The following is a 56,222-nucleotide window of genomic DNA, read 5'->3' as shown; positions in this document are numbered from 1 at the left end:
GCCGCAGGATGGGCTCAAAGCTTTGAACCTGTATCGACAGGCTTGGGGTGTGCCGGAGGACAACATCATTTTCACGTCGGCCGCGCAGCGCGAGCAGGACGAGCTGCGCAAAGAGCTCGATGCCGCCATCGCGGAGAAAGACGCGCAGCTCGGAATCCTGCAGAAGCAACTGAAGGACTTGCAGGAGCAGCTCGCGAAGCAGCCGGCTGTCGAGCAGACCGCCGACAACAGCAGCAAGGAAATCGAAGCGCTGAAGCGCTGGATCGCACAGCTCGAGCAGGAGCGTCGCAAGAGCACGGAGCGTCTGGCCGGCATTCCAAAGACTCGTACTCCGCAGGGCACGACTGAATTGGCCCAGCTGCCGCCGACTGCCGACGAGCGCACGCTCCAGGGCATGAACTTCGGGCGCTACTACGCCATCGTCATCGGCAATCAGAACTATCAAAGCATCGAGAGTCTGGAAACGCCGAAGTACGACGCGGCTCGTGCGGCTCGCATCCTTGCCGATCGTTACGGCTTCACGGTGTCGATTCTCGAAGACGCCAACGACATTACGATGTTGAAGGCCATCAACGATCTCAATGCCGTGCTCAAGCCCGAGGACAACCTGCTCATTTACTACGCCGGCCATGGCGCGCGTTTGCAAAGTGGCAAGAGCGAGGCGGGCTATTGGCTGCCGGTGAACGCGGACGCGCCACCGAAAGACACCTTCTGGGTGCCGAACGAGCAGATCACCGGTCATCTCGGCCGCTTGCCCGCTAAGCGCGTGCTAGTGGTCGCGGACTCGTGCTACGCGGGCTTGCTGTCAACGGATCCGAGTTATCTGTTCCTGAACGATAAGGTCACCTATTCGAAGGACTACATCAAATTCAAATTGCCGAAGCGCGCGCGGCTGCTGCTGTCCTCGGGCGGCGATAAGCCGGTCCTCGATGAAGGCAGTGGCGGCAACTCCGTATTCGCTCGTGCGTTCCTCGACGAGTTGGAAAACAATCAGGGCATTCTTTCCAGCCCCGAGTTGTTCAGCCGGATTCGCAAGCGCGTCGAGATTGCCGCACAGAAGAACAAGTTCGTGCAGGTCCCCGAGTTCAAGTCGATCAAGGGCGCCGGGCACGAAGTGGGCGACTTCTTCTTTGTGCCGCGAGTCAGGAGTTAGCGCGCCATGCGGCCTTGTCCCAGACTTCCAGGCCCTCGCTGATCGTTTCGCCGCTCAGGAACCTGGCTAGCAGCGCGGGCAGGCTGTGCGGGTAGAACCATTCGCGGCTCGCGAGAATTTCCTGTTGGGTCCACCAGCGCGCGTCGAACAGATCCGACTGCTCGAATGCATCGCGCAGCAGGCTTTGTATCTCTGGCGCGGGGCCGTGCAACCGCACCGTGGAAATCGCTTCATGTTGCAAGCGTCGCGAGCCGCGATAGTCATAAATGACATCGCGGCGCCACGTTGGCGCTTGGATCTGCTCTGCTGTGACGACGATGCCGGTTTCTTCACGTAACTCACGCATCAGCGCGTGTGTGTGAGTTTCGCCGGCCTCGATGCCGCCACCCGGTAACTCCCACGCCGTGCCGAACTCGGGGTTACCGTACTCGCCGACTTGCAGTAACAGCACTCGCTCGTGCTCATCGAGCACCACTGCGCGTGCTACGTTGCGCTCGATGAGAGGCTTCGTAGCGGTGGCGTCGTCTGCCACGTTCAGCCGCCGCGGCCGACGACTCCGCCGCCGTCGATCACGATGGTCTGGCCCGTCATAAATGAGCCGCTCGGGCCGGCGAGGAACACGGCGGCGCCGGCGATTTCATCGGGCTCGCCGATTCGACGCAGCGGATAGACCTTCACGGTCTGCTCGTAAACTTTCGGATCGTCCCACAACGCCTTGGCGAAATCGGTGCGGATCAGGCCGGGCGCGATGCAGTTGGCGCGGATGTTCTTCGGCCCCCATTCAGCGCACAGGTTGCGGGCCAGCGCCATGTCTGCCGCTTTCGACAAGCCATACACGCCGAGTGTCGGCGAGCCGAGGATGCCGGCGATCGAGGAGATGATGATCACCGAGCCGCCGCCACGTTGCGCCATCTGCGGCAGCACCATGTTGCACAACCAGAAGTTACTGCGCACGTTGCTGTTCATCACTTTGTCGTACGCATCGTCCGGCATGTTGATCGACGGGCCGTAGTACGGATTGACGGCGGCGTTACACACCAGCACGTCGATGCCGCCCCACTGTTTGATCGTGTCATCGACCAGTTTCTGCAGATCTTCTTTGCGATTGATGTTGCACGCGAGCGAGATCGCTTCGCCGCCTTTGTCTCTGATCGCTTTGACGACTTCCTCGCAAGCATCGAGCTTGCGGCTGCTGACCACGACCTTCGCGCCATGTTCCGCCATGCGCTCCGCGATCGCACGACCGATTCCGCGGCTCGAGCCGGTGATCACTGCGACTTTGCCGGTGAGATCGAACAGGGTGGATGTCATGAGCTTCCCCATCGCTAGCAGCGGACGACGTTGTTTTGTTCTCGAGGGTTTGATCATAACCAAGCGGTCGCATGACTCATACCGCGAATTCAAAAGGACGGCGGGCAAATGACTGTTTTGCGTGCGGCCATCCGCAAAGTTTCGTTGAGCGCACTGCAGGTCGGAAAACGCAGACCCGGTCACGCCGGGATTTTCCGTTTCTGTGCGCCCTGTCGCTAAACGGCGGCAGTCTTGTGCCGATCTGTCGGACTGAGGCTGCGGAACTGCCTACGCGAGCGGAACGTTCTTTGATCGTGGAGACGCGAGGTTGTTATGAAATCCAAGCAATGGGGCAAGCATGTACGGGAGCTGGTGAACGCCAGCTTGGATCCGATGGTCTACGCTCTGCAGTGGGCGCGCGACCCGCGCTGTATGCAGCGAGGGCTGCAACACCGGCGCGTCGGTGCAGCGATTGAACGTAATGCGACGGTCTGCCGGCTGTGGCTCGGCAAGCCACGCTGAAATTCGGCGTCCTGGTCGTGGCAATTTCTCGCCAAACCAGCACCTAATTGCACTGATTCGAGCTGAGCGCGGCAGGTACGCTGCGCTCCATGCTGACAAAAGACTTCAAGGACCGAAGTGCGAAGGAGCGCATCGCCCGCGAGTCCCAAGCGCTCGCCGAACTGCTCGCTGCGCGCGAGCTGCGCGAATTCGCCCTCACCCGTCAATTTGAGATTGGCCCCTTCGTGGTCGAGTGCCTGTTTATCGAGCAGGCGCTGGTCGTCGAACTGGCTCCTTGCGACGCACGCCTGAAATTCCTCACCGATATGGGGTACCGCGTGCTGGCCATCGAACCCCGCGAACTGAGGCGCCACCCGCGGCGAGTGCTCAGGCGGCTGCGCGCCGCGCTGAAAACGTAAACGCCCCCCGGATCGCACTGGCGCTTAGTCCAAAAATGGAGTAATTTCGTAGTTACTCCATTGGAGGACTGGACCATGATGCAACCTCATAGTCTCGAGCGCGCCGGGTTCGACCCGGATGAACTAGGGTCCGCCGCCCTGACGGCCTTCTTCAATATCACTGCCGCCTGGCGCCTCGGCGCCGAAGAAGAGCGGGTGCTGTTGGGCTCGCCGCCCCGTTCGACCTTCTTCAAGTGGAAGAGCGAGCGCGCCGCGCGGGTGTCCGCGGATACTCTGGAGCGCATCAGCTATGTGATGGGTATCTATAAGGCGCTGCACATTTTGCTGCCCACGCAGGAAGTCGCCGATGCGTGGGTGAAGAAGCCCAATTCGGCGCACGGCTTCGGCGGCAAGTCAGCGCTAGAGCGGATGCTTGCCGGTCGGGTCGTCGACCTGGCGGATGTGCGTCGTTATCTGGACGCGCAGCGCGGATGACGGCCGAGCCGCGCGCGGTCACGCTCCGCTGGCAGAAGATGTATCGAATCGTCGCTTCCCGGCATCCGCCGGTGAACGTGTTCGAAAATATTCTGCCGCCGCAAAAAAGGGAGCTGGGTTATTTCATCGAAGGACTCACCAACGACCGCCTGCGTGACGAGAGCGGCGAAGCGCCGGTGATGCCCGATGAGGATCGCGTGCACGGGCCGGGCGCCACCATCGTGATGGCTCCATTCACTCATACCGGGTTTCCCAGCCGTTTCAGCGACGGTAGTTTCGGCGTCTACTATGCCGCGCACACGCTGGAGACCGCGGTCCGCGAAACGGCCTATCACCGCGGGATATTCATGGCGTCGACCAACGAGAGTCCTTGCGAAGTCGACATGCGTGCTTACGTGAACCGGCCGGTGCAGCCGTTCCTGGACGTGCGCAGCCCGCGTTTCGATCATCTGCATCAGCCCGACGACTACAGTCCGTCGCAGACGTTTGCCAGACCGTTGCGTGATCAGGGCCATTGGGGGCTCGTATATCGAAGCGTTCGACACGAGGGCGGCGAGTGCGTCGCGGCGTTCAAGCCGCAGGCGGTGAGTATTCCCGTGGCGGGCGCCGCGCTCGCCTACGTTTGGGATGGCGAGCGCATCAGCAAGGTTTACGAGAAGTCCGAAGTGCTGTTCGACTTCAGCGCGCCGCCTCAGCGGTAGCGCGACAGAATCTTCTCCAGCCCTTTCGATCCGGGGGTCAGCTTCGCAAAAGGCAGCTGATTCACCGGCGTGGCGGTCGTGCCGCTCACTTCGTGAAAGTCCGGGCTCTTCTCGTCGATATAGATCAGCCCGGTGACGAATTCGTTCTGCGCCAGCTTGTCGCGCAGATAATTGAACGCCTGGCCACGATGCCTCGGATCGTAGGAAGGGTCCAGCTTGCGCAACAGGATCAGACTGCCATCGTGCATGGTGACTGGCATCGTATCGCCCTGCGCATACTGCGCCGTGATCTCACGCGCCGGCGGCACGAAGTCCGCGTGTACGACCTCGTCGTAGTGGTCGCGCACGAACTCGTAACTCTTGGTCGAGCCTTCGTGATCGTTGAACGTGACGCACGGGGACAGCACGTCGATCAGCGCGAAGCCGCGATGTTTCAAGCCGGCGATGATCAGCGGCACCAGTTGCTCTTTGTCGCCGGAAAAGCTGCGAGCCACGAATGTGCCGCCGAGCGTGAGCGCGGCCAGCACCGGATCGATGGGCGGCTGCAGATTCTCTTCGCCCTTTTTGGCTTTCGAGCCGATGTCGGCGGATGCGGAGAACTGCCCCTTGGTCAGCCCATACACGCCATTGTTCTCGACGATGTAGAGCATGTTCAGATTGCGCCGCATGGCGTGCGCGAACTGGCCGAAGCCAATTGACAGCGTGTCGCCGTCGCCGGAAACGCCGATGTAGTGCAGATCTTTGTTCGCGGCGATCGCGCCAGTGGCGATCGAGGGCATGCGGCCGTGCACGGAGTTGAAGCCGTGACCGCCGCTCACGAAATACGCCGTCGTCTTCGACGAGCAGCCGATGCCGGACAACTTCACCAACTGCTCTGGCCGCATCGACATCTGCCAGCACGCTTCGATGACCGCGGCGGTGATCGAGTCGTGTCCGCAGCCGGCGCACAGCGTCGACATGCTGCCCTCGTAGTCGCGACGGGTCAGCCCGAGCTCGTTCTTGGGAAGGCCGGGATGCGCGATCTTCGGCTTGGCAATGAAGCTCATGCTCAGCCTCCCACGGCGAGACGCTTTTCGGGAATGGAGGCGAGTACGCCGTCGACGATCACGCTCGAAGACATGGGCAGGCCGCTGTAGTGCAGGATCGAGTGCAGCTTGGCTTTTTCCACAGCTGTTTCCAGTGTCAGCAGGCTGCGTAGTTGAGCGTCGCGGTTCTGTTCGACCACGAAGACCTGTGAACGCGAGGCGAGGAAGTCCTCGACTTCCTGGCCGAACGGAAACGCCCGCACTCGCATGTAATCGATCTGCACGCCGCGACGACGCAGCAGGTCGAGCGCCTCTCGCACGGCGCCGTCGCAGCTGCCCAGCGACACGAGGCCGAGGCTCGTCGAGCCGCGACTGTCGAGCATGGCCTTCGGCACGAGCGTCTTGGCGGTGTCGAACTTGCGCTTTAGACGATCGAGCACGATTTGATACTCGGTCGAATCTTCCGTATAGCCGCCGTACTGCGTGTGACCCGAGCCGCGCGTGAAATAAGCACCCTTCGGATGCGTGCCGGGTAAAGTGCGATAGGGAATGGCGTCGCCGTCCTTATCGAAGTAGCGATAGAACTTGTCGATCTGTTCGAGCTGTTCTTTCGTGAGCACCTTGCCGCGATCGGGCGCGTAGGCGTCGTCCCATTTCAGGTCCGGGCACATCCAGTCGTTCATGCCGATGTCCAGATCGGACATGACGAACACCGGCGTCTGCAGGCGCTCGGCGAGATCGAACGCGTGTACGGCCATGTAGAAACATTCTTCCGGACTGTTCGGGAACAGCAGGACGTGACGAGTATCGCCGTGCGAAGCGTACGCTGCGATCATCAAATCGCACTGTTGAGTGCGCGTGGGCATGCCTGTCGATGGACCGACGCGTTGAATGTCGAAGATCACGGCCGGCACCTCGGCGTAGTAGGCCAGGCCGATGAACTCGTTCATCAAGGAAATGCCGGGGCCGCTGGTCGGCGTGAATGCGCGTGCGCCATTCCAGGCCGCGCCGATGACGGTGCCGATCGCGGCGAGCTCATCCTCGCATTGAACGATCACGTAATTGCGTTTGCCGGTCTCGGGATCGATGCGCCACTTCTGGCAGAAACTCTTGAAGCCATCCATCAGCGATGTCGACGGCGTGATGGGGTACCACGCACCGACAGTAGCGCCGGCATACATGCAACCGAGCGCCGCCGCCGTGTTGCCGTCGATCAGGATGTGATTCGCCGTCATGTCCATGCGCGTCACGCGCAACGGCAGCGGGCACTGGAAATGTTCTTTGGCGTAGTTGTAGCCCAGCTCCAGCGCCTTGACGTTGGAGTCGAGCAGCGACTTCTTGTTCGCGTAGCTCTCGCCGAGCAGCGAGCGCATGACATCGAGATCGATGTCGAGCAAAGCGCCCAGCACGCCGGCGTAGACGATGTTCTTCAGCAGAATGCGCGAGCGCACGCCCTGGAAGGTCTCGTTGCAAATGCGGGCCAGCGGCACGCCGAAAATAGTGATGTCGTCGCGCTTCAACAGCGCCGGCCTGGGCCAGGTCGAGTCGTAGAGCAGATAGCCGCCGGGGCTGACTTCCTTCACATCCTTGGCGTACGTTTCGGCATTCATCGCGACCATGAAGTCGATGCGACCGGAGCGAGCGACATAGCCGTCGCGCGAAATGCGGATCTCGTACCAGGTGGGCAGGCCCTGGATGTTGGAGGGGAAGTAGTTCTTGCCCATGACCGGAATGCCCATCCGGAACATGGATTTCATCAGCAGCGTGTTGGCGCTGGCGGAGCCGGTGCCGTTGACGTTCGCTAGCTTGATGACGAAGTCGTTTATGCGGTCCGGCGAGTCTGGGCTGGCTGCGTGCTGCATGGAGTGGTCTCGTCGCTCGCATAAGGAATGCGGATCTTCGACTTCTGCATATCCCACGCCGCCGTCGGGCAGCGCTCGGCGCACAGTCCGCAATGTACGCAGACGTCTTCGTCTTTGACCATTACCCGCGCCGTATGTTGCAACGGTGCGGATACAAACAAGGGTTGCGTGGCGCGCAATGACGGGGCTTTCAGGCGCTGCCGCAGCTCGGCTTCGTCACCGTTCGGCGTCATTGTCAGGCAATCCACAGGGCAGATGTCGATGCACGCATCGCATTCGATGCAAAGGCGCGCGTCGAACACAGTCTGCACGTCGCAGTTCAGGCAGCGCTGCACTTCGGCGGCGGCCTGCTCGGCAGTAAAGCCCAGCTCCACTTCGATATTGATTTTCTTGAAACGCTCCTTCAGGTCGACGTGCGGCATCAGCCGCCGCTCGAGCGGGTTGTAGTCGTTCTTGTAGGCCCACTCGTGCAAGCCCATCTTGCGGCTCGACAGGTTCAGCATGCGCGGCAGGCGCTGCGTCACATCCTGGTCCTGGCAATGTTTGTGAATGGAGATGGCGGCCTGATGGCCGTGTTCTACGGCCCAGATGATGTTCTTCGGCCCGAATGCCGCGTCGCCGCCGAAGAAAACATCCGGCCGCGTCGACTGGAATGTCGCGGCGTTGACCTTCGGCACATGCCATTGATCGAACTCGACGCCCAGGTCGTTCTCGATCCAGGGAAACGCGTTCTCCTGGCCGATGGCCAGGATCACATCGTCGCAGGCAAAGAATTTCTCGCCGATCGTGCGCTCGGCGACGATGCGGCCCTTCGCATCCAGGTCGTATTCCATGACGTCGAACTGCATGCCGGTGAGCCGACCGTCTTCGATGACGAACGACTTGGGCGCGTGATTCACGACAATCTCGACGTTCTCGGCCTCGGCATCTTCCAATTCCCACTCGGAGGCTTTGAAGAAGCCGCGCGGCTTGCGCGCCATGACTTTCACATCGTCTGCACCCAGCCGCAGCGAGGAACGGCAGCAATCCATCGCAGTGTTGCCGACGCCGATGATCAGCACACGACGGCCGATGTTCTTGACGTGGCCGAAAGCCACGGACTCCAGCCAGTCGATGCCGATATGAATATGAGCTGCGGCGCCCGGATCGTGGCGTCCAGGCAAATTCAGATCTTTGCCCTTGGGCGCGCCGCTGCCGACGAATATGGCGTCGAACTCACCGGTGGCGAGCAACTGTTTCATGCTCGTCACCGGTGAGCCCAGACGCAGATCCACCCCCAAATCGACGATGTAGCCGATCTCTTCGGCCAGCACCTGCTCCGGCAGACGGAACGACGGAATATTGGTGCGCATGAGTCCGCCGGGTGTGTGCCACTTCTCGAAGATCGTGACTTCGTAACCCAGCGGCATGAGATCGTTGGCTACGGTGAGCGAAGCGGGCCCGGCGCCGATGCAGGCCACGCGCTTGCCATTCTTCTGGGCCGGCGCTTTCGGCAGATACGGCCGTACGTCGTCGCGATGATCGGCGGCGACGCGCTTCAAACGGCAGATGGCGACCGGCTCTGCCTCGACGCGCCCACGCCGACAGGCCGGCTCGCAAGGCCGATCGCAGACTCGACCCAGAATGCCGGGGAAAACGTTGGATTCACGGTTGACGAGATAGGCGGCCGTGAACTGCCCCTGCGCAATCAAGCGGATGTATTCGGGAACGTCCGTATGGGCAGGGCATGCCCATTGGCAATCGACGACGCGATGATAATAGTCAGGATTTGCAGTATCGGTTGGTTGCACCGTTACTTAGCCCCCTATCAACGACGACACTGCGCCGAAACGTTGCCGGCGCGGTGATTACTCGATCGGTGAGCTAGCCTACACCTAAGCAGTGCGGGGCACCACCGGAACCGCCGAACTGAACTCTGGAGTAATGATGGGATCCAGAATGCGTCGGCGACTGTCGAGTGTCAGACGATCCCAGTGCACTTTCTCAGTGGCTGCCGCCCGCAACTCGGCATCGGTGACGGTGCGGACGATCTCGTTCGCGGGCGCCGGTCGCGTCGTGGAGAGTCGCCCGGTCGTTCCTTCCTTCAGGATGTTGCCGACCGCGGCCAGCACTTCATTATTGATGGTCAGCGCGCCGTGATTCTCCTGAACGAACCAGGTTTCCGCACCTTCCCAGAGCGCGCGAGCCAGTGGCACGGTGCCATCGCCATCGCGCCGGATTGAATATTCGAAGCCGCCGTCGCGCAATCGCAGTGACGTCACTGTTTCCTGATTCGTGCCGACGATGACGGCGCAGCGTTCATCGGGCGGGGGCATGCGGCTGCGCACTTTGCCGGCACGGTTCAGCATCGTGGCATCGGGCACGAGTTCATCCTGGGGCCACTGCGCACGGTCGAACAGATTTGGTTCATCGGCCGTCAGCGCCGACGGCAACATTTGATAGAGACCGGGCAGAGTGAGGAACACGGTGCGCGCGAGTTGCTCTGCCGTGCTGAGCTGATCGAGCGCAGCGATTTTGCGAACCGTCGGATAAGCGGCGCGCAGGGCCTGCACTGGTGCGAACGATCCTTGGTTGGGTGCGCCGAGTTGCACCAGTCGTTGAATGCGCCCGTTGCGATCGTTCGCCAATGCGATTCTCGCGACCAGACCGCCCATACTGTGCGCGACGATGTGCACTTTGCGCGCGCCGGACTTCTCGATGGCGCGCGTCAACGCCCGAGCCAGCGTTTCCAGATCGGCACGCCAGTCGAAAGGGTGGAACACCGGAAGAAAGCCGGCGATCTCCAGCGACAGGCGCAGTTTCAGATAGCCGGGCAACATGACGCCCAACGCACGCAGCGACTTTCCGGCCGGCAATGCCAGTTGCGACAATCCGCCCTGCGCAATGGCCATCGGGTGCAGCCAGAGCAACGACGTCATTCGTCGCCGCAACGATCCCAAGCGCGAGCCCATGATTCCGGGCAGGATGAACACCACCTCGCCACGACCGTTGCTGCGAGTGGCCGCGAGCTTCGCCAGTTGCGCCAGCTCGCGATACTCGAGCTCGCCAAAGTACGCGCTCAACAGCGCCGCGTGTGCCCCGGATCGCAATAGCGCGACGATCTGGTCTTCGTGTAGGTCGGCGGGACTGGGAAGGGCAGGCGGATTGGACATGTGTAGCTAAACGCCTTAGCGGCTGCCGAGTTCAACGACTCGGACCTGCACCGTTTGCGGCGGAGCATGCTGGAACTGCAGCGTCATCGGGAAGCGCAGGCCGGCCGTCAGCGGTTGCCGCAATTCCACCAGCATGAAGTGCGCACCCCCCGGAGCGAATGTGAACGGCTCGCCCGCCTCGAGCGGCACGTTCGACAGCGGCCGCATTTGCATCATGCCGTTCTGTTCGCTGTTGGTGTGCATTTCGATGTGATCGGCCACGGTCGTGGTCGCGGACAGCAGCGTGTCTGCGTCCTTGGTCGTGACCTTCATATACACAGCCGCGACGGTGGCGCCTGCTGGCGTCGCATTCGCCCATGCATCTTCCACGCGCACCGGTGCGCTCATCCGATCGCAGCCGGCGGCGAGCAGCGCCAACGCTGCAAGGGCCAGATTTCGCAGCAGGCGGATCATTCGGTCATTGCCGTTTTGATGACTTCGCACATGGCGTTGATTGCTTCGGTGCGTGAAGTGCTCTTGCGCCAGATCGCACCGACCGTACGCGTGGGTACGGGCCGCGCGAACTCTTTGACCGCGAGCCCCTGACCCGAGCCGAACGGCCCGCGCGTCGCCAGATCCGGCAGCAACGTGATGCCCAGGCCGGCGGCCACCATCTGGCGCAGCGTTTCCAGGCTGGTGGCGCGATAGTCTTCGTTCTCTTTCACGTCGATGCGATTGCACACATCCAGGGCTTGATCGCGCAGGCAATGGCCGTCCTCGAGCAGCAGCAAGGTCTCGCCGGTCAGATCGTCGAGCTTGATGTGCGCCTTTTTCGCCAGCGGGTGATTGTTGGGCACTGCGACGTTGAAGTCCTCGTGATACAGCTCGCGCGCTTCCAATCCGTCCATCGGCACGGGCAGCGCCAGGATCGCGACCTCGATCTCGCCGTCGCGCAATTTCTCCAGCAGCTGCTGCGTCTGATATTCGTACAGCATCAGCTTCAATTGCGGTAACTGCTTGCGCAGCCGTCGCGCCACCAGGGGCAACAAGTAAGGCCCGATGGTCGGGATCAAGCCGAGCTTGAGTTTGCCGGATAAGGGGTCATGTTCGTTGCGAGCCAGCGAGATGATCTCGTCGCTCTCCTGCAGGATGCGGCGCGCGAGCGGTAGGATCTTCGCGCCGGTCTCGGTCAGCGTTACCCGGCGCGGCTGTCGCTCGATCAATTGCACGCCGAGGTAGTTTTCCAGCTTCTTCAACTGCGCCGACAGGGTCGGCTGGCTGACGAAGGAGCGCTCGGCGGCTTTGCCGAAGTGCTTGGTGTCGGCGAGGGCCACGAAATAACGCAGGTCGCGCAGATTCATGGGCGAGTAACCTGTGTCCAGTAAAATTGGCTCATAGGCGAAGTCTATCAAAAAACCCGAAACAATCGATTGGCGATTGCGGGTTCCGCCCGCATAATTGCATCCGTCGCCGTAAGGGGCTCCACAGCGGGGCGCTTCGCGGCACATATTTCAAAACCGCGCCCAGCCACAAGCCAGCGCAAAGTAATCGTTGATGGAGGAGTGATACATGTTAGGTGTTGGACAGAAATTTCCGCAGTTCTCGCTGACCGGCGTGGTGTCGAACGATTTGAACAACGCGTTCCAGCCGTTCGATTCGAACAGCAGCAATGGCAAGTGGAAGATCGTGTTCTTCTGGCCGAAGGACTTCACCTTCGTTTGCCCGACCGAGATTGCCGCGTTCGGCAAGCTCAACAAGGAGTTCGCCGACCGTGACGCCGTCGTCTACGGCGTGAGCACCGATTCCGAGTTCGTGCACCTCGCCTGGCGCAAGGACAAGGAAGAGCTGCGCAATCTGCCGTTCCCGATGCTCTCGGACATCAAGCGCGAGCTGACCTCGGCGCTCGGTGTGCTCGATGCGGAAGCCGGTGTCGCGCAGCGTGCGACGTACATCGTCGACCCGCAGGGTGTGATCCGCTTCGCGTACGTCACCGACCTGAACGTCGGCCGCAGCCCTGAAGAAGTGTTGCGCGTGCTCGATGCTCTGCAGACCGACGAGCTGTGCCCCTGCAACTGGAAGAAGGGCGAAGACACGCTGCAGGCTGCTTGAGCCACAGCGCCCTTTGCTGACGATGGATGCCGGCGCGCTTTGCGCGCCGGTGTCCCAGCTCGAAGTTCAACTGTGGAGGTTTAGTAATGTCTCTCGAAACGATCCGCGATCAGCTGCCGGATTACGCGCGCGATCTGAAGCTCAATATCGGCAGCGTGCTCACCCCCCAGGGCGCCCCTGGCCTGAGCGAAAGGCAGATTGCCGCCGTCGCCCTGTCGACCGCGATTGCCGCCCGCAACCCGCACCTCACGCTCGCCATTGAGTCGTGGGCCAAGGCGCACCTCGACGACGCGCATGTGAACGGCGCGCGCGCCGCAGCGGCCATCATGGGCATGAACAACATTTATTACCGCTTTCTCCACCTGGTGGAAGACGGCGAGTATTCGACCATGCCGGCCCGGCTGCGCATGAACATCATCGGCAACCCTGGCATCGACAAGCTCGATTTCGAGCTGCTGTCGCTGGCGGTGTCGGCCGTCAATGGCTGCGGAATGTGCATCACCTCGCACGAGAAGAAGCTGCGTGAAGGCGGCATCAGTCGCGAGCAGATCCAGAGCGCCGTGCGCATCGCGTCGGTGATCCATGCCGTCGCCGGCGTGCTGGAGTATCACGCGGAGTCCGCGGCTGCCGCCGCAAGCGTGTGAGAAATCCGGACATGGCGGCTATACTGGCCGCCATGTCCCCCCGCCCCACGAGACTGTCTGCCGGCGTGGTTGTGATTCGTGAGACTCACGAGGGCTGGCTTTACCTGTTATTGCGGGCCTACAACCACTGGGACTTTCCCAAAGGCATGGTCGAGGCGGGCGAAGAGCCGCTGGCCGCCGCCATCCGCGAAGTGCGCGAAGAGACCCTGATCGTCGACTTGGACTTCGCATGGGGTGAGGTCTACATCCAGACCAACCCGTACAGCCGCGGCAAGGTCGCCCGCTATTACCTCGCCAAAACTCCCACCGTCGAAGTATCGCTGCCCGTGATCGAAGCGCTCGGCCGCGCCGAGCACAACGAGTTTCGTTGGGTCGACAAGGCGCAAGCGTTGCGATTGGTTTCTCCCCGCGTTGCCCCCATTGTCGAATGGGCGGCCGGCTACATCGAGCCGCGCCAGACCGCCTTGGATATGGGTGAGGCTTCCGTATAGATGGGCGATAAACAAGCCAAAGAAAAACAAGTAGTGGTCGTGGGCGCCGGTTTCGCCGGCCTGAATGCCGCGAAGCGCCTGGGCAATGTCGCTGGCATCGCTGTCACGGTGATCGATCGCGAGAATCATCACCTCTTCCAGCCGCTGTTGTATCAAGTCGCCATGGCCGCACTCAGTCCGGCCGACATCGCCGTTCCCATCCGCAGCCTGCTCGCCAGATATCGCAACATCCGCGTGTTGAAGGCGACGGCGCAGAGCGTCGACACCGCGAATCGCAAAGTCGTCACCGACGTTGGCGATGTTCCCTACGATTACCTGGTGCTCGGCTGCGGCGCCCAGCACGCATATTTCGGCCATGAAGAGTGGGAGCCGCACGCACCCGGGCTCAAGTCGCTGCCGCAGGCTACCGAGATACGGCGGCGAGTGCTCGAAGCATTCGAGATCGCGGAACGCGAGACACATCCCGAAGAGCGGCGGCGACAGCTCACCTTCATCGTCATTGGCGGCGGCCCGACCGGCGTCGAACTGGCGGGCGCCATCGGTGAGATGAGTCGCTTCACGCTGGCTCGCGACTTTCGCAGCATCGATCCGCGTCAAACGCGCGTGATCCTGGTCGAGGCTGGTCCCAGAATTCTCACATCCTTCGATGACAAGCTCGCCGCGCGAGCGATGCGCGACCTGGAGTCGCTAGGCGTGCAAGTGTGGACAGGTGCGCGCGTGACGAATGTGACCGCCGAGGGCGTGGTCATCGGCAATGACAAGATAGCGGCTGCGACGGTCCTTTGGGCGGCCGGCGTGCGAGCGGCCGATCTCGGCCGCACATTGGGCGTGCCGCTCGATCCCGCAGGTCGCGTGTTCACCGGGCCGGACCTGACCATCGAAGGTCATCCCGAAATTTTTGCGACCGGCGACATGTCGAGTCGCGCCGGCCCCAATGGTCGACCGCTGCCAGGGGTCGCGCTGGTCGCCATGCAGGAAGGCATCTACGCGGCGGACCTGATCAGGAAAGAAGTTCGCAGCGGCCCGCAAACGCCGCGTCCCGCGTTCGAGTACGTCGACCTCGGACAGATGGCGACGATCGGACGCAGTCGTGCAATCAGCGAGTTTCGTGGCTGGAAACTAACCGGCGTGCCGGCGTGGTGGTTCTGGCTGGTGGTGCACATCTACCGATTGAGCGGCTTCCGCAACCGCCTGTCGGTACTGATCCAATGGGCGTGGTCGTATATGACGTTCGGGCGCGGCGCGCGCTTGATCGTCGCCAAGGACTGGCAGTCGTACCCGGATCAGAGCCCGGTCAATCCCGGAAGTTCTTGAACTGCAGCGGCATGTCGAGCTTGGCGCCGCGCGCCAGTCGAATCACTTCCTGCAGATCGTCGCGACTCTTGCCGGTGACGCGCACCTGCTTGTCCTGAATCGCCGCCTGCACCTTCAGTTTTGAATCCTTGATCAGGCGCTGCAGCTTCTTGCCCAGCTCGCTTTCGATACCCTCGCGCAAGGTGACGACCTGGTGCGCCGTCTGCCCGAGCACGACGGGGTCTTCGACCTTGGTGCAGGCGACATCGATGCCGCGCTTGGACAATTTCAGCATCAGGATGTCGAGCATCTGCTTGAGCTGAAACTCCGCTTTCGCGTGCAACGTGACGACCAGCTCCTTCAGCTCGAATCTGGCATCCGTACCCTTGAAGTCGAAACGCTGGCCGACTTCGCGATTGGCCTGGTCGACGGCATTGCTCACTTCGTGGGCATCGAGCTCGGAAACGATATCGAACGATGGCATGGCGGTACTTCAGCGGCTGACGAGAGGCGCGGCGGGCTGCAGGTCGATGCGACAGCCCATGGCGCTGCTGGTGAGCGCGGCCTCGATGACCCGGATTGTGTCATACGCCTGTCCGGCTGACACCGGAACCGGTTTGTCGTGTTCGATGGCCTCTCGCATCTCTTCGTAGAACGAGAGCCAGCGGCCGGTCTCGGGTGTGATGACCTCGCGCCGTCCCGCTGCACCTTGCACGAGCGTGCCCCACTGCTCGGTGGGCTCGCCGCCGAAGAAGTGCTCGTCGGGCTCGACGCCCGCTTTCAGCTGCTCTTCCTGCTGATCGAGGCCGGCCTTCAGGAACGAAGCCTCCGATCCGTTGACGCGATATCGATAGCCGCCGTCGGCGCACATCAAACTCACGCCGAGCGTCATGCGCAGCGAGCCCTGGCCCATCAGGATTTCGAAGCCATCCACGGTGACGCTGTTCGGGCGCTGGCTGAAAACATTGGCGTACAACCACTCGGGCTGGCCGAACAGCATCAATGTCTGGTCGATCAGGTGCGTGCCCAGGTCATAGAGGATGCCGTTGCCGGGCTCGTCTCGATCTTTCCACTTGTCGGTGACCTGCGGCCGGAACCGATCCCAGCGCGCATGAAAGGAATTGATCTTGCCCAGACGCCCTTGCTCGATGAGCTTTTTGATCGTCAGGAAGTCGCTATCCCAGCGGCGGTTCTGGAACACCGACAGCTTGCGCCGGTATTGCGTCGCCAGTTGTTCCAGTTCGCTGACTTCTGCGGTGGTGGGTGCAAGCGGCTTGTCCACGACGACATGTTTACCGGCGCGCAAAGCCGCAGCCGCGTGCGGCACGTGCAGTGGACTCGGCGACGCAATCGCGACCAGGTCGATGTCTTTGCGGGCGAGCAGGTCATCGGCGCTTGCGAGCACGTCAACGTCGCCGAGATATTCCTGGGCTGGCGCGGGTTTACTGGTCACGACTGCCGCGATGTGAAAGCCCGCAGCCCGCAACAGCGGCGCATGAAAATACCGACCCGCAACGCCAAACCCGATGATGCCTGCTCGTAGTGCCATGTCGTTATACTGCCGCCATGCCGGCCCTGTTGTCACGAACCCTGCTGGACAGCCCGATGGTCCGCATCCGCGACGTGCAATGCTTTGCGTGTCGCGGCCGGCACCGGGGTGTCGCTGAATGCGATTCGGTCAGCCACATCGTCATTCCTTACCGTGGCAGTTTCGTGCGTCGTGTCGGTGCGCGTGCGTCGCACGCCGATGTCAATCAGGCGTTGTTCTTCAATTCGGCCGAAGAGTATCGGATCGATCATCTCGCCGACGACGGCGACGCTTGCGTGTCGCTGCAGGTCGCCGCTGATGTTCTGGAGGAACTTGCTGGTGAGGGGGTGTCCGTACGCTCTGGCACGGTGGGTTTCTCCGAGACACAACGACGCATCGCGCCCGAATTGCAGTTGCAGGTCTCGAGATTGCGCTACTCATCCGCTAATCCGCTGTTTGCGGAGGAGTTGGCGTTGAGTGTCGTGCGTCAGGTCGCGTGTGGGTCGCGCCGTGCTCAGCGCCGTACGCCCGCCTCGAGTCGACTGATAGATCGCGCCAAACAAGCCTTGCACAGTCAGCCGCAGCGTCGCTGGTCGTTGAGCGAGATAGCGCGCCACGTCGGTGCTTCGCCGGTGCATCTGACGCAAACCTTCAGTAGCGGCGAAGGCGTGCCGCTGTACCGATATCAAACTCAGCTGCGTCTGGGCCTGGCGCTGCATCGACTTGACGAGGCGCACGATCTCGCCGGTCTGGCGCTGGATCTTGGATTCTCCAGCCATAGTCAGTTCAGCGCCGCGTTCACGAAGATGTATGGCGTCGCACCCTCGCGCCATCAGTCGCAACTCCTTAAGAATCGAACAGCGCGCCGTTGATCCCGGCAGTACATTGACGCTCTCACCGGGCTGGAGGGAGCGGTCGTGTCCATTTCACGTTCATTTATTTATCCATCGCTGCTGGCCGCCGCCGGCACTGTGGCGGGCAGCGGCGCGGCTGCTTCATCGCAATCGGGTTTCGTGCCGGCGCTCGTCGCAAACACGAGGCATGAGTCCATCCCCGCCGAAATGGACATCTACGCGCCGTTCCTCGGCGATTGGAACATTACGGGAACCGAGTATCGGGAGCCGGGCAAGGCGACGCCGGTCACCATGGTGGTGAACTTCTCGCGGGCGTTGGAAGGTCGCGCGATTCAAGACGTGTGGAGCTGGCCGCTCGACAGCAAGCTGCCGATCGCCGGCGCGAATCGAGCCTGTGGCACGACGTTCCGCGTCTACGATCCGCTCCAGAAAATCTGGCACGTCACGTGGATCGATCCGGTGAAGCGAGCGAGAGTGCAGCTCGCCGCCAAAAAGGTTGGGTCGGACATCGTGCAGATCGGCGCAAACGACAGCGATCAGCCGCGACGCTGGACCTTTACCGATATCACTGCCGACAGCTTCACCTGGCGCGGCGAATTCTCGGAAGACCGCGGCAACACCTGGCATCTCAATGCCGAGTACTTCGCGAAGCGGCGTTAGCCGTTCATGCCGATCGCGACCAGGATCACAGCGAACATGGTCAACACGAAGATGATCATGATGCTCAGCAGGAACAGCCGCACCCAGGCGCCGAAGCGCGAGACCCCATAGGCGCCACGCAACTGCTTATAAAGGTGCAGCGGGGGCACGATGCCAATCGCCGTGCCCCAGATCCACGCGCTCACGCCCAGGTCGTACAGGAGCGTGACGGCGACGGCGAACAGCATCATGAAGCTGATCGAGTAGGTGACGAAGATGGCGTGGTCGTAGGCGTGAATGTCCCGCCGCCAGAAGAACAGCAGCCACATGAACGGCACGCTGAGCGGAATCAGCGCCCATGAAAACTTGTAGCCGGTGGTCTTGAGCTTGTAAGCCAGCAGCGCGGGATTGTTGCTGGCCTGCTCGATCGCACTCTTCAGCCGACCTTCGGTGCTATCGATTTTCTCGGCGACGCCTGGCGCCTGCGCCGCGTCTGCTTTGGCCTCGCTCCTGGCGTTCGCTTCCTGCTCCTGCGCGAACTTCACGATCTCCTGCCAGTCGCCTTTGATCATGGCTTGATTGGCCTGGCGCGTCGCCATCAAGGCGGCGATGTGATCCTCGATTTTCTTGCGCTCCGCGGCGTTCGGCTCGGTTGCCGCAAGCTGTTCACGGGCCGCCTCGATCTGTTCATCGAGTCGTTCGATGTTGTCCTCGACGTTTTCCTTGAACTGGCTGGCAACGCCCAACGGATCGCCGACGCTCGCGTCCTCGGCCAGGAAGTCGCCGGTGAATGGAATCACCGCGAACATCAGGAACACGACGAACAGAAACAGCGCCATCGGCGAGACGAACTTGGCGCGTTCGCCGTCGATGTAGCGGCGTGTGAGGCGGCCCGGAAAAAACAGCAGCTCCGGAATGGTGTGCCAGACTTTGCCTTCGAAATGGAACACACCGTGCAGGATGTCGTGGCCCAGCGAGATCAGGCTGCGGTGCACGTGAGTGGCCTGCCCGCAATTGGAGCAGTAGGCGCCGCTGACGGTCGCGCCACAGTTACGGCACTGGCCGTGGCGGTGGTCTTTCGCTTCACCCGCGGCAGGCTCGACGGCCCGCGCGATCACGCCGCCAGTGATGACATCCGCCGCTACTTCGCTGTGTCCTTCCATGGAGGTAAAAATATCAGCTGCTCTATTGCGTTGTAAAAGTCATTCCTGACTTTTACAACGCCTCGCTTACGAAAGGCGTGGTTTTCACAGCGCTCGACGGGCCGTCCATGGCCCGGCATCTGCGTTAGCTAAGTCTTGTCGGTTCCGAACCGTACTCTGCCATCCACCAGCGTGCTCAGCACCCTGGCCCGCGTGAGCTGTTCCGGTGCGCAACTCGTCAGGTCGGTATCCAGGATGGTGAGATCGGCCAGATAGCCCGGCGCAATCAGGCCCAGCCGGTCTTCCTGGTAGCCGGCATAGGCGTTAGTCGTTGTATACGCGGTCAACGCTTCCTGCACCGTGATCTTCTGTTCCGGCACCCAGCCGCTTGGGTTCGCACCGTCAATGGTTTGTCGGAGCACCGCCGCGCCGACGCCGAGCAGCGGATCGATCGGCGCCACCGGCCAATCCGACCCGAACGTGACCTTGGCCTTGGCATCGAGCAGCGAGCGAACCGCCCACGCCGTGTGCAGACGTTCCGGACCCAGCGGCTTGATGGCCCAGCGACCGTCATCGATGGCGTGATAAGGCTGCATCGACGCGATAATGTTCATCTTCGCAAAGCGCGGCACATCGCTCGCTAGCAAGTGTTGAGCGTGCTCGATGCGGAAGCGCCGATCCCGCGCGCCGTTCCTGGCGATGGTTTCCTCGAACATGCCGAGCACTTTGTCATTGCCTTCGTCGCCGATGGCGTGCACGGCGATGTGCAGACCGGCTGCATCGGCGCCCAGGATCAATTCGCGCAGCTTTTCCGGTGGCGTGCGATAAATGCCGTGATTCGACGGGTCGTCTGCATACGGCTCCTGGAACACGGCGGTTCGCGATCCCAAGGAGCCATCGACCAAACCTTTCAGCGCGCCCCAGCGCACCCAGTCATCGCCCCGGCCTTCGGCCTTGACCAGCGCGTCGAGCTTGCGCCATTCCTCCAGCGGCACGAAGGAGTAAAAGCGCATGCCGATTTTGTCCGCCTGGCGCAGCCGACGCAGCGACTCGTGCGTGACCCAATCGAGCTCGGTGACGTGAACCTGAGTGACGCCTTTCGATAGCGCGTGCGCGGAGCCGACGCCAATCGCGGCGTCGATGTCAGCAGCGCTCGGCGCCGGAATCGCGGCCTTCAACAGGTCCATCGCCTCGTCTTTGATCAAACCCGTCGGCTCGCCCTTCTCGTCGCGAACGATCAAACCTCCTTCGGGATCGGGCGTGTTGCGATCGATGCGGGCGAGTTGCAGCGCGAGCGAATTCAACAACGCGACGTGTTGATCCAAACGCACGACCGCCACGGGTGTGTTCGGCGTGACCGCGTCGATCCACTGACGCGACGGCAACTCGCCGCCCCACATCTGCTCGTCCCAGTTGCCGCCTTGCAGCCACTGTCCAGGTCGCAGCGCCTTCGCGGACCCGGCGATGCGGTCGATGAATTCTTGTTTGGTCTTCGCCGTGCGCAGCTGCGGCGAGCTGAGCCCGAAGGAAGCCCGCAGGAAATGCGTGTGATTGTCCATGAAGCCGGGCATGACGAATGCCCCCTTCAGATCGACGACGCGCGCGCTCCGGCCTGCAAGCTTGCGCACTCGCTCGTTGTCTCCGACTACCGCAACCCGGTTGCCCGAGAGGCCGATCGCATTGGCGAGCGGCACGTCGCGCTGGCCGGTCCACACCTTCGCATTCACGTAAGCGACGTCGAGCGGACGCTCGGCGGCGAGCAGGTGGCGGCCGGCGAGCATTGTCCCCATGCCGGCCAGCATTTCGCGTCGATTGATCAAAGCACGTCTCCAGGCTGCGGCTGGCCATCGATGCCGATGGAGCGGGCCACCGTGGGATTGCGAAGTTTGCGATAGGCCAGCGTCGGAGAATCGAGCTGCGCCAGCGTCAGGCGCAGCTTACGAGTATCGCGGTCGAACAGGCGCGCGGGATTGCATCGAGGCGAACTGTTCCACGGTCTGTCACGCACCGGCAATAGCTTTCAGCCCAGCTATGCATAAATAACCTCGGCGGCATGGCGGCTGCCGGGGGTGGCCACCGTATGCTTTCGGCCATGATTTCACTCCTGGCAGGCACGAGAATTCTGGAGCTGAGGGCTTTGTTCATGCGCGAGCCGCGGCGCGTGAGCATGATGGCTCAGTAAAAGGGGAGACGATGGCGCGCAGTCGATGGCTGGTGCGGGCACTGCTGGTCGCTGGAGCATTGCACCTAGGTGCTTGCGGCCAGCAGCAAGAGCCGGCGAAACAAGCCGCTCCCGAAGCGTCCAACGGACGAGTCGACCAGGCGCGTGTCGTTTCCCCTGAGAGCGAGGCGCAAAACTGGCTCACGACCGGGCGCACATTTTCCGAAGAGCGCTTCTCGCCGCTCGAGCAGATCAACACCAGCAACGTCCAGCAGCTCGGCTTCGCCTGGCAATATGACCTGCAAACCGAGCGTGGCTTGGAGGCGACGCCGGTCGTCGTTGACGGCGTGCTGTTCGCGAGCAGCAACTGGAGCAAGGTATATGCGCTCGACGCCCGCACCGGGCGTGAGCTGTGGGCGTTCGACCCCAAGGTGCCAGGCGAATGGGCGCGCAACGCATGTTGTGACGTCGTCAATCGCGGGGTCGCCGTGTGGCACGGGAAAGTTTACGTGGGCACCCTCGATGGCCGACTGATTGCGCTCGATGCCAACACCGGCAAGCAGCTGTGGAGCGAGGACACCTTCATCGATCGTTCGCGCTCGTACACGATTACCGGCGCGCCCCGTATTGCTGGCGGCAAGGTGATCATCGGCAATGGCGGCGGTGAGTTCGGCGTGCGTGGGTACATTACCGCCTATGACGCGGAGAGCGGCGCGCAGGCGTGGCGCTTCTTCACTGTGCCGGGCGATCCAAAGCTACCGTTCGAACATCCCGAGCTCGAAGCCGCAGCGAAGACGTGGGATCCGAACAGTCGATGGGAAGCAGGCGGCGGCGGCACGGCGTGGGACTCGATGGCCTACGATCCGCAGCTCAACCTGCTGTACGTCGGCACGGGCAACGCAAGTCCGTTCCCACAATCGGTGCGCAGCCCCAAAGGCGGCGACAATCTTTATCTCAGCTCCATTCTCGCCATCGATCCGCAGACCGGCCGATTGGCGTGGCACTATCAGACCACACCGGGCGAGTCGTGGGATTACACGGCCGTTCAACACATCATCCTGACTGAGCTCCAGATCGGCGGTGCGCAGCGCAAGGTGTTGTTGCAGGCGCCGAAGAACGGCTTTTTCTATGTGCTGGATCGCGCCACCGGCGAGCTGCTGTCGGCAGAAAAATATGTCGACGTGAACTGGGCGAGTCATGTCGATCTGAAAACCGGTCGTCCGGTGCCGACCGGGCAGGGCGATTACTCGAAACAGCCGAAGCGCGTCGCGCCGGGTCCGTTCGGCGGCCACAACTGGCAGCCGATGGCGTTCAGTCCCAAGACCGGCCTGGTTTACATTCCGACGCTGGATCGAACGGCGTACTACGCGGTCGATCCTGAGTACAAATATATTCCCCGCCGTTCATTCAACACCGGACGTGACTTCACTGCAGCTTATGTGGCGCAAGTCCGCGATGGCGCCGAGATGACGCGCAAGGGCGCGCTGAAGGCGTGGGATCCGATCACGCAGCGTGAGGTCTGGCGCGTCGACTATCCGTGGTTCTACAACGGCGGCCTGCTGGCGACCGCTGGCAACCTGGTGTTCCAAGGCACCACGGATGGATATTTGAAGGCGTACACCGCCGACACGGGCAAGCTTGCAGCGGAAGTTTTCGTCGGTACGAGCATCATGGCCGCGCCGGCGAGCTACGCCGTCGACGGCGAGCAATACATTGCTGTTCTCGCCGGTTACGGCGGCGCGCAGCTCGATGAGTATCTGGAAGGCTCCGCTGCTCGCAAGTATGGAAATGCAGGCCGCATCGTTGCGTTCAAGCTGGGTGGCGGCAAGGTGCCGGTGCCGCCGGAGAAAGACTGGAATACAAACATTCCGCCGTTACCCGAGCGCATGCAGGCCGATGCGGCGACATTGGACAGTGGCGCGCTGCTGTTTGGACAGCATTGTGGTGTGTGTCACTCGCTCAGCGACGAACCCGGCGGTTATCCGAATCTATTGCGGCTGGCGCGGGGTAAGCACGCGATCTTCGAGGAGATCGTTCTGCGCGGCGCGTTGGCCGGTCGCGGCATGGCGAGCTTCTCGAATGAGATCAGCGAAGCCGATGCGCACGCGATTCACGCGTACCTGATCGATAAGGCGTACGAGGCTAACGCCAAGCGCTAGCCCGAGGTTGATGGCGCCGGCTCCGCCAGCAGCTGCTCGATGAGGCCGCGGAATTCGGCGACGTATTCCTCGTAGTGTTTGCCGGTCGCGGGCCCGGAGAAGCCGACATGGATGTCCCGCACCGTGCCGGCCCGGTCCACGACGATCGTGGTGGGATAACCATAAATGCCGGTCAGCGTAGGCAATGCCTTGCTGGCTTCGTCAGTGTCGGAGACGCCGGCGATCAATGTCGTGAATTCAATGCCCAGATCCTTGCGGTAGCCTTGCACGGCCTGCGCGGCCCGATCGAACTCGCCGTGGCGTTCGAACATGAGCGCCACGATCTCCACACCCTTGGGTCGGTACTCCGCGTAGAACGGCACCAGGAACACGGCCTCGTCGTGACAATTCGGGCACCAGCTGCCGCCGAGCGTTACCACGACCACCTTGTTACGAAACTTTTCGTCGTGGAGCGAGACTTCGTTGCCGTCCAGATCGCGGAAGGTGAAGTCGAAGCGCGATTTCTCATCCCTCAGCTGCGTGTTCGGTCCCTTGCCTTCGAGCGTGACGTCGTCGTTGCGTCGGGCCTTTACCGTCGAGTGCGACGCCAGCCCCTGCCACATCTCGCCTTCGAGCTCGCCCTTCCCGTTCACTTTCACTTTGTACAGATATGCAAGTCCGCCGGCGAAGGTGGATAGCTGCGCTGCCTCGCCGTGCACCTGGCCTTCCAGGAAGCGGTGATCGCCCGTCGGCGTCATTACCGTGCCGGTGATGCGATCGTGTTGTTGCTCGAGGATTGCGACCGCGGGACTGCTCTTGCCCTCGCTGGTCAACGTCATTTCCCAGCGGCCGGAGAGATCGGCGTTGTCGGTCAGCGGCTCTTTATAGAAACGATACGTTGCTGCGCCCGGGTCCTGGCGCTGGGCGTGGAAAGGAATGACTTGTTCCTTGCTCCGGTCCTTGATGAGCGTGACGCTGCCCTCGAGCCGGTCGCGATACATGCGCGCGTGCAAGGAATTCTCGTAACCAGGAAACACGGCGCTCAGCTCGCCGTCGGTCAGCGTCACATTGTCGACGCGCGTGCGCTCGGCGGCATTTTCTAAGTACAAAACGAAGCGGTCGTTTTCTTTGCGGACTTCCAGGCCGAACGGCGCCTCGCCACCGGGCAGCGCGAGCGTCGCGCGATAGTCGCCTGTCTGTGGTTCATCTACAGGCCTGCCGCAGGCCGCAATGGTGACGAGCAAGCCCGCTAGAACCGGGCGCGATATCGATCTTTGAGCTGAATTCCAAGCCGCTGCGTACATGCACTGCTCCGTATCGGTAAGGGGCAGTGTCGGGCGTCTGCCTGCGGACTGCAACAACCTCTCGTCAGCACACTTGACACGAAAATAACAGTAGCCCTGAGGGCGCGGAACCGCGCTGACGAATGGCGCGTTTTCGGACCACTGAATCCAACGCATACCCGTGGAGGAGATATGAGAACCCCGATTTTCCGGGCCGGACTGCCGATGGTCGGATTGCTAGCCGCCGGCGTGCTCGCGGGTTGCGCAAGTGTTTCCGATGTGACGAGGGAACGGGTCGCCCGCAGCGAAACGTCGGTTCAACAAGCGCAGCAGGCGGTGGGCCGCTCGGAAGCTGGCGCCCTCGAGTTGCAGCGTGCCAAGGACAATCTTGAGCAGGCCAAAGCGGCCCTGAGCAAGAAGGAAAGCACCAAGGCCGAACGCCATGCGCAGCTCGCGCAGCTCGACTCGGAATTGGCCGTGTCGAAGTCACAAAGCGCAGCAGCCCGCAAGGCAGCCGATGAGCTGACGGCGAGCATTCAACAATTGCGGCAGGAAATCTCGCGCGGCACTGTGGCCAGCGAGCAGTAATGGTGGACAGCAGACTTCCAACCACCGGAGAAAGGATCATGAACCGTTCATACCATGTGTTGTTGACAGCTGCTCTCGCAGGTCTGCTGGCCGCGTGTAGCTCGACGCCGGAGCGCATCGAAGATTTGGAGGTGGCGCGCGCTGTCGTGCCGCAGGTGGAAGCGTCGCCGCGAGCGGGTATTGCTGCGAGCAACGTTTCCGAAGCACGCAAGGCGCTGGACCGCGCCAATAAGATGGCCGACGAAGGCAAAAAGGTCGGCGATATCGAATACGAAGCGCAGATAGCGGCGCGTAATGCACAGATCGCCAACGAGAAGATCCTGGCGGCGCAGGCCCGCGAGGAGATCGACAAGGGCAATGCCGAGCGTCAGACCGTTCTCGCCGAGGCGCGTGAAGCGCAGGCGCGGGCCGCTGAACGCCGCGCCAGCACGTTGGAGCAGGAGCTCGCCGACATGCGTGCGCGCAAGACCGATCGAGGCATGGTGCTCACGTTGGGTGACGTACTGTTCGATACGGGCAAAGCAACATTGAAGCCGGGCGCGTATGGCACGATAGATCGCCTTGCCAACGTATTGAAGGAGTCGCCGGATCGGAAAGTGATGATAGAAGGTCATACCGACAGCACCGGCTCCGAGGAATTGAACCAAGCTCTGTCTGAGCGTCGCGCCGCAGCCGTGCAGACGGCGCTACTGGAACGCGGCGTGTTGGCAAATCAAATCACTGCGGTGGGTAAGGGCATGGCCTTTCCGATCGCGAGTAACGATGACCCGGGTGGTCGCCAGCGTAACCGCCGCGTCGAAATGATCTTTACGGACAACAAATCGCAGGTGGCTTCGGACGTGAATTAGTCGACCGAATGACGAGGTCATCAACTGTCTTGTCGTAGCCTCCTCCGCCGGTGGGCGGAGGAGGCTTTTTGCTGTCTACATCTGTCTCAAGGGAGCAGTCATGAATGTACGCATTGTCGTTGCCGATGAACGTCAGGCGAGCTTTTACGACGCCGTGACACCCAAGTCACCGTTGACCGAGCGAGCTTCGCTGCACAATGAAAGGACCGGCAAACGAGACATTGAATTGGAGACCGACCGCCCGGGCCGGCGCTTCGGCGGCACTGGCGGTTCCAACCACGGCGTCGGTGGAGTCGAAGGCCATCACCACGGCGTCACGGGCGAGAAGAGCACTGTACTGCACGAGCTGACCATGTTTGCTAAGGAAGTGGCGCGGAAGATCGAGACAGATCGCGCGCGAAATGAGTTCGATCGGTTGGTGCTGATGGCGGGGCCGAAGATGCTCGGCCTGTTGCGCCAGTCCTTGTCCGGCCCGACGCAGTCGATGCTGGCGGGGGAGATCTCGAAAGATATTTTGCGGCACGGGCCGGATGTGATTCTGAAGGCGGTGCCGATCGAGGCGTTTGAAAGGTATCGGATGCAATAGACGTTCAGTGGCTCGCGTCTGCCGGGAAGGGGGTGTCTCCTTCCCGACAGCCGCCGATACAACGGCTGTAGTGTTTGCGCGAAGAACCAGATCAGTTGCTGATTCTCTGCCGCGGTGTCGCTCAGTTTGGCACCCATAGCAAGGCGACCGTGCGTACGTCGATGTCGGTCTTGCGTGGCTTCACTGATGTTTGCTCGATGGTCACTGTGGCCGGGTCGAGCTCGCTGCGGAGGCGGCTGACTTCGGCTTCCAGCTCGTTCTGCATTTCCGTGAGCCGCTGCTGAATCGCTTCGCGGTTTTCCTCCGCGCGATCTATATCACCACTCTCCTTGCTCAACCGGCCGGCGCTGCGAGCGGCACTGCCGACTCTTTGCGCATTACCGGCGCTGATGGCTTTGCGGCCGAGCAGCGCGCCCAAGATCGAGGTGCCGACCGAGATTGCCGTCTGCACCTTGTGCTGTGACAAATCGGAACGTTCGCGGTCGACTCGCTCATCCGCACGTCGCAACTGATCCTGGAGCGTCGCCAGCTTCGGCGCATATTTCTTTCGCAGCTTCTCGATCTCCGCGTCGCGCTTCTCGCGAAGGGCGAGGCTGAGTTTGGCGCGGAAGTCGCCTTCGCTCGTGCCCGGTGCAACGGATTGGCCGACTGAGGGGCAGTGGAAGATGGGTAGCGTCGAGCTCGAGTACAGATGGCTGACCAGTTCTTTCTGCCACGAGCGATAGTTCTGAGCACGCAGCAACGCGGCTGGAGCCTCAGCGTATCGCGCATTGTGAGGCGGCTCCTGCGAGAGATCCTTTTGCACATCGCCGCCGGAGCCGACATCCGCCTGCGACCAGTCGACGTGGGATTCGCTGTCATCCAGCGGCGCAATGAGCGAACGGGTTTCCCACACATCGAGGCCCGCGGCTTTGTCGACGAAGTGCAAACGAGCGATGCCGAGAACGCGAGGCAAGTACGTTGCATCGGCCTGCGATGTTTCGAGATAGAGCTCGTCGACCCCGGCTGGGATGACGGGCTTGTCTGAGATGCTCTGTGATGCTCGGCCTGTCGCCGCAGCAGCAGGAATAATTTTTCGTCCTGCCGCCTGGACCGGAGCTGCAGAGGGAGAAGTCGTGGTTACGCCAGGCGTCGGACGCGACAGCTTCGCAATCTCCTGCAACGTCAGCGGACCGCGGAGGTAGGACAGCGTCCATCGCGTCCGGAACAACACAGGTGCGGCATCGTGCACGTTGCGCATCAGGAACACGCGGTTGCCCAGATTCGCGAGCAGCTTTTCCAACTGCGCCTTGTCCAATCCTTCGCCGGCGGCGCCGAGTAATCCATCGATCACGCGCGCCTTGTCACGCTGCGTCTGCAAGCGCCCGATGAACCACGTGCCGGCATTCGACAAACCTTTGTAATCCAGATCGACCGGATTCTGCGTCGCCAGCACGACACCCAATCCAAACGCACGTGCCTGCTTCATCAATGTGAGCAGCGGCAACTTCGACGGCGGCATCGCGCTTGGCGGGAAGTAACCAAATATCTCATCCATGTATAGCATCGCGCGCAAGCTCGACGTGCCCGACTGACGGCGCATCCATGCCACGATCTCACCTAGCAGCAACGTCACCACGAACATGCGCTCGGTATCGCCGAGATGCGCGATCGAGATCACCGAGATCCGCGGTTTGCCATCGGCCGTGAACAACAAGCGCTGCACATCGAGCGGCTCGCCCTTCATCCAGGCGGCGAAGCTGGGCGAGGCGATCAGATTGTTCAGCGACATGGCCAGCTGCATGCGCTCTTTGGCGGGATAGAAGGTGTCGAGGTCGAACACGCCGACCTTGTCGAACGGCGGCTTTTGAATGCCCTGAATCAGCGCGGCCAATGACAGGTCGCGGCCGGCCGTCCAGGCCTGGTCGAACAAGCTGGACAGCAGGATGTGCCCGCGACTTTGCAGCGGATCGGCCTCGATGCCAGCCAAGCCGAGCAATCCACCAACTGTTGCACTGACACGCTCGCGCAAGGCGCCGGCGTCGAGGCGGTGCTCTTCGGGCGGTGCTGCAAACGACTGTAGGACAGAGAGCGGACGACCCGCCTCGCTGCCGGGCGTGTAGATCGCAATGTCCACGGCATCGCGGAATCGAGCGATGCGAGCGCCGTCCTGCGCCCAGTCGGCCAAGCCCTTGCGCCAGGTTTCCGCCGTCTTGGTTGCCGCTTCATCCGGATTGAGCCCTTGCCGGGCCGCGGCGCCGGCATCGATCCAGGGCGCGAAATCCTCGGGTCGCAGCGAAGGAAAGCTCAACAGCAGGTTGCCGAGGTCGCCTTTGGGATCGATGGCGATCGCCGGCACCCCATCGATGGCCGCTTCCTCGAGCAACGACAGGCATAACCCGGTCTTGCCGCTGCCGGTCATGCCCACGCAGACCGCGTGAGTGGTCAGATCGCGCGAGTCGTAGAGCAGCAAGTCGGGACGGTCCGCGTCGCGCTCCGCGTCGTATTCGCGGCCCAGATAGAAGGAGCCGAGGGCTTCGTAAGAGGGAAGGGTCGCCATGGAAAAAATTGCTCGTTGCAAGGACGGCGGCTAAGAACTTTTAGCGATGACGCAGCGTCGTTCGCTTCTGACGTTATAACCGTTTTGTAACCCGTCGATTACTGACCTTATCACTGCTGGCCGGTAAGCTCCCGGCCCGTATGTCCATCACGCTCGATCAAGTCACCAAACGGTATCAGGGCTCGCCGGTCGTCAACGACGTTTCGTTGGAAGTCGGCGAAGGCGAGTTCTACGTCCTGCTCGGCCCGAGCGGTAGCGGCAAGAGCACCCTGTTGCGTGCGATCGCAGGCTTGACCGGCGTCGACCATGGCCGCATCGCGTTGCACGGCAACGATGTCACGCACGTCTCGGCTCGGCAACGGGGCGTCGGGCTGGTGTTCCAGAATTACGCGCTGTTCCGTCACATGACGGTCGGCGAGAACATCGAGTTCGCGCTCAAGGTCCGGCGCATGAAGTCCGCCGAGCGTCGCAAGGAGCTGCTGCGTCTGGTCGCACTCGAAGGCATGGACGATCGACTGCCGACGCAGTTGTCCGGCGGCCAGCAGCAACGCGTCGCTGTGGCGCGCGCGCTCGCTCACAAGCCCCCCGTGTTGTTGCTCGACGAGCCGTTCGGCGCGTTGGACGCCAAGATCCGCGAAGAACTGCGTCGAACGATTCGCCAGGTGCAGCGTGAGCTGAAGATCACCACCGTGCTGGTCACGCACGACCAGGAAGAAGCGTTCGCGATGGCCGATCGCATCGGCGTGATGAATCTCGGCCGCTTGCTCGAGAGCGGCAAGCCGGACGAACTGTATGCGCGGCCGGCAACGCGCTTCGTCGCAACCTTCCTGGGCGCAGCGAATCTGCTGCTGGCTCGCCAGACCGAGCAGGGCATCCGCTTCGGCGCGGCGCCCGTGAACGCGCGGCGCGTCGAGAAGCTCGAAGGCGGACGCGAGCAGGAGGTGGTCGCAGTGTTGCGTCCCGAAGAAGTGGAGCTGGCGCCGACGCGCGACAATCTGCGCACCAACTTCATCGCGAATGGCATCGTCGAAGAGCAGGTCTTCACCGGTGCTTTCGAGCGCATGCGCGTGCGCATGGCCGATGGCGCGGCCAATGCTCACATCGCGAGTCCGAACGCGAATGGCGGCAGCAACGGATCGGCGGCTTTGCTGGATGTCACTCGCACTCAGCACGAGCAACGCTTGTTCCCGCTGTCGCTCGGCCAGTCGGTCGCGATCGGTGTGCGTCGAATTCACGTGCTGCCGACGCCGCTGTCCAGCTATACCGCTTATGGATCGGATGAAGCGTCGTGCGAGCGTCTGTCTCAGCATCCGTTGCTGGTCGAGCTCGCCAGCCGGATGAAGACGCGCATCATCAAGCGCAATGAAGCGCCGTTGGTCGCATGCGATGCGCCGGCCAGTGCGCCTGTGTCCGGTGTGGCTGTGATCGCGGCCGGACAAAAGACTGCGGACCAATTGCAGTGGCTGTTACAGAACGGCGCAGGTGAAGTGCTGGTGCTGCCGGCGCATTCCTCGCCGCCGCAAAAAGTCTTGATTCATTGGGCCGACGATTCGGCTCGACGTTCGACGCTCGCCGTCGCCGCGAGTTTGTTACGTCACGTCGCAGCCGAAGCAGTCTACGTTGGCATTCTGCCGGAAGGCTCGGGTGGCGAGTCGCAGCGCCCATTCGGTGTACGCACTCTGCTCGACGCGCGCTCCGAAGCGCAGGCCGTGCACGGTCTCGAAATGCGCACTGAATTGCGATTCGGCGCGGCGGCCGATGAGCTGCAGCGGCAGCTGACCGAGTCGCAGGATCCAATGCTGATTCTCGGCGTGTCCGATCCAGCGCAACTGCGCGGCACGTTCGGTACGTTGTTCACGTCCGGCGCGACCTATCCGATGATGATCGTGTACCGGCCCAGCAAGGACAGCGAAGGAGCCGTCGAATGAACCGGCGCAGAACATTGGCCTGCCTCGGCCTGCTGACCCTGCTCGCCGGTTGCGGCGGCGGCGATGACGCCGGTCGGGTGACATTGCTCAACGTCAGCTACGACCCGACGCGCGAGTTGTATCGCGAGTTCAACGAAAGCTTCTCGCAGCGCTGGGAACAAGAGCACCAGCAGCGCGTGACGATCAAACAATCGCATGCCGGCTCGGGCAGCCAGGCGCGTGCGGTGATCGATGGTCTGGATGCGGACGTCGTGACGCTCGCGCTCGCCTATGACATCGATTCGATCCAGACCAAGGGCAAGCGCCTCGGCGCGGACTGGCAGAAGCGCCTGCCCGACAACAGCTCGCCTTACACCTCGACCATCGTGTTCCTGGTGCGCAAGGGCAATCCCAAGCAGATCAAGGATTGGCCGGATCTGATTCGCGACGGCGTTTCTGTGGTCACGCCGAATCCCAAGACCTCTGGCGGTGCGCGCTGGAATTACCTCGCCGCATGGGGTGCCGTGCTCCGCACCGAGCTAGGTAACGACTGGACAAAGCTCGACGATCCTGCGGCCGAGCAGGCCGTAGCCGCTGCTCAGAAGAAAGCCGAAGAATATGTGAGGCAGCTGTACAAGCACGTTCCGGTGCTCGATAGCGGCGCGCGTGGCGCGACGAACACGTTCGTGCAACGTGAGATCGGCGATGTGTTGCTCGCATGGGAAAACGAAGCGCTGCTCGCGATCAAAGAGCTCGGTCCCGACAAAGTCGAGATCGTCATCCCGAGCAGCAGCATCCTGGCCGAGCCGCCGGTGGCGGTGGTCGATACCGTCGTCGATCGCCGTGGCACGCGCCAGATTGCCGAGGCGTATCTGAAGTATCTGTACGAAGAGCCGGGCCAGGAGCTGGCCGCGAAGCACTACTTCCGTCCGCGCAATGTCGCGGTCCTGGAACGGCACAAGGATCAGTTCCCGGCGCTCGAGCTGTTCACCATCGACCAGGTGTTCGGCGGGTGGAAGGCGACGCACGAGCAGCACTTCGCCGACGGCGCGCTGTTCGATCGGATCTATGGCAGCGGGAGCGCGGCCAAATGAGCTTTCGCCAGCCGTCCATCCTGCCGGGCTTTGGCCTGACGCTGGGCTTCTCGACGTTCTTTCTCTCGGCCATCGTGCTGGTGCCGCTGGCGGCGCTGGTCATGAAGACGGCGACGATGGGTTGGAGCGACTTCATCCGTGTGGTGACCGATGCGCGCGCATTGGCGTCGTATCGATTGAGCTTTGGCGCGTCAATGCTGGCCGCGACGCTGAATAGTGTGTTCGGCTTCATCATCGCCTGGACGCTGGTGCGCTATGAGTTTCCGGGCCGCAAACTCATCGACTCGCTGATCGATATGCCGTTCGCGCTGCCGACCGCCGTGTCGGGCATCGCGTTGACGGCCGTGTTCGCCGAGAACGGCTGGATCGGCCAGTACCTCGCGCCGCTTGGCATCAAAGTGGCCTACACATGGATTGGCGTGGTCGTGGCGCTGACGCTCATCGGCTTGCCGTTCGTCGTGCGTTCGGTGCAGCCGGCCATCGCCGAAGTGCAGCGTGACCTGGAAGATGCGGCCGAAACGCTCGGCGCCGGTCGCTTCACGATCTTCCGTCGCATTGTGCTGCCCACCGTATTTCCCGCGCTGGCCACCGGCTTCACGCTGGCGTTCGCCCGAGCCGTGGGCGAGTACGGGTCGGTGATCTTCATCGCCGGCAACCTGCCGATGCGCACCGAGATCACGCCGCTGCTGATCGTCATCAAGCTGGAGCAGTTCGACTACAAGGGTGCGGCCGCGCTCGGCTTCATCATGCTGACCATGTCGTTCGTGATGCTCTTGTCCATCAACCTGCTGCAAGCCTGGAGCCGTCGGCGCATGGTCGCCGCGGGACGCTGATGGCGGGCGGTCCTTCCAAGGAAATGCTGGCGGAGATCGCCAGCCGTCCGGGCCGGGATACGCTGATCTCGTCGGCCGTGAAGTACGTTTTCATCGCGCTCTCGCTCGGCTTCCTGGCGGCGTTGCTGTTCGCGCCGCTGGCCACCGTGTTCATCACGGCGCTGAGCAAGGGCTGGGAGATGTACTTCGAGAGCTTCAAGGACGAAGACACGCTGGCCGCGATCAAGCTGACCTTGACCGTGGCCGCCATCGTCGTGCCTACGAACACGATCTTCGGCATCGCCGCCGCCTGGGCGATCGCGAAGTTCGAATTCCGCGGCAAGAGCTTCCTGATCACGCTGATCGACCTGCCGATTGCCGTGTCGCCGGTGATATCCGGCCTCGTGTACGTGCTGCTGTTCGGCGCGCAGGGCTGGTTCGGCTTGTGGCTGCAGGAACGCGACATCAGCATCATCTTCGCGGTGCCGGGCATCGTGCTCGCGACCATGTTCGTGACCTTCCCGTACGTCGCACGCGAGCTGATTCCGTTGATGCAGCAGTTGGGCAATGACGAGGAAGAGGCGGCGATCACCCTGGGCGCGGGCGGCCTGATGACGTTCTTCCACGTCACTTTGCCGAAGATTCGCTGGGGCCTGGTGTACGGCGTGATCCTGTGCAACGCGCGCGCCATGGGCGAGTTCGGCGCCGTCTCGGTGGTGTCCGGCCACGTGCGCGGCCTCACGACCACCATGCCATTGCACGTGGAAATCCTTTATAACGAGTACAACTTCGTTGGCGCGTTCGCCGTGGCCTCGCTGCTGACGTTGCTTGCGGTGCTGACCCTGATCATCAAATCCTTAGTGGAGATGAAGAGGAAGTGATCGATCGCTTCTTCTCCTACGTTGTCGACCGGATTCAGCAGTTCATCGACGGGCTGCAGATCGATACGTCGCGCGCGAGCCTCGGGGTCTGGATCGCGATCATCAACGTCGCGATCGTGTTGCTGCTGGTCGGCGGCATTTCCATCTCGGCCATCGGCTCGCTGCGCGACCTGGCCGATCAGCAAGGCAAGTCCCGTGTTCAGCTCGCCGGCGCGATGGCGCGTGAAGATATACGGCGCTTCAGCGAAGACGCGCTGAGGGATGCCAAGTCGGTCGCCGATCGCCAGACACTGCAGCGACTGCTCGCGGACCGGCGCTCGACCACGATCGGTCCCTATCTGCGGCGCTCCTGCAATTCAGAAACGATCGCATCCTGCGCCGTGTTCGAAGGCGATCGGCTGGTCGCTCAGGCCGGCGTGCAACTGCCTTGGGAATTGATCGCGACGACTGCCGCCGAGCAGGGCGAGCGCTTCATGGCGGCGCCGCTGGGGTCGCAGTATGCAGTGCTCGGCGCATCCGCTCAGGTGGGTGGAGCGACCGAACGGCGAGTGTTCGTCGCTCGGCTGCTCGATCAGAAGATGGCGCAGATTCTGACGGATCGCGTCGGCAGTCAGATCCGGCTGATCAACTACCGGCTGTTCAGCGAAGATCGCAAGGGCGACGACGACTTCACCCGCCTGCATTCGGCGGGCCTGTCCGATGGCAGCTCGGCAGTAGTGCGGCTCGATGAGCTGGATCTGTACGCCGCGAGCTTCCCGATTTTTGCCGTGTCGGGCGAAGCCATTGCATTTCTCGAAGCGCGCCTGCCGTCGTCGGATATCGATGCATCGGTCGGCGGCCTGGCCAAGCGTTTGCTCGTCACCGCGCTCATTCTTGCCGCGCTGGCCGTGCTGGCCGGCATCGTCCTCGGTCGCCAGGTGACTGGCCCGGTCACGACGCTGACCGATGCGGTGGAAAAACTCGGCCATGGCGATTTCTCAACATCCATTCCCGTGGGCGGTACTCGCGAGGTCGGCCAGCTCGGCCGCACCATCGAGGACATGCGCAACAACCTGATCGAGCTGACGGGAACGTTGCGCCGTCGCGAGGCGGAAGCGCAGGCGGTGCTCGACGGCATCGTCGAGGGCGTGTACGCCGTCGACAAGTCCCGAGTCATTCGATACTTGAACCCGCAGGCGGCCCAATTGCTGGGCGTGCCAGCTCACGAGGCCATCGGTCGGTTCTGCGGCGATGTGTTGAAGCCGTGCCGCGATTCGAACGGCATGCGTCCCTGCGACACTGACTGTCCGATTCTGCGCGCACGCCACGAAGGCAGCTCGCAGGCGACGGAACGTTTGCAGCTGAGCGACGGCGCGCCCCGCATCACCATCATCACCAGCTCCGGTCCAGTCGACGAGCTGCAGGTGCAGGTCATTCGCGACGAGACCGAGCTCGAAGGCGTGCGCCGCGCGCGCGACTCCGTGCTGGTCAATATTTCGCACGAGTTCCGAACGCCGCTCGCCGCACAGCTGGCTTCGATTGAACTGCTGCGTGATGGCTTAGATACGATGACTACCGATGAGCAGAAGGAGCTGGTGTTGTCGTTGGAGCGCGGCGCGTTGCGACTGACGCGGCTCATCGACAATCTGCTCGAGAGCGTGCGCATCGAGTCCGGCCAGCTGAGCATCCGTCATCAGGCAGTGGCGCTCGCCGAGGTCGTCGAAGATTCCGAAGCGCTGGTCGGCGCGTTGCTCACGCAGCGCCGGCAACGATTGGAAGTGAGCTTGCCCGAGGATCTGCCGAACGTCGACGGCGACGGCCCGCGTCTCACGCAGGTGTTCGTCAATCTGCTCGCCAACGCCAGCAAGTTTGCGCCGGAAGATAGTGTCGTGCGCATCGGCGCCGAGCAGACCGGCGAGTTCGTCACGAGCTGGGTCGAGGATGAAGGCCCGGGCGTGCCCGAGGCCGAGGGCAACTCCATCTTCGATCGTTTTTATCGCAGCGGCGGCCAGGAACCGGAGCCCGGCGGCCTGGGTCTGGGATTATGGATCGTGAAATCCATCGTCGAGCGGCATGGCGGCACCATTGCCACGAGGCGCACTGCCGAGGGACGCACACGTTTCGAAGTGAAGCTGCGACAGACTGCCGAGTAATCCAATGAAGATTCTATCTGCGGACGATGACAAGGACTCGCTGGCGCTGATCGCCTTTACGCTGTCGCAAGCGGGCTATCTCGTCGTCAAAGCCAGCGACGGCGTGCAGGCCTTGCGCGCGTTCGAGAGCGAAGGGCCGGACCTGGTGATCCTGGATATCAACATGCCGGGCGCCACGGGCTTTCAAGTGTGCGAGCAGATCCGCACCAAGTCGCGTGTGCCGGTGATGATGTTGACGGTGCGTGGCGAAGAGGAAGATCTGGTGCGTGCTCTGGAGTTGGGCGCCGACGATTACCTGAGCAAGCCTTTCAGCCCGCGCACGCTGCTCGCACGCGTCAAAGCTCTGCTGCGCCGGGCCGGCATGGAGAACACCGCGCCGCTCGCAGCAGGCCGCATCCGGCTCGATGTGGACGAGCACACGGTACAGGTCGGGTCGAATCCGCCGCTGCGCCTCACCAAGCTCGAGCTGCGCTTGTTACAAATGTTGATCGCCAACTCCGGCCACACGGTGAGCTCGGATCGTTTGCTGATGCAGGTGTGGGGTCACAAGGGCTCGGGCGATCGTCAGCTGCTGAAACAGCTGGTGCACCGCCTGCGCCAGAAGATCGAAGTCGATCCGGCCGCGCCCCAGATGCTGCAAACTGCGCCGGGTGCCGGTTACAAGCTCGTCGTCGATTGACCTCGCCATGTGGTTATAAATCGGTTGCAGAGTCATAGCATTCCCTGCGCCGATTCGTGACTCGCACGTTACAGACTTGATACCGCGCACTCGCCTACGCTGTCGCTTCCTGGTTGATGGGAGCGACGATTGGCAGGATTGCTTCGAACCGTAGTTATTGTCGGTGGCGGCTTCAGTGGCACGGTGGTGGCCGCAAATCTGTTGCGACGTCCGCCGCCGGGTCCGACTCGTCTCATCTTGATCGAGCGTTCGAACGAGGTGGCGCGTGGCGCTGCCTACGCCGAGCGCGGCTTTCCCTATTTGCTCAACGTGCCGGCCAGCCGCATGTCGGCAAACTCGGCTGCGCCCCAAGAATTCCTCGAGTTCGCGCAACGGCGCATCCCGAAGGTCACCGGCGAAGACTTCTTGCCGCGCGCGCTGTACGGCGAATATTTAAATGAGGTGTTGCTCGCTGCGCAGCTGAGTGCGCCTGGAAACATTCGGCTGGAAATCGTCCACGGCTCGGTCCTCAATCTACGCCGAATCGAACGGCATCTGCCATTGCGAGTGGAGCTGGAAGACGGCCGTCGTTTCACCGCGGACGACGTAGTGCTCGCGCTGGGCAATCCCAAGCCTGCTTCGTTGGCAGCGGCCAGGGACGTGCTGACTCATCCGGCGTACATCGCCGACCCCTGGACCGTCGATCTCAAGTTCAATCGGTCGCAGACCGTGCTCTTGATCGGCACGGGTCTCACCACTGCGGACATCATCAACGTCGCCGCGTCCGATCCGCAGCGAACGCCGACGTTACACGCTTTGTCACGCCACGGGTTGGTGCCGCCCCGGCAAACGCCGTTCCGCCCGGATGCATTCAAGGGCGACGGCAATGCTCTACTGTTGGCCGCATCGACCTCGCTGCGCCGGCTGGTCAGTTCGGTACGTTTGCTGGCGCAGGAAGCCGAGCAGATGGGTGGCGACTGGCGCGAGGCCATCACCTTCGTACGCAACATGGCGCCGACGATCTGGCAACGACTGCCGGAGCGTGATCGCGTGCGCTTTCTGCGCCACGTGCGGGCGTACTGGGACATCTATCGGCATCGTCTGCCGCCGGAGCTGATTCAGAAGATCGACACGCTGCGCCATTCGGAGCGACTGACGATCCACGCCGGCCATATCAAACAGTTCATTCCTCGCGGCGAGGGCATCGAAGTGATCTGGCGTCCGCGTGGCTCGCAGAAGCTGCGCGCTCAGCAATTCGATCGAGTCATCAACTGCACGGGCCCCGACTACGCCATCGCGCGCTCCACCGAGCCGCTGTGGAGCAACCTCGTGCAATGCGGATTGTGTGTGCCCGACACATTGGGACTCGGGTTGCGCACCGGACCGCATGGCGCCGTCATCGATGCCGATGGCTGGCCGGGTCCGCACCTTTTCTATGTTGGGCCGATGTTGCGTGCCGACCATTGGGAGGCAACCGCGGCGCATGAGCTCCGCGGGCATGCCGAAAAGCTCGCGACGCTACTGGCTACGGAGCGGCGCTGAGGCCATGAGAATCCTGGTTGTCGATGACGATGCCGATCTGCGAGCACTGATCGGATTCACGCTGATGCAGGCGGGATTCGATATTTGTACCGCGGTGGATGGCGAGAGCGCGTTGCAGGCGTTCCAGCAAAACTCGCCGGATCTGGTGCTGCTCGATGTCAACATGCCGGAGCCGAATGGCCTGAAAGTGTGTCGCGAGATTCGCGGCCGCTCGCCCGTGCCTATCATGATGCTGACGGTGCGAGATGTCGAAGAGGATTTGATCGAGGCGTTCGATTCGGGCGCGGATGACTACGTGCACAAGCCGTTTAGCCCGCGAGCATTGCTGGCGCGAGTGCGAGCGTTGATTCGACGTTCGGAGCCGTTGGACGCTGCGCCTGTGACCGCAGGTCAGTTGCGTCTGGATCCGGAGCAGCGAAGCCTGCAGTTCGGCGCGGCGCCGCCGATTCGACTCACACCGCTGGAATTGAAAGCGATGCAGTTGCTGATGGTGACGCCCGGGAGAACGGTGACCGCGGAAAAGTTGTTGCTTCATCTCTGGGGTCGTGCCACCGCCCGCGAACGTCGTACCCTCAAGCAGCTGATTTATCGCTTGCGTCACAAGATCGAATCGGATGCGTCGACGCCGGAAGTCCTGCAAACCACGCCGGGCGCGGGCTACAAGCTGGTGGCTGAGTAAGATCGTGTCGCTATGTGCTCATAGCGCGTAACCGGTGCACGGGCCAGATACCGATGCTCAATGAATGCAGCTGACCGCCGTGTGACCGGCGATCGACTGATCGCATGACCGGCCTCAAGTAGATTGTTCGTCAGGCGACATCGCAATCGACAAGGTTGCAATGTCGGAGGCTGCAAGCCGTTTTCTCCCCCTGGGCCGGCAGTCTTGCTTAGCCCTCTCGTCCCTCACCGGTGACGAGAGGGTCCTTTTCCGACGCCCTTCTCATACTTCGTCGCGAATCCCGAGCTCGAGCTGACTTTGTCAGCCAGCTGCAGTCGAGTCAGCGATGCACGCTGGCGTGCGGCTGTGAGCAGCTGGAGCAGTTGCCGATGTGTTGGTGTTTGAAGCATCTTCATAGGGCGTTCGACCTGCCGGCGGATATCCCATTTCGAGATACTCTAGCATTTCACAAAAAGAGGTAAACGCGGACGATGGCCCCCTTGGACCGCGGCCGGGGCGATCCGACGCCGGCCCTCGTGTGTCAATAACGTAATGTTCTTGTGACCGCCGCGCGGCAGAATGCCAGCTTCTCATCGGTGACACAGGATTCCACGGACAGTGGCCGAGGCAGCGAGCGGGTGGGCAAAGTGGCGCATCTGGTTGATCGCGGCCGGCGCCGGCCTGATCAGCTTGCTGCTGTTCGATGCCTTCCGGGTGCTGCTCGCCGAAGTGCACTTCTCCAAGGTCATGCAGCAGATGGAGGCCGAGCCGCTGCCAGACCTGCTGCTCGCGTTGCTGGCGACCGCCGTCAGCTATCTGGTGCTCACCGGCTACGACCTGTCCGCCATGAAATACGCGGAAGTGAAGATTCGCCGGTCCACCGTAGTGCTCACTTCCTTCATTGCGTATGCGCTGGGCAATACTGTCGGTTTGGGTGTCCTGACCGGCGGCGCCGTGCGCATGCGGCTGTACACGGCTGCTGGCGTCGAAGCGAACAAGGTCGCGCAAGTGATCGCATTCAATGCCAGCGCCTTCATGTTCGGCACGGCGGCATTTGGCGCGGCTGGATTGTTATGGGGTGCGGAGGGCGTTGCTCATCTCGGTCACATGCCAGCATGGCTGCTGCGGGTGATCGCGGCAGCCCTATTGCTTAGTGTGCTGGGCTTCATTGCGCTCGCGGTGCGGCGTCGCGAAGTCATGATCGCGTGGCGTTGGAAACTGCGCTTGCCGCCAGCAAAGCTGGCCGTGCAACAACTCGTGATCTCAGCGCTCGATCTGATCGCATCCGCCGCGACGCTGTGGTTCCTGTTGCCGCCAGGCGCAGTCGAGCCTGGCGAGTTCATGGCCTGGTATTCGATCGCGCTGGTGCTCGGCATCCTGAGCCATTTGCCCGGCGGCCTCGGCGTGTTCGAAGCGGTCATTCTGCTCGCGTGCGGCGATCGTGCGCCGGTGGAGCAGATCGTCAGCGCGTTGGTGCTCTATCGCGTCATCTACTATCTGTTGCCGCTGGTGCTGGCTGCCGTCCTGCTGGCGGCGTATGAAGTTCGTTCTGGCATTGCTGCTCCGATCGGCCGGGCAGCGGTGCGACTCTCACCGATGCTGCTGGCAACGATGACGTTCATCGCCGGCGGCTGGCTGCTCTTCTCCGGCGTGACGCCGGCGTCGGCACAAGCCGTCGATATGCTGGCATTGCGTGTGCCGCTCACTTTGGTCGAGGCTTCTCACTTTCTCGGCAGCGTTACGGGCTTTGCGATGATCGTCATCGCGCGTGGCTTGTTACATCGTCTGGATGCGGCGTGGTGGGCCGCGTTCCTGCTGGCACTGGCGGCGGCCGTTCTGGCCATGCCCAAAGGCTTTGCCTTGGTGCAAGCGAGCTACCTCGTGGTGCTCGCGGTCCTGTTGTATCTATCGCGCGCACAGTTCGATCGGCGCTCGGCGCTGTTCTCGAATCCGTTGCGGGGCGTATGGCTGATCTCGGTGGTGTGGATGGTGGGCGCGACGGTGTTCCTGCTGTTCTTCGCATACCGTCGGGTCGATTACACCAACGAGCTCTGGTGGCAATTCGAGTTCAATGCCAACGCGCCCCGTTCGCTGCGCGCGATGATGGGCGTGATGGTTGCGGGTTTGGGCGTGGCGCTCTGGCAGCTGTTGCGACCTTCGCCAGGCGCGCCTGCGCTTCCCTCCAGCGAAGAACTGGACCGCGCGAGCGATATCGTGCGCCACCAGCCTTCAGCCGAAGCGAATCTCGCACTGATGGGCGACAAGCGCTTGCTGTTCTCGACCCAAGGCAATGCTTTCATCATGTACGGCCGGCAAGGTCGCTCGTGGATCTCATTGTTCGATCCGGTCGGCAAGCCGTCGGAATGGCAGGAGCTGATCTGGCGATTCATCGAGCTCGCGACCGATCACGGCGGTCGCGCCACGTTCTATCAAGTACGCGGCGACATGTTGCCGCTGTATCTCGATGCAGGGTTGCGTGCTTACAAGCTGGGTGAGTACGCGTACGTGCAGCTGCAGGACTTCACGACCAAGGGCTCGAAGCGCTCGCATCTGCGACAGGCGATCAATCGAGGCGAACGTGACGGGCTCGAGTTCGCGCTGATTTCGCCAACCGATGTACCCGCGCTGCTGCCTCAGTTGCGCCATGTTTCGGACGCGTGGCTGGAAGGCCAGGAAGCGCGTGAAAAAGGCTTCTCGCTCGGCTCGTTCGAGCCTGCATACCTGTCGCGCCAGTCGTTGGCCATCGTGCGTCAGCAGGAGCAGATCGTCGCGTTCGCCAATTTGTTGAGCACAGCAACGAAGAACGAGGCCAGCGTCGATCTGATGCGTCAGCTGCCGCTGGCGCCGCCCGGTACGATGGATTTCCTGTTCATCAAGCTCATGCTTTATTTTCAGGGCGAGGGCTATCAGCGCTTCGGGCTCGGCATGGCGCCGATGTCTGGCATGGCGAGCCACGAGTTGGCGCCGCGCTGGCACCGGTTTGGCCGGATGCTGTTCGACCATGGCGAGACGTTTTATAACTTCCGCGGACTGCGCGGATTCAAAGATAAGTTCGATCCGGTGTGGGAGCCACGCTACCTGGTGGCTGGCGGCGGACTGACGCCACTGCTCACACTCGCCGACGTGGCGACATTGATCAGCGGCGGATTGCGAGGAATGATCGCGAAATGAGGTTGTATTCCCGCTGGTTCGTATTGCTGCTGTTGGTGCTTGGGTCGAGCTCGTTTGCCGAGACGCTCTCGCACGGCCGCTTCGAAAAGCTCACCGTATACCGGCCACAAGGCGACGCCCGGCAAACAGTGCTGTTCTTCTCCGGCGAGCGCGGCTGGACAGCTGACCTCGAGCCCATTGCGCAATCGCTCGCTCGACAGGGTGCGCTGGTGGCGGGCATCGATGCACCCGCGTTCTTTCGCAATCTGGACCAGGACGGCGGCAAGTGTGTCTCGCCCGATGGCGACCTGGAAAACTTGAGTCACTTCCTGCAAGCCTACTATCGATTGCCCACGTATCGGCCCGCGTTGCTGGTCGGCGCCGGTTCCGGGGCGGAGTTCGTGTATGCAATGTTGGCGCGAGCACCCGCCGGCACCTTTGGTGGCGGGATCTCGCTGGGGTTCTGCCCGGCGCCTGCGCTGAAGAAACCACTTTGCTCAACGGGCAAGTCGTCGGGCTCGCCGCAGCTCGCAGCACCCTGGACCGTGCTGCACGGTATTCACGATCAACAGTGCCGGACTCAGGCCAAGCAATTCCTCGCCAGTGTGAAGCAGGCCGAAGTGATCGACGTGCCCGGTGACGACTATGGTGAAGGCGACTTCCACACTTGGGAGCCGCAATTCGCGGCCGCGTTCCAGCGCTTGGCCGCTCGCACGCAAGGCTTGCCGGCGGTGAGCGCCGCCGAGTTGAAAGACCTGCCCGTCGTTGAAGTGCGCTCGAACAGCAATTCCGACACATTGGCTGTACTGATCTCCGGTGATGGTGGTTGGGCAGGGATCGATAAGGAACTCGCGGCCGCCCTGTCGAAGCAAGGCATGCCCGTGGTCGGGCTCGACTCGCTGCGTTACTTCTGGAAGGCGCGCACGCCGGAGAGCACTGCGGCCGATGTGGATCGATTGTTGGGCCACTACCTGAACGCTTGGAAAAAGCAATCGGTGGTGCTGATTGGTTTCTCGCAAGGCGCCGATGTGATGCCGTTCGTCGTGAATCGATTGCCCGCGGCCACGCGCGAGCGGTTGCGCATGGTGGCGCTGCTATCGCTCTCGGACACCGCAGTGTTCGAATTCCATTTGCAGAACTGGCTTGGCGCAACCAAAGGCGCTTTGCCGGTGACACCCGAGCTATTGAGAATGAAAGGCGTTCGCGGTCTGTGTGTGTATGGCGCGGATGAAACAGAGTCGCTCTGCGCCAGGCCTGCCGCTAAATCGTTGCAAGTAGTGAAACTTAGCGGCGGCCATCATTTCGATGGTAACTACACCAGGCTCGCCTCGTTGCTCTTGAGCCACATGCGTTGATGTGTTCGATATACCGCGACGATCTGAGTACGGTGGTCACTCGTTGCGTGCTTGCGGTACGCTGCGTCGGCAGCCCCGATGACGGGGAACTGCGGATAATCTGATGCGTTACTTTGCGCGCAGACGCTCAGCGGCGGCGCTTGACCGGATAGGGTCCGGGGAGCAGCGAGATGAACAACAACGCGGATACGCAGACCTGGTGTGAGTGGCAACAGGCTGTGGTCAAGCTGATTCGTGAAGATTTCAGCGAAGTGCTCACCGAGGTGGGCGAGCAGGACGTGGATTGGGACGCGTGGCGCCCACTCTACGTACAAGGGCTGTCGCCGCGAGAGGCGGTAGCGGACGCTTTCCTGCTACTGCCGGCCTGACGCCCTCGCAACGCGCATAACACTTATGCGCCCCGGCCCAATAGTAAGCAGGGCCGGCTAGTCGAATACTTGATGCTCTGTCACAGCGGAGCCGCCAAGTGAGCGCATCCCAACGTTTGCCCGTGATCTTCTTCGGTCACGGCAATCCCATGAACGCCTTGGCCGACAATGTATACACGCGCGGCTGGCGGCAGATCTGCGAATCCTTCCCAAAGCCTCGAGCGGTGTTGTGCGTGTCGGCACATTGGTATGTCCCGTACACCGCGGTGACCGGCATGCAATCGCCGCGGACCATTCACGACTTCGGTGGCTTTCCTCGCGAGTTGTTCGAGGTCGAGTATCCCGCGCCGGGCAGTCCGGATATCGCCGCCGAAGTTCGTGGCTTGCTGGGTCCGGCGGTGAGATTGGACGACGCATGGGGTTTGGATCACGGCGCGTGGAGCGTGCTGTGTCACTGCTATCCCGATGCCGATGTGCCAGTCATTCAACTCAGCATCGACGAGACGCTGTCGGCGCAGGAACATTATTTGCTCGGTGGCTCGCTGGCGTCGCTGCGAGAGCAGGGCATTCTCATCGTGGGCAGCGGCAACCTCGTCCATAACCTGCACGCGTACGGTTGGGGTCGGCGCGTCGTCGAGCCCTACGATTGGGCAGTGCGCTTCGAGCAGCAGGCACGTGCGTGGATGCTCGCTGGCGAGCATCAGCCGTTGATCAACTATGAAAGGTTGGGCAAGGATGCGACGCTCTCGGCGCCGACGCCGGATCATTACTTGCCGTTGTTGTATGTATTAGGGGCGCAGCTACCGGGCGACGAGGTGAGCTTTCCCGTCGAGGGAGTCGACGGCGGCTCGATTTCGATGCTGTCGGTGCGCTTGGGCTGAGCACATAAAAGGACAGCCCGAAGGGTTAAAAACTTCGGGCTGTCGGGTGCAGGAAAACTCGGGCTCCCCTGGGGAGTCGAATGTGCCGGGTGGGGGCTATCTCAAATCAGCCGCCGCCCTGACGTTCCTGCAACTTCGCAGCGACGCGCTCGCGCACGTCGGCATTGGCCGTCATCGTTTCCACGATCTGGTTGAACTCATCGACTTTGAGGCCGGACTTCTCGACCGCAGCGATCATGTCGGATTCGGCCTTCTGCTTCACTTGATCTGCCTGCGCGGGCTCTTTCGCAGTCTGCAGGTCGGACGCTGCCTTTTCCTGGATCGTCTGCACTGCGACGTAAGCATCGGCGAACTGCTCGATCTTCTGATCGCTGATCTGCGCCGACGCAGCGGTGTTCGACTCGGGCGCTTCATTCATCGGCGGAGTTTGTGCTTCCGCCGCGGGAGATGGATATTCCTGGGCTGGCGGTGCGGGCTCTTGCACCTGCGCCCATGCCGCAGGGGCAGCTACGGCGCTGGCAGCGAATAGCGCGGTGTAAACAAGGTTGGAACGTAAGCTCATGAGGATCTCCTCGTCTTGCGGCAATCTCAAGTTTTGAATACCGCGGGCGCAGACGAGGTTCCGCGCGACCAAATATTTTGTAAGCCGCTGTCGTCAGAGGCCGACGCGTGTGGTCGGCCCGCGGACGTCACATTCAACAGACACTACGCGTTCTTCACCATCGACATCACCTGGCCTGCATCAAGCGTGCTGGCCTTGTGCTGAATCTCGGACGAGTACTGACCTTGTATTTGCTTAGCCTGCCCGAGCAATGATTGGTAGGTTTGTTGAATCAGGGCACTGTTCATCTGCCGGCCGCCGGAGTAATAGCGCTTCGCCAGCTGCCCGAGTGCATACGTAGTGGCAAAAGAAAATGCGGCACCTGCGGTCGCGCCTCCGAGCCCGCGGCCCAGGCCGCCAGCAACGCTGCCGAGCAAACCCCCGAGCAGCTTGCGACCGATTTGTTCGACGTATTGCGAGGTCAGGCCCACGCCGGCGGTCGCAATAAACTCACGAATGTGACCTTTGTCGAGCTGAAAACCGTAGGTCTGACCGATCCGATACACCAGTTTGATCTGCAGCGGAATGATGGCCATCGTCGCCAGCGACTGCGGCAGCAGTTCGATCGCGCCATTCACGATCGAGTGATTGAGGATGTACTTGTCCATTTCGGCATCGGACATCGCTGCTTGCCGAGTGACGTTGCCACTGGGTTGTGCGGTTGCTGCCGCGATCGGCGTATTCGGCAGCGGAGTTTCGGCAAGCGCCGCCGCTTCCTGCTCCACCTGTACTGCTTGCTGAGTATCGAGCGCCAGCGCGCCTCGCAGCTCTTGCAAGAACTTCTGCTCGGCGGGGCTTGCTACTGCGTCGGCGTCACAGACGCACACAGCCATCTCATAGGCGAGCTGACGATGCGACGGATCGGTGAGCGCCGCCGCAGCTTGTGAAACGTTCACGCGCTTCAACAGCACGTTCTGATAGAGCTGTGACATTTGCGGCGCGCCGGCTTCACCGCTCAACGATTCGGCGATGCGCTTGATCTCTTCACGCTCCCGATCGTCCTTGGCGCCGTCCGCGAAGGCGGCCAGCAGGGCAATGGTCAGGACGGCTTCTTGCTCGCGTGCGTTCATCGAGATCACCTGTTCTGTTGGCGCCTCGCTATTTCTTGGCCGAAGCGCGCCGTTGACTCAAGGCCACGCCTCCCAGGATCAATGCGCCGGCGACGGCCATGCTGAGAGTGAGCGGCTCGCTCAGGAACACCCACGCCCAGATTACGCCGAACAGCGGCACCAGATAAGTCACTGTCGAGGTGCGGGGCGCACCGATCCGATACAACAGCCTGTAATAAAGGAAATACGCCAGGCCGGTGCACAGTGCCCCTAACATGACCGCGGATAGCCAGGAAAGTGCCGGAACCGGCGTGCTCGGCCAGGTTACGAATGCCAACGGCGCCACCACGATGGCCGCACACATCACCGTGCCCGCCGCCACCGCGCTGGGCGGCAGATCGTGCAGATAGCGCTTGGTGAAATTTCCGCCAAAGCCATAAAGAATCGAAGCGAACACGCCCGCGAGCGCCGCCGGTAGCACACTGCCGCCCGAAGTCTTGCCGCTAGCAAGCGCAGCGACGCCGATGAAACCGAGCAGTAGGCCGAGCGCGCCGCGCTTGCTGATCTTTTCGCCGAACAGCAGGAACGCCACGATGCTGGTGAACATCACGACCGTCGCGTTACTGATAGCGACCACACCGGCTGGGGCGCGTTGTGCGGCCCAGGCGAAGAGTACGAAAGGCGCGGCCGAATTGATGATGCCAATGCCCAAGAACCGCAACCAATGCGATGGCCTGATCTGATCCTTCACCCGCCACAGGAACGGCAACAGAATCAGCGCGCCGAGTGCCAGGCGAACTTCGACGAGCGCGAACGCGCCGAAGTCCTTCGCGGCGATACGCATGAACAAGAATGAGCTGCCCCATACTGCACCGAGCAGCAGGAGCTCCGCCGGCGTCAGCCACACGCTGGTAGCGGGGGCAATGGGAGCGGCCGCGGTCGTGGACCGCAACGAAGAGTCAGAGCTGGACATGGGTGAACCAGGGAGTTAGCGGCGCGCCTTCATTGACGGCCGTATGAGCAGGTGGCTCGCTAGGAATATCATTTGCGCTCCACGCTGTCACGGAGTTTGCCCGATATCGGGGCGCACCGCGCCGGTCAGGATAGCTTTAGTTGATGTACCGGCGGCATCGATAAACCTGGGCTAACGATAGCCCTTGGCTTGCAGCGAGAACAGGTGTGAGTAATGACCGTTCAACTGCATCAGCTCGTCATGACCGCCGCGCTCGATGATGCGGCCGTTCTCGATCACCACGATCTGGTCCGCCATGCGCACGGTGGAAAAACGGTGCGAGATCAGGATGGCGATCCGACCGCGTGTCAGCGTCCGGAAATGCTCGAAGATGGTCGCTTCAGCGCTTGCATCCATCGCGGAAGTCGGCTCGTCCAGCACCAGGATGTCGGCCCGCGAGCGCATGAAGGCGCGTGACAGCGCGATCTTCTGCCACTGGCCGCCGGAGAGCTCGCGGCCGTCGTTGAACCATTTGCCCAGCGGCGTGCGATAGCCCGCCGGCAATGTTTCTACGATAGGTGCGGCCATGCCTTTCTCGCCCGCGTCGCGCCAGCGCTCCTCGTCTTCGAAGTGACGCACGTCACCGGCGCCAATGTTCTCACCGAGCAGCAGCTGGTAACGGGTGAAGTCCTGGAAGATCACGCCGATGCGATCGCGCAGCGCCGCTTCGTCCCACTCCTGCAGGTCCTGGCCGTCGAGCAGGATGCGGCCAGAGCTTGGCGTGTACAAACGGGTCAGCAGCTTGATCAGCGTCGTCTTGCCCGAGCCGTTCTCGCCGACCAGCGCCAGCGATTCGCCGGGGCGGATGTGCAGATCGATATCGACCAACGTGGGCTGTTCGGCGTCGGGATAAGTGAAACTCACTTGCTCGAATCGAATGCCGTCCTCGGGTTTGGGGCCGTGCACGGCCACGCCCTTGCCGCCATTCACCGGCGTTTCCAGGTAGTCGTACAGCGTCGACAGATACAAATTGTCTTCATACATGCCGCCAACCGCGGACAGGATCGCGGACACCGCCGACTGTCCTTGCCGGAACAACATCAGATACATCGTCATCTGGCCCAGCGTGATGCGTGTCGCGATGGCGGAGAGCGCGATCCACGCGTACGCGCCGTACAACGTAATGGTCGCGATCAAGCCGAGGAAGAAACCCCAGGTGTCGCGGCGGATCGTTAGATTGCGATCCTCGTGATAGAGCTTGTTGAAAATATTCCGATAGCGCTCGAGGAACAGCGGCCCCAGGCCGAACAACTTCACTTCCTTGGCATGGTCCTCGCGCGCCAGCACGGTCTCCAGATACAGCTGCATGCGTGTTTCTGGTGAGCGCCACAGGAACAGTCGAAATTTATCGCCGGAGAACTTGGTCTCCGCCAGAAACGCGGGCAGGCCGGCGAGGATCAGCAGCGCAACCGCCCAAGGCGAGAAGTGCAGCAGCAGGGAGCCGAAACTCAATAGCGAGATCGCGTTCTGGGCCAGACCGAACGTGCGCGTCACGAGCGAAAGCGGACGGCTCGATGCTTCACGCCGCGCGCGAGTGAGCTTGTCGTAGAAGTCGGAGTTCTCGAAATGCGACAGTTCGAGCGTCAGCGCCTTTTCGAGGATCATGACATTGACGCGCTGGCCGAGCTGAGCTCGGAGTAGCGATTGACAGAGGTTGAGCCCGCGCTGCGCACCGGCGATGGCAGCAACGAGTGCGCCTTCTCCCGCCACCAGCCACAAGGCGTGCTCAGTGAGCGCCTCTCGCGTGCTGGGCGTTGCCTGAATGGCGGCAACTACCGCGTCGACGATGAGCGCGCCGACGTAAGCGACGGCGGCAGGCAACGTGCCGGCGATCAACGTCATCAGGCCAAACGCGATCGTGAGCGGACGACTCGTGGTCCACACGAGCTCGAGCGCGCGAGTGCTGTAGGCAAATACCCCAGCGAAGCCGCGCGCCAGTTCCGGTTTCGTATTCGTCGGACGTCGCAGTGAGCTCATGCGTGTCTCATCGTCGATTGCTTTGTCATCTGCGGCAGCACAGACTCTCCAACATCACTTAATCAAGAGAGATCGCCATCTCATGAGCAACCCCGGGGACAAACCATCCCAGGAGCCGACCCCCCAAGGAACCAGCGCACCCGCCGACGAATCACAGGCCGACAAGCGCTCCGGACGGATCGCCTATGATGAGCGCGGCAATTCGATCTGGGAATGGCAGCTCGAGACCGGCGTCTACAGCCGCGACATCAGCACGCAGCGGCTGAAGAAGCTCGATCTGAACGACCTGTCCATCGCCGACACCGCCATCCAGCGGCGCCCGCCCGATCCGGGCGGCTTCAATCCTTACGACAATTCCTCGTCAACCCGCGGCAACGTTGGCAAGAACGACCCCTACAATGGTGGCAATCGCGCCCCACTCAAGCCCGCCGAGCCCAAGCGCAAGCCGACCGATCTGAAGAAGCTGCAGGAGTGGATGGAACTGAGGAAACGCGTCGAGCAGAACAAGCGCGACGACGAGAGTTGAACAAAGCTCGAATCAGGGTCTTCTCCGAAGCTGGCTCGGCCGCACCTGTGACCTTTCGGCGCAGGCTAGGGAGATACCTCCCCCTAGCCTGCGCTGCCCACCGACGTCACCTCCCAGATCACTCCGGCGCGTAGATCTGATCGAACACCCCGCCATCGGCGAAGTGCACCTTCTGCGCCTGGGCCCAGCCGCCGAAATCCTTGATGGTGACCAGGTTCAACTTCGGGAACGTCTTCTGGTACTTCGCGGCGACCGCCGGATCGATCGGGCGGTAGAAGTTCTTCGCGATGATTTCCTGGGCCTCCGGGCTGTACAGGTACTTCAAGTACTCGGTCGCTACTTCGCGCGTGCCCCGACGCAGCACCACCTTGTCGACCACGGTCACCGGCGGCTCGGCCAGGATGCTCAGGCTCGGTACCACGATTTCCACCTTGTCCGGCCCCAGCTCCTTGATGGACAGGAACGCTTCGTTCTCCCAAGCGAGCAACACATCACCGATGCCGCGTTGAACGAACGTCGTCGTCGCGCCACGAGCACCCGTGTCGAGCACGGGCACGTGGCTGAACAGCTTCTTCGTATATTCCTTCGCCGAAGCCTCGCTGCCGCCCGGCTGCTTCAACGCCCAGGCCCAGCCCGCGAGATAGTTCCAGCGTGCGCCGCCTGACGTCTTCGGATTCGGCGTGATCACCTGCACGCCGGGCTTGATCAAATCGCCCCAATCCTTGATGCCTTTAGGATTGCCTTTGCGCACCAGGAACACGATGGTCGAGGTGTAAGGCGAAGAGTTGTGCGGCAGGCGGGACTGCCAGTTCGCCGGCAGCAGCTTGCCGGTGCTGGCAATGGCGTCGATGTCACCGGCGAGCGCCAGGGTCACAACATCGGCCGGCAAGCCGTCGATGACGGTGCGCGCCTGTTTGCCCGAGCCGCCGTGCGATTGTTTGATCGTGACTTTGTCGCCGGTCTGCTTCTCCCAATGAGCCGCGAATGCCTTGTTGTAGTCCTCGTACAGCTCGCGCGTCGGATCGTAGGAAACATTCATCAGATTCACATCGGCGGCCCGCGCCACCGGACCGCTCAGCGCAAAGCCGGCGAGCGCAAGGCCCGCCCAGTAGCGCCATGAAAATATCTTGAAGCCCGTCATGTGTCGTTCTCTCCGGTAATCGACAAATAAAGATCAGAAGCCCACCGCAAAGCGGGTAAACAAAGCTTTTTCGTCAGCACGGTCGCCGATGGCGGCGCCGCCCTCGAAGCTGGTGACGTCGTAGTTGAGCGACCACTTGTAGTTCTGGGTCAGGTACCAGTTCACGCCCACGCCCCAGGCGCTGGCCTTGCTGGCAGCGGTCGCGGGGTTCGCAAACGAATCGGCCGCGCCGACGAACGCGTCGTCGTCGATGTCGAGCTCGTGATAGCGCGCGACCAACTCGAGCGCGCCCCACGTGCCCTGGCTGGGGTCGAAGATGGATTGCGGCGTGAAGCCGCGGAACGATTCGTCCTCGCCGGTAGCGAACCAGGCGAGCTGCAGCTGCCAGGCGGTGTTGTCGAGCGTGTCACGACGCAGACCGGCGGTCGCAGTGAGTCGGGACACGTCTTGAGAAATCGTCACGTATTCGCCGAGCACGCCGAAGCTGCCGATCGAGTAATAGGCCTGCGGCGTCCAGCGCAGACGCTCGCCATCGGCGATCGTGCCGTTCACACCGTTCGTCGTGCCGCGATAGCTGAAGAATGTTTGCTGCCCGGGCGTGCGATAGCTGGGCAGAAGTGTGGTCGTCGTATTGCCGGTCGAATTCACATACGTGCCCGCGACGCCGAAGCCGAGACCGCGCAGCGCGAAGTTATCCGAGTTCAAGAACGGCTGGACGAACACGCGTGCCGCCCAATCGCCCTTGGTATCGTTCTCGGCATCGGCGTTCGGCGTGTTGCTGTCGCTGCTGCTGCCGTCGCCGACGCCGTTGAAATAGCCGAGCGAGTAATTCACGACGCCGCCAGCAATGTCTCCGCCCAGTTGCAGACCGAGATCGCGATTGGGCACGAGGCTGGTGGGCAAGCCGCGCTCGATGAAGCGCAGATCGGTGGATGAGACCAGGCGCTCGAGACCCACCGGCACTTTGAACTTGCCGGCAGTGACGACAGCCCACGGCTTCAAGCGTGCCGCGATGAACGCATCGAGAATGATGGTGCGACCGCCGGCGAAGTCCGGCGTGAACCGAAAGTCATAGATGTTATTGAACGTGCCTTCGAACGTCGGACGCACCCGGCGTAGAAGCCAGGTGTCGGCGGTCTCCGGGGTGGCGTCATCCGCAAAGTAACGTCCGTCGAAATGCAGCACGCCACGCAGGCGCGCGACATTGGCCCCGTCAGCCGATTGAATACGAAAGCCTTGCTGAGGCGAGGCGCGCACGATTGGCGTCGTCGGCGCGGCAGCCTTCGCTGCTTCTTCCTGCAGTTCGAGCTTGCGCTCCAGGATCCGGATTTTCTGTTCCTGCGCGTCCAGCCGTTCACGCAATTCGGACAACTCGTCCGCTTGTGTACCGGCGGTCGCCACGCCCAGCACCACCGCGATACTTCCGGCCAGCAGATTCGAAGCCATAAAACTGCCTCCCGATAGGTTGTTGGTGGCCACGCTGCCTCAAGCAGTCCCTGATTCCATCGTAGGAGTGGGCAGGTGAAGGATCAGTCGGGCTGCCGTGACAAACGGGTCTCAAGGCGACCGGGTAGGTAGAACTTGCGGACCCGCCGGGGCCCGGCTCCAACCCATTGCATACAAGGAAGTTGACTCCCCCTCGGGCGGCCGGTAATACTCACGCGCATGACTACGTCGCTCGCAATTCACCGCTGGTGGTGGCGACCCTCACAGGAGAGGGCCGCTGGAGCTTGTTGGGCGTAACAAACACACACTAGCCAAGCATCCAAAGAACCCATCTCCGCGCACCGATCCGGAGATGGGTTTTTTATCGCCCCTCGCCGGACCGAAGAGCACGGTTCAACGCCGAGGACAGTTGAGTGCAACCACCCTTCGACATCGCCGCAGACCTGGACACGCCGGTCTCGGCCTATCTGAAGCTCAAGCCCTTCAAGCCGCGCTTTTTGCTGGAGAGCGTCGAAGGCGGCGAACGGCTGGCGCGGTATTCCTTCATCGGCTTCGGCGATTGTCTGGAAGTCCGGCTCGACGAGCGGGGCTTGAGCATCGACGGGCGCATCGGTCCGCCGCCGCAAACCCAGGCCGAATTGCTGAGTGCACTACGCAGTGCACTGGCACGCGCCCCGCAGCCCAGTCCGCAGATTCCCGGCGTGCCCTTGCCGGGTGGCTTGGTCGGCGCCGCAAGCTACGACCTGGTGCGGCGTTTCGAGCGACTGCCGCCGCGAACCCCGCTGGCCGAGCCCACTCCGGAAGCTCATTACCTTGCGCCTCGCTCGCTCCTGGTCTTCGACCATCTCACTCGCGGCGTCGCGCTGTTGCACGCAGGCAGTGAAAGCGAGCGCGTGGCTCTGCGGCGCGAGGTGGTGAAGGCATTACGCGGCGCCATTCCCCCGAGCGACAAGAAGATCAAGTATTCGCCGGCCGTCGGCAGCCTGAGCGAAGAGCAGTACATCCAGGGCGTGCACCGAGTGAAGGAGTACATCGCCGCCGGCGATGTGTATCAGCTGGTGTTGTCGGTGCGCTTCGCCGGCCTGTGCGACCTGGAGCCGTTCGAGGCGTATCGAGCGCTGCGTCTGCTGAATCCTTCTCCTTATATGTATTTTTGTGAGCTGGGCGATTCGACCATCGTCGGCTCGTCGCCCGAAGCGCTGGTCAAGCTGTCGCGCGGTCGCGGGTCGATGCGTCCGATCGCAGGCACTCGGCCGCGCGGTCGCGATTCGGTCGAAGACGCCTTGCTGCAAAAAGAACTGCTGGCCGATCCGAAAGAAAATGCCGAGCACATCATGCTGGTCGATCTGGCTCGCAACGACCTGGGCCGGGTGGCGAAGGCCGGCACGGTCAATGTGAATCCTTATCGAAGCATCGAGCGCTACAGCCACGTGATGCACATCGTCAGCGGCGTGAACGGCGAGCTCGCTCCGGGCAAAGATGCATTCGATTTGTTTGCTGCCGCGTTCCCCGCCGGCACGCTGGTCGGAGCGCCGAAAGTGCGCGCAATGGAAATCATCGACGAACTGGAGCCGGTGCGACGCGGCTTCTATGGCGGCACCGTCGGCTACTTCGGTCATGGCGGCGACATGGATCACGCGATCACCATTCGTACGATGGTGTTCCGCGGCGATACCTATAGTTATCAAGCGGGCGCGGGGGTGGTCGCAGACAGCGTCCCGGCGGCGGAATATCAAGAAGTCCTGGCCAAGAGCGCCATCGTGCGCCGTGCGCTGGCGTTGGCGGAGGAGGGGCTGTGAGCAATCCAGAAACAGCACGGTTGCTGCTGATCGACAACTACGATTCGTTTACTTACAACCTGGTGCAGGCCTTCATGGTGTTGGGCGCCGAAGTGCTCGTGCACCGTAACGACAGCATCACCGTCGACCAGGCGAAGTCGCTGAACGCGACGCATCTGTGCATCTCTCCGGGCCCGGGCACGCCGTACGACGCGGGCGTGTCGATGCGCATGATCGAAGCGTTTGCCGGTGAGGTGCCGATCTTCGGTGTGTGTCTCGGCCACCAGTCTCTCGTCGAAGTGTTCGGCGGCAAAGTGGTGCGCGCCGGCCGGCTCATGCACGGCAAGACGTCCCTCGTGCACCACGATGGCCAGAGCATCCTGAAGAACATGCCCGAGCCGTTCGAAGCCGGCCGCTATCACTCGCTGATCGCGCAGCCGGACACGCTGCCCGACGCGCTCGAAGTGACGGCGCGCACCGATGAAGGCGAGATCATGGGAGTGCGGCACAGGACCTTCAACATCGAAGGCGTGCAGTTCCATCCCGAGAGCGTGCTGACGCCGCAGGGGCCGGTGCTGATGGGCAACTTCCTGCAGCAGCGTTCCGGCAAACGAGCGGCATGACCATGCGTCAGACGCTCGAACGATTGCTCGACCGCAGTAACCTGAGCGAACAGGAAGCTTCGGAGCTGCTGGTCGCGTTGACGGATCCGACCCTGGCTCCGGCCATGGGTGGCGCGGTTCTCGCAGCGCTGCGAGCCAAGGGCGTGACGGCGGATGAAGTGCGTGGTTTCGCGAAGAGCATGCGCAAGCTTGCGCGTCGCCCGGAGTTGTCGCCAGGCAGTCCACTGGTCGACATGGTCGGCACCGGCGGCGATGGTTCGGGCAGTTTCAATCTTTCCACCGGGGCGGCGCTGTTGGTTGCGTCGATGGGCATTCGCGTCGCGAAGCACGGCACCAGTTCCGTTTCCAGTCGCAGCGGCAGCGCCGATGTCATACGCGCGCTTGGATTGGCTCTGCCGCTCGATGAGCGAGCGTCGGGCGAGTGCCTCGATGCGACCGGCTTTACGTTCTTCTTTGCGCCTCACTATCACCCGGCCATGAAAGCGGTGATGCCGATCCGGCAGGCGCTCGGGGTACGTACTGTCTTCAACATCCTGGGCCCCTTGTCGAATCCCGCCGAACCCGACTTTCATTTGATCGGCGCGTACAGCGCCGACATCGCGGAGTTGATGGCCGAGACCATGGCGGGCATGCCGCTGCAGCGGGCGTACGTCGTGCACGGCGCATCCGGCTGGGATGAAGCCACGCCGATCGGCCCGTTCACCGTATTCGATGTCACGCCCGGCAAGGTCGTGCGTTCGACGCGCAGCGCCGAGGAATTCGTGCTGCCCCAGTGCAGCGTCGAAGAGTTGAAAGGCGGCGATGCGGCCTATAACGCCCAGCACCTGCGCGCCGTTTTGGAAGGTCGGGAACAGGGCGCCCATCGCAATGCGTTGATCTTACAGGCCGCTCTCGTGCTCGAATTGCTGGGCAAAGCCGCTTCGGCGCAGGATGCAGCGCATATGGCGCAGGATGCCATCGAGAGCGGCGCCGGGCGGCGCCTGTTGGAAAAATTGACGGCTTTCGGCCAGCAACAATCGGCCGCGAGCCAGGGGCGCTGACATGTCCGGCCTGCTTACTCAAATGACTCAATCGAGCCAGACGCGGCTCGAAGAAGCGCGTGCGCGCGAACCCGAAAAGGCGTTGTGGGCGCGAGCCTGCGACATGCCGCCGGCGCCGCCTTTGCGCCTGTCGCCGGAAGGTTTCGATGTGATCGCCGAGTGCAAGTTGCACTCGCCGTCGGCGGGCGATCT

53 protein-coding genes (2 of these 53 running past the window's edge) are annotated in these 56,222 nt (G+C 62.2%); 32 read left to right on the top strand and 21 right to left on the bottom strand.

Going from position 1 to position 56,222, the window contains the following annotated elements:
* Positions 1 to 1,153, top strand: partial view of a caspase family protein gene (locus EK373_RS03735; RefSeq protein WP_129641389.1) — the 3' portion only. 488 nt of this gene lie to the left of the window's left edge; 1,153 of the gene's 1,641 nt are visible here — the last part of the coding sequence; its start codon lies beyond the left edge, outside the window; the stop codon is at positions 1,151 to 1,153.
* On the opposite strand, the gene EK373_RS03730 is transcribed toward EK373_RS03735, so the two are convergent.
* Together EK373_RS03730 and EK373_RS03725 are read right to left on the bottom strand one after the other, a co-directional pair.
* Positions 1,143 to 1,685: an NUDIX hydrolase gene (locus EK373_RS03730; RefSeq protein ID WP_157994203.1), complete on the bottom strand. Its 543-nt coding sequence runs from the start codon at positions 1,683 to 1,685 to the stop codon at positions 1,143 to 1,145. The genes EK373_RS03735 and EK373_RS03730 overlap by 11 nt on opposite strands.
* A gap of 2 nt (positions 1,686 to 1,687) precedes the next feature.
* Positions 1,688 to 2,464 carry an SDR family NAD(P)-dependent oxidoreductase gene (locus EK373_RS03725; protein WP_129641387.1) on the bottom strand — a complete coding sequence of 259 codons (777 nt, stop codon included), beginning with the start codon at positions 2,462 to 2,464 and terminating at the stop codon, positions 1,688 to 1,690.
* 312 nt (positions 2,465 to 2,776) lie between these two features.
* Between EK373_RS03725 and EK373_RS03720 the strand changes: the two genes are divergently transcribed.
* From EK373_RS03720 to EK373_RS03705, 4 genes are all read left to right on the top strand, one after another.
* Positions 2,777 to 2,965: a hypothetical protein gene (locus EK373_RS03720; RefSeq protein ID WP_129641386.1), complete on the top strand. Its 189-nt coding sequence runs from the start codon at positions 2,777 to 2,779 to the stop codon at positions 2,963 to 2,965.
* Positions 2,966 to 3,054: 89 nt separating this feature from the next.
* Complete coding sequence (locus tag EK373_RS03715; protein WP_129641385.1) at positions 3,055 to 3,363, top strand: DUF559 domain-containing protein; 309 nt, start codon at positions 3,055 to 3,057, stop codon at positions 3,361 to 3,363.
* Between the two features lie 75 nt (positions 3,364 to 3,438).
* Positions 3,439 to 3,837, top strand: a complete 399-nt coding sequence (locus tag EK373_RS03710) for an MbcA/ParS/Xre antitoxin family protein (protein ID WP_198683052.1) — start codon at positions 3,439 to 3,441, stop codon at positions 3,835 to 3,837.
* Positions 3,834 to 4,538 (top strand): RES family NAD+ phosphorylase, encoded by a 705-nt coding sequence (locus tag EK373_RS03705; protein WP_129641384.1) that lies wholly within the window; start codon positions 3,834 to 3,836, stop codon positions 4,536 to 4,538. The genes EK373_RS03710 and EK373_RS03705 overlap by 4 nt, the downstream gene beginning before the upstream one ends.
* On the opposite strand, the gene EK373_RS03700 is transcribed toward EK373_RS03705, so the two are convergent.
* The 6 genes from EK373_RS03700 to EK373_RS03675 all read right to left on the bottom strand — a co-directional run bounded on the left by EK373_RS03700 (position 4,529) and on the right by EK373_RS03675 (position 11,917).
* A complete protein-coding gene (locus EK373_RS03700; protein ID WP_129641383.1) occupies positions 4,529 to 5,584 on the bottom strand; it encodes a 2-oxoacid:ferredoxin oxidoreductase subunit beta in 1,056 nt (351 codons plus the stop codon). The two genes, EK373_RS03705 and EK373_RS03700, sit on opposite strands and share 10 nt — an antisense overlap.
* Positions 5,585 to 5,586: 2 nt before the next feature.
* Complete coding sequence (locus EK373_RS03695; RefSeq protein ID WP_129641382.1) at positions 5,587 to 7,425, bottom strand: 2-oxoacid:acceptor oxidoreductase subunit alpha; 1,839 nt, start codon at positions 7,423 to 7,425, stop codon at positions 5,587 to 5,589.
* The gene (locus EK373_RS03690; RefSeq protein WP_129641381.1) at positions 7,386 to 9,215 is read right to left on the bottom strand and encodes an FAD-dependent oxidoreductase; all 1,830 of its coding nucleotides are present in this window, start codon (positions 9,213 to 9,215) and stop codon (positions 7,386 to 7,388) included. The genes EK373_RS03695 and EK373_RS03690 overlap by 40 nt, the downstream gene beginning before the upstream one ends.
* Before the next feature lie 84 nt (positions 9,216 to 9,299).
* Positions 9,300 to 10,577 (bottom strand): lipase family alpha/beta hydrolase, encoded by a 1,278-nt coding sequence (locus EK373_RS03685; RefSeq protein ID WP_129641380.1) that lies wholly within the window; start codon positions 10,575 to 10,577, stop codon positions 9,300 to 9,302.
* A 15-nt stretch (positions 10,578 to 10,592) separates the two neighbouring features.
* A complete protein-coding gene (locus tag EK373_RS03680; RefSeq protein ID WP_129641379.1) occupies positions 10,593 to 11,030 on the bottom strand; it encodes a copper chaperone PCu(A)C in 438 nt (145 codons plus the stop codon).
* Positions 11,027 to 11,917, bottom strand: a complete 891-nt coding sequence (locus EK373_RS03675) for a LysR substrate-binding domain-containing protein (protein ID WP_129641378.1) — start codon at positions 11,915 to 11,917, stop codon at positions 11,027 to 11,029. The genes EK373_RS03680 and EK373_RS03675 overlap by 4 nt, the downstream gene beginning before the upstream one ends.
* 208 nt (positions 11,918 to 12,125) lie before the next feature.
* Here EK373_RS03675 and EK373_RS03670 point away from each other — a divergent pair, with 208 nt between their 5' ends.
* The 4 genes from EK373_RS03670 (at position 12,126) to EK373_RS03655 (ending at position 15,114) form a co-directional block, all read left to right on the top strand.
* Complete coding sequence (locus tag EK373_RS03670) at positions 12,126 to 12,665, top strand: peroxiredoxin (RefSeq protein WP_129641377.1); 540 nt, start codon at positions 12,126 to 12,128, stop codon at positions 12,663 to 12,665.
* 86 nt (positions 12,666 to 12,751) lie between these two features.
* Positions 12,752 to 13,309 carry a carboxymuconolactone decarboxylase family protein gene (locus EK373_RS03665; protein WP_129641376.1) on the top strand — a complete coding sequence of 186 codons (558 nt, stop codon included), beginning with the start codon at positions 12,752 to 12,754 and terminating at the stop codon, positions 13,307 to 13,309.
* A gap of 11 nt (positions 13,310 to 13,320) precedes the next feature.
* Positions 13,321 to 13,800, top strand: a complete 480-nt coding sequence (locus tag EK373_RS03660; RefSeq protein ID WP_198683051.1) for an NUDIX domain-containing protein — start codon at positions 13,321 to 13,323, stop codon at positions 13,798 to 13,800.
* The gene (locus EK373_RS03655; RefSeq protein WP_129641375.1) at positions 13,801 to 15,114 is read left to right on the top strand and encodes an NAD(P)/FAD-dependent oxidoreductase; all 1,314 of its coding nucleotides are present in this window, start codon (positions 13,801 to 13,803) and stop codon (positions 15,112 to 15,114) included.
* On the opposite strand, the gene EK373_RS03650 is transcribed toward EK373_RS03655, so the two are convergent.
* Entirely contained in the window at positions 15,095 to 15,577 is a 483-nt protein-coding gene (locus tag EK373_RS03650) for a YajQ family cyclic di-GMP-binding protein (RefSeq protein WP_129641374.1), read from the bottom strand. The genes EK373_RS03655 and EK373_RS03650 overlap by 20 nt on opposite strands.
* A 9-nt stretch (positions 15,578 to 15,586) precedes the next feature.
* The gene (locus EK373_RS03645; RefSeq protein WP_129641373.1) at positions 15,587 to 16,642 is read right to left on the bottom strand and encodes a Gfo/Idh/MocA family oxidoreductase; all 1,056 of its coding nucleotides are present in this window, start codon (positions 16,640 to 16,642) and stop codon (positions 15,587 to 15,589) included.
* A gap of 17 nt (positions 16,643 to 16,659) precedes the next feature.
* Here EK373_RS03645 and EK373_RS03640 point away from each other — a divergent pair, with 17 nt between their 5' ends.
* A complete protein-coding gene (locus EK373_RS03640; protein ID WP_129641372.1) occupies positions 16,660 to 17,493 on the top strand; it encodes a helix-turn-helix domain-containing protein in 834 nt (277 codons plus the stop codon).
* Between the two features lie 45 nt (positions 17,494 to 17,538).
* The gene (locus EK373_RS03635; protein ID WP_129641371.1) at positions 17,539 to 18,135 is read left to right on the top strand and encodes a hypothetical protein; all 597 of its coding nucleotides are present in this window, start codon (positions 17,539 to 17,541) and stop codon (positions 18,133 to 18,135) included.
* Here EK373_RS03635 and EK373_RS03630 read toward each other — a convergent pair.
* From EK373_RS03630 to EK373_RS03620, 3 genes are all read right to left on the bottom strand, one after another.
* Positions 18,132 to 19,277, bottom strand: coding sequence for a DUF3667 domain-containing protein (locus tag EK373_RS03630; protein ID WP_129641370.1), 1,146 nt, complete (start codon positions 19,275 to 19,277; stop codon positions 18,132 to 18,134). The two genes, EK373_RS03635 and EK373_RS03630, sit on opposite strands and share 4 nt — an antisense overlap.
* Before the next feature lie 128 nt (positions 19,278 to 19,405).
* Positions 19,406 to 21,076 carry an amidohydrolase gene (locus tag EK373_RS03625; RefSeq protein ID WP_198683050.1) on the bottom strand — a complete coding sequence of 557 codons (1,671 nt, stop codon included), beginning with the start codon at positions 21,074 to 21,076 and terminating at the stop codon, positions 19,406 to 19,408.
* Positions 21,073 to 21,264: a hypothetical protein gene (locus EK373_RS03620; protein ID WP_129641369.1), complete on the bottom strand. Its 192-nt coding sequence runs from the start codon at positions 21,262 to 21,264 to the stop codon at positions 21,073 to 21,075. The genes EK373_RS03625 and EK373_RS03620 overlap by 4 nt, the downstream gene beginning before the upstream one ends.
* A 185-nt stretch (positions 21,265 to 21,449) precedes the next feature.
* Here EK373_RS03620 and EK373_RS03615 point away from each other — a divergent pair, with 185 nt between their 5' ends.
* The gene (locus EK373_RS03615) at positions 21,450 to 23,576 is read left to right on the top strand and encodes a PQQ-dependent dehydrogenase, methanol/ethanol family (protein WP_129641368.1); all 2,127 of its coding nucleotides are present in this window, start codon (positions 21,450 to 21,452) and stop codon (positions 23,574 to 23,576) included.
* Here EK373_RS03615 and EK373_RS03610 read toward each other — a convergent pair.
* Complete coding sequence (locus EK373_RS03610; protein WP_157994202.1) at positions 23,573 to 24,859, bottom strand: peroxiredoxin family protein; 1,287 nt, start codon at positions 24,857 to 24,859, stop codon at positions 23,573 to 23,575. The two genes, EK373_RS03615 and EK373_RS03610, sit on opposite strands and share 4 nt — an antisense overlap.
* A 171-nt stretch (positions 24,860 to 25,030) precedes the next feature.
* Between EK373_RS03610 and EK373_RS03605 the strand changes: the two genes are divergently transcribed.
* The 3 genes from EK373_RS03605 to EK373_RS03595 all read left to right on the top strand — a co-directional run bounded on the left by EK373_RS03605 (position 25,031) and on the right by EK373_RS03595 (position 26,860).
* Positions 25,031 to 25,426: a DUF4398 domain-containing protein gene (locus tag EK373_RS03605; protein ID WP_129641366.1), complete on the top strand. Its 396-nt coding sequence runs from the start codon at positions 25,031 to 25,033 to the stop codon at positions 25,424 to 25,426.
* A 38-nt stretch (positions 25,427 to 25,464) separates the two neighbouring features.
* Complete coding sequence (locus EK373_RS03600) at positions 25,465 to 26,274, top strand: OmpA family protein (protein WP_198683049.1); 810 nt, start codon at positions 25,465 to 25,467, stop codon at positions 26,272 to 26,274.
* A 100-nt stretch (positions 26,275 to 26,374) separates the two neighbouring features.
* Positions 26,375 to 26,860, top strand: coding sequence for a host attachment protein (locus EK373_RS03595; RefSeq protein ID WP_129641364.1), 486 nt, complete (start codon positions 26,375 to 26,377; stop codon positions 26,858 to 26,860).
* A 121-nt stretch (positions 26,861 to 26,981) separates the two neighbouring features.
* Here EK373_RS03595 and EK373_RS03590 read toward each other — a convergent pair whose 3' ends face one another.
* Entirely contained in the window at positions 26,982 to 29,399 is a 2,418-nt protein-coding gene (locus tag EK373_RS03590) for an ATP-binding protein (RefSeq protein ID WP_129641363.1), read from the bottom strand.
* Positions 29,400 to 29,539: 140 nt separating this feature from the next.
* Here EK373_RS03590 and EK373_RS03585 point away from each other — a divergent pair, with 140 nt between their 5' ends.
* The 12 genes from EK373_RS03585 to ygiD all read left to right on the top strand — a co-directional run bounded on the left by EK373_RS03585 (position 29,540) and on the right by ygiD (position 44,837).
* Positions 29,540 to 31,327 carry an ABC transporter ATP-binding protein gene (locus EK373_RS03585; RefSeq protein ID WP_129641362.1) on the top strand — a complete coding sequence of 596 codons (1,788 nt, stop codon included), beginning with the start codon at positions 29,540 to 29,542 and terminating at the stop codon, positions 31,325 to 31,327.
* A complete protein-coding gene (locus tag EK373_RS03580; RefSeq protein WP_129641361.1) occupies positions 31,324 to 32,400 on the top strand; it encodes a sulfate ABC transporter substrate-binding protein in 1,077 nt (358 codons plus the stop codon). Before EK373_RS03585 ends, EK373_RS03580 begins: the two co-directional genes overlap by 4 nt.
* Entirely contained in the window at positions 32,397 to 33,233 is an 837-nt protein-coding gene (gene cysT / locus EK373_RS03575) for a sulfate ABC transporter permease subunit CysT (RefSeq protein ID WP_129641360.1), read from the top strand. The genes EK373_RS03580 and cysT overlap by 4 nt, the downstream gene beginning before the upstream one ends.
* Positions 33,233 to 34,093 carry a sulfate ABC transporter permease subunit CysW gene (gene cysW, locus EK373_RS03570; protein ID WP_129641359.1) on the top strand — a complete coding sequence of 287 codons (861 nt, stop codon included), beginning with the start codon at positions 33,233 to 33,235 and terminating at the stop codon, positions 34,091 to 34,093. Before cysT ends, cysW begins: the two co-directional genes overlap by 1 nt.
* A complete protein-coding gene (locus tag EK373_RS03565) occupies positions 34,090 to 36,225 on the top strand; it encodes a sensor histidine kinase (protein ID WP_129641358.1) in 2,136 nt (711 codons plus the stop codon). Before cysW ends, EK373_RS03565 begins: the two co-directional genes overlap by 4 nt.
* A 4-nt stretch (positions 36,226 to 36,229) precedes the next feature.
* A complete protein-coding gene (locus EK373_RS03560; RefSeq protein WP_129641357.1) occupies positions 36,230 to 36,904 on the top strand; it encodes a response regulator transcription factor in 675 nt (224 codons plus the stop codon).
* A gap of 138 nt (positions 36,905 to 37,042) precedes the next feature.
* Positions 37,043 to 38,425, top strand: coding sequence for an FAD/NAD(P)-binding protein (locus EK373_RS03555; protein WP_157994201.1), 1,383 nt, complete (start codon positions 37,043 to 37,045; stop codon positions 38,423 to 38,425).
* Between the two features lie 4 nt (positions 38,426 to 38,429).
* Positions 38,430 to 39,104, top strand: coding sequence for a response regulator transcription factor (locus EK373_RS03550; RefSeq protein WP_161810422.1), 675 nt, complete (start codon positions 38,430 to 38,432; stop codon positions 39,102 to 39,104).
* A gap of 597 nt (positions 39,105 to 39,701) precedes the next feature.
* The gene (gene mprF / locus EK373_RS03545) at positions 39,702 to 42,254 is read left to right on the top strand and encodes a bifunctional lysylphosphatidylglycerol flippase/synthetase MprF (protein WP_198683048.1); all 2,553 of its coding nucleotides are present in this window, start codon (positions 39,702 to 39,704) and stop codon (positions 42,252 to 42,254) included.
* Positions 42,251 to 43,588, top strand: a complete 1,338-nt coding sequence (locus tag EK373_RS03540; protein WP_129641353.1) for a virulence factor family protein — start codon at positions 42,251 to 42,253, stop codon at positions 43,586 to 43,588. Before mprF ends, EK373_RS03540 begins: the two co-directional genes overlap by 4 nt.
* A gap of 170 nt (positions 43,589 to 43,758) precedes the next feature.
* Complete coding sequence (locus EK373_RS03535; protein ID WP_129641352.1) at positions 43,759 to 43,956, top strand: hypothetical protein; 198 nt, start codon at positions 43,759 to 43,761, stop codon at positions 43,954 to 43,956.
* Between the two features lie 98 nt (positions 43,957 to 44,054).
* Positions 44,055 to 44,837, top strand: coding sequence for a 4,5-DOPA-extradiol-dioxygenase (gene ygiD, locus EK373_RS03530; protein WP_198683047.1), 783 nt, complete (start codon positions 44,055 to 44,057; stop codon positions 44,835 to 44,837).
* A 106-nt stretch (positions 44,838 to 44,943) separates the two neighbouring features.
* On the opposite strand, the gene EK373_RS03525 is transcribed toward ygiD, so the two are convergent.
* The 4 genes from EK373_RS03525 to EK373_RS03510 form a co-directional block, all read right to left on the bottom strand.
* Positions 44,944 to 45,399, bottom strand: a complete 456-nt coding sequence (locus EK373_RS03525; RefSeq protein WP_129641351.1) for a DUF4168 domain-containing protein — start codon at positions 45,397 to 45,399, stop codon at positions 44,944 to 44,946.
* Between the two features lie 143 nt (positions 45,400 to 45,542).
* A complete protein-coding gene (locus EK373_RS03520; RefSeq protein WP_129641350.1) occupies positions 45,543 to 46,508 on the bottom strand; it encodes a YcjF family protein in 966 nt (321 codons plus the stop codon).
* Between the two features lie 28 nt (positions 46,509 to 46,536).
* On the bottom strand, positions 46,537 to 47,460 hold the full coding sequence (locus EK373_RS03515; protein ID WP_129641349.1) for a DMT family transporter: 924 nt from the start codon (positions 47,458 to 47,460) through the stop codon (positions 46,537 to 46,539).
* 171 nt (positions 47,461 to 47,631) lie between these two features.
* On the bottom strand, positions 47,632 to 49,476 hold the full coding sequence (locus tag EK373_RS03510; protein ID WP_129641348.1) for an ABC transporter ATP-binding protein: 1,845 nt from the start codon (positions 49,474 to 49,476) through the stop codon (positions 47,632 to 47,634).
* On the opposite strand from EK373_RS03510, the gene EK373_RS03505 reads away from it, so the two are divergent.
* Complete coding sequence (locus EK373_RS03505; protein WP_129641347.1) at positions 49,475 to 50,002, top strand: hypothetical protein; 528 nt, start codon at positions 49,475 to 49,477, stop codon at positions 50,000 to 50,002. The genes EK373_RS03510 and EK373_RS03505 overlap by 2 nt on opposite strands.
* A gap of 118 nt (positions 50,003 to 50,120) precedes the next feature.
* Here EK373_RS03505 and EK373_RS03500 read toward each other — a convergent pair whose 3' ends face one another.
* The gene (locus tag EK373_RS03500) at positions 50,121 to 51,143 is read right to left on the bottom strand and encodes a sulfate ABC transporter substrate-binding protein (RefSeq protein WP_129641346.1); all 1,023 of its coding nucleotides are present in this window, start codon (positions 51,141 to 51,143) and stop codon (positions 50,121 to 50,123) included.
* Positions 51,144 to 51,176: 33 nt separating this feature from the next.
* On the bottom strand, positions 51,177 to 52,589 hold the full coding sequence (locus tag EK373_RS03495; protein ID WP_129641345.1) for an OprO/OprP family phosphate-selective porin: 1,413 nt from the start codon (positions 52,587 to 52,589) through the stop codon (positions 51,177 to 51,179).
* A 413-nt stretch (positions 52,590 to 53,002) separates the two neighbouring features.
* Between EK373_RS03495 and EK373_RS03490 the strand changes: the two genes are divergently transcribed.
* The 4 genes in view from EK373_RS03490 to EK373_RS03475 are tightly spaced (at most 1 nt apart) and all read left to right on the top strand, a layout consistent with a single transcriptional unit that may run on beyond the window.
* Positions 53,003 to 54,388 (top strand): anthranilate synthase component I family protein, encoded by a 1,386-nt coding sequence (locus EK373_RS03490; protein WP_129641344.1) that lies wholly within the window; start codon positions 53,003 to 53,005, stop codon positions 54,386 to 54,388.
* Positions 54,385 to 54,990, top strand: coding sequence for an anthranilate synthase component II (locus tag EK373_RS03485; RefSeq protein WP_232831007.1), 606 nt, complete (start codon positions 54,385 to 54,387; stop codon positions 54,988 to 54,990). The genes EK373_RS03490 and EK373_RS03485 overlap by 4 nt, the downstream gene beginning before the upstream one ends.
* On the top strand, positions 54,987 to 56,030 hold the full coding sequence (gene trpD, locus EK373_RS03480; RefSeq protein ID WP_129641342.1) for an anthranilate phosphoribosyltransferase: 1,044 nt from the start codon (positions 54,987 to 54,989) through the stop codon (positions 56,028 to 56,030). The genes EK373_RS03485 and trpD overlap by 4 nt, the downstream gene beginning before the upstream one ends.
* Before the next feature lies 1 nt (position 56,031).
* Positions 56,032 to 56,222: the beginning of an indole-3-glycerol phosphate synthase TrpC gene (locus EK373_RS03475; RefSeq protein WP_129641341.1), read on the top strand. Its footprint extends 682 nt past the window's final position; only the first 191 of its 873 coding nucleotides appear in the window; its start codon is at positions 56,032 to 56,034; its stop codon lies beyond the right edge, outside the window.

Source organism: Peristeroidobacter agariperforans (assembly GCF_004138335.1).
Lineage (GTDB): Bacteria > Pseudomonadota > Gammaproteobacteria > Steroidobacterales > Steroidobacteraceae > Steroidobacter > Steroidobacter agariperforans.
Note: the sequence above shows the minus strand (reverse complement) of the source record. Positions and strands in the feature narration are given on the sequence as shown.

What these genes read in the sequence shown, in the direction of transcription:
- EK373_RS03495 (WP_129641345.1), bottom strand. Translation starts at nt 52,589, where the DNA reads ATGGCTTCGAATCTGCTGGCCGGAAGTATCGCGGTGGTGCTGGGCGTG.
- EK373_RS03505 (WP_129641347.1), top strand. Translation starts at nt 49,475, where the DNA reads ATGCGTGTCTCATCGTCGATTGCTTTGTCATCTGCGGCAGCACAGACT.
- EK373_RS03685 (WP_129641380.1), bottom strand. Translation starts at nt 10,577, where the DNA reads ATGTCCAATCCGCCTGCCCTTCCCAGTCCCGCCGACCTACACGAAGAC.
- EK373_RS03615 (WP_129641368.1), top strand. Translation starts at nt 21,450, where the DNA reads ATGGCGCGCAGTCGATGGCTGGTGCGGGCACTGCTGGTCGCTGGAGCA.
- EK373_RS03665 (WP_129641376.1), top strand. Translation starts at nt 12,752, where the DNA reads ATGTCTCTCGAAACGATCCGCGATCAGCTGCCGGATTACGCGCGCGAT.
- EK373_RS03540 (WP_129641353.1), top strand. Translation starts at nt 42,251, where the DNA reads ATGAGGTTGTATTCCCGCTGGTTCGTATTGCTGCTGTTGGTGCTTGGG.
- EK373_RS03675 (WP_129641378.1), bottom strand. Translation starts at nt 11,917, where the DNA reads ATGAATCTGCGCGACCTGCGTTATTTCGTGGCCCTCGCCGACACCAAG.
- EK373_RS03670 (WP_129641377.1), top strand. Translation starts at nt 12,126, where the DNA reads ATGTTAGGTGTTGGACAGAAATTTCCGCAGTTCTCGCTGACCGGCGTG.
- EK373_RS03715 (WP_129641385.1), top strand. Translation starts at nt 3,055, where the DNA reads ATGCTGACAAAAGACTTCAAGGACCGAAGTGCGAAGGAGCGCATCGCC.
- EK373_RS03595 (WP_129641364.1), top strand. Translation starts at nt 26,375, where the DNA reads ATGAATGTACGCATTGTCGTTGCCGATGAACGTCAGGCGAGCTTTTAC.
- EK373_RS03535 (WP_129641352.1), top strand. Translation starts at nt 43,759, where the DNA reads ATGAACAACAACGCGGATACGCAGACCTGGTGTGAGTGGCAACAGGCT.
- EK373_RS03585 (WP_129641362.1), top strand. Translation starts at nt 29,540, where the DNA reads ATGTCCATCACGCTCGATCAAGTCACCAAACGGTATCAGGGCTCGCCG.
- EK373_RS03680 (WP_129641379.1), bottom strand. Translation starts at nt 11,030, where the DNA reads ATGATCCGCCTGCTGCGAAATCTGGCCCTTGCAGCGTTGGCGCTGCTC.
- EK373_RS03650 (WP_129641374.1), bottom strand. Translation starts at nt 15,577, where the DNA reads ATGCCATCGTTCGATATCGTTTCCGAGCTCGATGCCCACGAAGTGAGC.
- cysT (WP_129641360.1), top strand. Translation starts at nt 32,397, where the DNA reads ATGAGCTTTCGCCAGCCGTCCATCCTGCCGGGCTTTGGCCTGACGCTG.
- EK373_RS03590 (WP_129641363.1), bottom strand. Translation starts at nt 29,399, where the DNA reads ATGGCGACCCTTCCCTCTTACGAAGCCCTCGGCTCCTTCTATCTGGGC.
- EK373_RS03725 (WP_129641387.1), bottom strand. Translation starts at nt 2,464, where the DNA reads ATGACATCCACCCTGTTCGATCTCACCGGCAAAGTCGCAGTGATCACC.
- EK373_RS03550 (WP_161810422.1), top strand. Translation starts at nt 38,430, where the DNA reads ATGAGAATCCTGGTTGTCGATGACGATGCCGATCTGCGAGCACTGATC.
- EK373_RS03710 (WP_198683052.1), top strand. Translation starts at nt 3,439, where the DNA reads ATGATGCAACCTCATAGTCTCGAGCGCGCCGGGTTCGACCCGGATGAA.
- EK373_RS03520 (WP_129641350.1), bottom strand. Translation starts at nt 46,508, where the DNA reads ATGAACGCACGCGAGCAAGAAGCCGTCCTGACCATTGCCCTGCTGGCC.
- EK373_RS03580 (WP_129641361.1), top strand. Translation starts at nt 31,324, where the DNA reads ATGAACCGGCGCAGAACATTGGCCTGCCTCGGCCTGCTGACCCTGCTC.
- EK373_RS03525 (WP_129641351.1), bottom strand. Translation starts at nt 45,399, where the DNA reads ATGAGCTTACGTTCCAACCTTGTTTACACCGCGCTATTCGCTGCCAGC.
- EK373_RS03640 (WP_129641372.1), top strand. Translation starts at nt 16,660, where the DNA reads ATGCCGGCCCTGTTGTCACGAACCCTGCTGGACAGCCCGATGGTCCGC.
- EK373_RS03610 (WP_157994202.1), bottom strand. Translation starts at nt 24,859, where the DNA reads ATGTACGCAGCGGCTTGGAATTCAGCTCAAAGATCGATATCGCGCCCG.
- cysW (WP_129641359.1), top strand. Translation starts at nt 33,233, where the DNA reads ATGGCGGGCGGTCCTTCCAAGGAAATGCTGGCGGAGATCGCCAGCCGT.
- EK373_RS03515 (WP_129641349.1), bottom strand. Translation starts at nt 47,460, where the DNA reads ATGTCCAGCTCTGACTCTTCGTTGCGGTCCACGACCGCGGCCGCTCCC.
- EK373_RS03700 (WP_129641383.1), bottom strand. Translation starts at nt 5,584, where the DNA reads ATGAGCTTCATTGCCAAGCCGAAGATCGCGCATCCCGGCCTTCCCAAG.
- EK373_RS03560 (WP_129641357.1), top strand. Translation starts at nt 36,230, where the DNA reads ATGAAGATTCTATCTGCGGACGATGACAAGGACTCGCTGGCGCTGATC.
- EK373_RS03630 (WP_129641370.1), bottom strand. Translation starts at nt 19,277, where the DNA reads ATGGAAGGACACAGCGAAGTAGCGGCGGATGTCATCACTGGCGGCGTG.
- EK373_RS03705 (WP_129641384.1), top strand. Translation starts at nt 3,834, where the DNA reads ATGACGGCCGAGCCGCGCGCGGTCACGCTCCGCTGGCAGAAGATGTAT.
- EK373_RS03645 (WP_129641373.1), bottom strand. Translation starts at nt 16,642, where the DNA reads ATGGCACTACGAGCAGGCATCATCGGGTTTGGCGTTGCGGGTCGGTAT.
- EK373_RS03660 (WP_198683051.1), top strand. Translation starts at nt 13,321, where the DNA reads ATGGCGGCTATACTGGCCGCCATGTCCCCCCGCCCCACGAGACTGTCT.
- EK373_RS03655 (WP_129641375.1), top strand. Translation starts at nt 13,801, where the DNA reads ATGGGCGATAAACAAGCCAAAGAAAAACAAGTAGTGGTCGTGGGCGCC.
- EK373_RS03500 (WP_129641346.1), bottom strand. Translation starts at nt 51,143, where the DNA reads ATGACGGGCTTCAAGATATTTTCATGGCGCTACTGGGCGGGCCTTGCG.
- trpD (WP_129641342.1), top strand. Translation starts at nt 54,987, where the DNA reads ATGACCATGCGTCAGACGCTCGAACGATTGCTCGACCGCAGTAACCTG.
- EK373_RS03720 (WP_129641386.1), top strand. Translation starts at nt 2,777, where the DNA reads ATGAAATCCAAGCAATGGGGCAAGCATGTACGGGAGCTGGTGAACGCC.
- EK373_RS03605 (WP_129641366.1), top strand. Translation starts at nt 25,031, where the DNA reads ATGAGAACCCCGATTTTCCGGGCCGGACTGCCGATGGTCGGATTGCTA.
- EK373_RS03600 (WP_198683049.1), top strand. Translation starts at nt 25,465, where the DNA reads ATGAACCGTTCATACCATGTGTTGTTGACAGCTGCTCTCGCAGGTCTG.
- EK373_RS03695 (WP_129641382.1), bottom strand. Translation starts at nt 7,425, where the DNA reads ATGCAGCACGCAGCCAGCCCAGACTCGCCGGACCGCATAAACGACTTC.
- EK373_RS03510 (WP_129641348.1), bottom strand. Translation starts at nt 49,476, where the DNA reads ATGAGCTCACTGCGACGTCCGACGAATACGAAACCGGAACTGGCGCGC.